We start from the raw sequence: 57,182 nt of genomic DNA on the forward strand, positions 1-57,182 counted from the left end.
CTGGTTCGACAAGATGCGTGCGGCCTTCGAGGCCGATGGTTATCGCTCCACGGCGTACGTCGAGGCTCGCGAGGCTATCCACGCCGAACTGATGGGTGTGCGTTTTACTGCCAAGATGGTGGAGCGCCTGGCCGACGCCTTGCGTGCTCAGGTGGCCGAAGTCCGTGCACAAGAGCGTGCTGCGTTGTCGATTTGCGTCAGCCGTGCCGGCATGCCGCGGGCGCATTTCATCAAGGCCTTCCCGGGCAACGAAACCAATCTTGACTGGGTACAGCAAGAGATTGCGGCGGGCCCCGACTACGCCGAGACGCTCGAGCGACACGCACCCGCTGTCCAGGAAATCCAGCAAAAGCTGATCGAACTGCAGCGCCAGGTCGTATTGCCGCTCAAAGACCTCAAAGACGTCAACAAGCGCATGGCGACGGGCGAAGCCAAAGCCCGCAAGGCCAAGCGCGAAATGACCGAGGCCAACCTGCGCCTGGTCATTTCCATTGCCAAGAAATACACCAATCGTGGCTTGCAGTTCCTGGACTTGATCCAGGAAGGCAACATCGGGCTCATGAAGGCCGTCGATAAATTCGAGTACCGTCGGGGCTACAAGTTTTCCACCTATGCTACCTGGTGGATTCGCCAGGCGATCACGCGTTCTATTGCAGATCAGGCGCGCACCATCCGTATTCCGGTGCACATGATCGAGACCATCAACAAGATGAATCGCATCAATCGCCAGATTCTGCAAGAAACCGGCTCTGAGCCTGATCCGGCCACCCTCGCGCAGAAGATGGACATGCCGGAAGACAAAGTCCGCAAGATCCTGAAGATCGCCAAAGAGCCGATTTCGATGGAAACCCCGATCGGTGACGATGACGATTCCCATCTGGGGGATTTCATCGAAGACACCGGGACCGTGTCGCCGTCCGATTTCGCTTTGCATGGTTCCATGCGGGATGTGGTCAAAGAGGTTCTGGATTCGCTCACGCCGCGTGAGGCCAAAGTGCTGCGCATGCGCTTTGGCATTGAAATGAGTACCGACCAGACTCTCGAAGAAGTGGGCAAGCAGTTTGACGTCACGCGTGAGCGTATTCGCCAGATCGAAGCCAAGGCCTTGCGCAAGCTGCGTCACCCCAGCCGAGCCGACAAACTCAAGAGCTTCCTCGAAGGCCAGTAAAAATCGGTCGATTCGCTCGGTAGAGACGTGCTGCTTTCTCTTCGAAGGCAGCGCGTTTTTTTTGGGGGGGTTGAGATCAGGTGGCTGGGCGTTGTCCCCAGGTCGTCATTGCCGCTTTGCGCCGGAAGTCCCGAGGCGATTCGCCTGTGGCTTGGCGAAAGAACCGCGTGAAGTGGGCCGGTTCGGCAAAGCCCAGAGCGCCCGAGATCTCGGCGATGGTGAGCGGCGTATAGAGCAGGCAGCGGTTGGCCTCGAGTGCGAGGCGCTCGTGAATGAGTTGCAGCGGGGATTTGCCTCCGTGGGTGCGCGTGACCACGTTCAGGTGCGCCGGCGTCAGGCCTACCTTGTCGGCAAACCAGGCGACGTCGTGGTGTTGCGAGTAGGCGCCTTCCAGCAGTTCGCAGAACCGTGTGTAATGGCCCAGCCCCCGTGAAGGGCTTGCTGGTCGCGTACCCCTTGGGTGACTACTGCGCAGCCGCGCATACAGCAGGGTGAGCCAAGCCTCGATTTGGGCCTCGCGGTAGGGACGTGTGCTGGCATATTGGGCCTGCAGCTGTGTACAGGCCTCGTGCAGCATCTGCGCCGAGTGGGCGTCGGTGAAGCCATAGATGGCCGGGTGATCCGGAAGCGATGCTTTAGGGTCCAGCCTTTGTACCAGGTGGGCGAGTAGCGGATAGGCGATGGTAATGACGTGGCCGCTGCAGTGGCTGGTGAAGTCGTACCCGTGCACAAAAGCCTGTGGAACTTCGACCATTCCCGGACCCTCCAGCTGATGTTGCCGGTCGTCCAGCCAGATGGTGGCTTTGCCGCTGTGCAGCGAAAGCACCTGATACAGGCCCGAGTGCCGGTGTGGCCGGATATGCCAATTGTGCAAGCGGCTTCGAGTGGCGATGGTTTCGCAATGCACCATTTCTGAGGCAGGCCACTCGTCCTGGCCGCCATAGAGCTTGAAGATGGGTGCGAAATCAAGATATGCCATATTGGTAATTTTAGCCCGCAAAAAGCCATTCAAAAAGAGCGACGGCTGCGGCACTATCTGGTTATCGGAGGCGGGAGTGCCTCATGAGCAGATTGGAGAAGACAATGAAGACACAGGTTGCCATCATCGGCGCCGGCCCATCAGGCTTGTTGTTGGGGCAATTGCTGCATCGCTGCGGCATCGACAACGTGATCCTCGAGCGGCGTAGCCCCGAGTACGTGCTGGGACGTATTCGTGCAGGGGTGCTGGAACATGGCACAGTCGAACTGTTGCGTGAAGCAGGCGTTGCAGAGCACATGGACCGGGACGGTCACATCCACGATGGTTTTTCCATCTTTGTGAATGGCCAGCGTACCCGTATCGATCTCAAGGGGCTGAGCGGCACCAACATCATGGTGTACGGGCAGACTGAGGTGACGCGCGACCTGATGGCGGCCCGGGCGGCCGCGGGGGCTCCCAGTTACTACGAAGTGGACCAGGTTGAATTGCGGGACATCGACTCGGCACGTCCCTCCGTGGCGTTCATGAAGGATGGCCAGAGCCACGTGCTGGAATGCGATTACGTCGCTGGTTGCGATGGCTTTCACGGCCCGTCGCGCCAGGCCATCCCGCATGAAAAAATTCGTGAGTACCAGCGGACCTATCCCTTTGGGTGGCTCGGGCTCATGGCGGACACGCACCCTGTCGAGCATGAGCTCATCTACATCAATCATCCTCGTGGATTTGCCCTGTGCAGCCAGCGCTCGCTCACGCGCAGCCGCTATTATCTGCAAGTGCCGCTGAGTGACAAGGTCGAGGCGTGGTCAGACGACCGGTTTTGGGGCGAACTGAAGAACCGCATGACGCCAGAGGTTGCAGCTGAACTCGAAACGGGGCCGTCGCTCGAAAAGAGTATTGCGCCGTTGCATAGTTATGTGGTCGAGCCCATGCAGTATGGGCACTTGTTCCTGCTGGGAGATGCGGCCCACATCGTGCCGCCTACGGGCGCAAAGGGCTTGAATCTGGCGGCCAGTGATGTCTATGCGCTCTATCACCTGATGCGCAAGGCCTATCTGGACAAGCAGCCGGAGGCCTTGCAACGCTACTCCGAAATCTGCCTGCGCCGTGTCTGGAAGGCTGAGCGGTTCACGTGGTGGATGACCTCGGTGCTGCACCGCTTCGATCACGATCCGTTCAGTCAGCGTTTGCAGGAAACGGAGGCGGCTTATAGTCTGGGGTCCGTGGCGGCCAGGACCAGTATTGCCGAGAATTATGTGGGGCTGCCGTTCGAGACGATTGACTGAGCGCCAGGTGATCACGGGTGGCCCCTGAGGTGGCCGCCCGTGTCGCTTTACCGCTGGTAGGCGGTTTCACCGTGCAGGGTGATGTCCAATCCTTCGCGTTCTTCGTCGCCTGCCACTCGCAGCCCACAGAGCTTGTCGGCGATGAAATAAGCAATCAATGCGCAGACGCCTGACCAGATCAACGTGGTTGCGACCGCCGAGAACTGCACCCAGATCTGGTAGGGGATTTCTGACCAGGTCTTCAGGCCCGGCCCGCCCAGTGGCTGGGCGTTGAAAATGCCCGTCAGGAGCGCTCCTGTGATGCCGCCTACGCCGTGGATACCGAAGACGTCCAGGGTGTCGTCGACTCTCAAGAATGATTTCAGGCCATTGACTCCAAATACGCAGATCGCCCCCGCCAGTGCACCGATGACCAATGCGCCTGCCGGACCTACCAGGCCTGCGCCCGGGGTGATGCCGACCAGACCCGCCACCATGCCGGAGATTCCTCCCAACAAGGACGGCTTGCCCTTGTGGTGCCATTCCACCGCCGTCCAGGCCAGTACGCCGGCTGCCGTCGCCAGCAAGGTGTTGAAGAAGGCAAGCGCTGCCGTCTCATTGGCACCCAGAGCTGAGCCCGCGTTGAAGCCAAACCAGCCGACCCACAGCAGGCTGGCGCCCGTCATGGCCATGGGCAGGTTGTGGGGCTGCATGGGTTCGCGCCGATAGCCGATGCGAGGCCCAAGGTAGTAAGCACCCACCAGCCCTGCGATCCCCGCGTTCACGTGCACCACGGTCCCGCCGGCGAAATCCAGCGCACCCAGTTTGAAGAGCCAGCCGCCGGGCGCCCAGACCATGTGAGCGATGGGTAGGTACGCCAGCGTCATCCAGATGAGCGAGAACACCAGGACGGCCGAATAGCGCATGCGCTCGGCGAACCCGCCGACCACGAGCGCGCAGGTAATGCCCGCAAAGGTCGCCTGGAACGCCGCGAAGGTGATCTCGGGGATGGTGCCGGCCAGGGCGAATTTCTGCGTGCCCAGGTTCATCATGCCGTTGAAGAAAAGGCGCGACAGTCCGCCGATCACGGCGTTTCCTGGCGTGAACGCGATGGAGTAGCCATAGATGAACCAGATGATGATGGCCAGACAGAAAGTAGAGATCACTTGCACGGCCGTGGACAACACATTCTTGTTGCGGACGAGCCCCCCATAGAAGAGTGCAAGCCCTGGAGTCACCATGAGCAGGACGAGGATGGTCGACAGACTCATCCAGACCATATCGGTTGTATTCATTGAAAGCTCCTGATGCGTGTTGGATTCGATGAAGGACGGGTCAGAGGGCTGTTTCGCCGGTTTCACCGGTGCGGATACGCACTACGTGTTCGAGTGGAGTGACGAAAATCTTGCCGTCGCCAATCTTTCCCGTGCAGGCCGAGGCGCAGAGGCTCTCGATGGCGCGTTCGACCTGGTCGTCGGCGATGGCCACCTCCAGCTGCAGCTTGGGCAGAAAGTCGATGGAGTATTCGGCGCCGCGATAGAGTTCGGTGTGCCCCTTCTGGCGGCCGAACCCTCGGACTTCGGTCACGGTCATTCCCTGAACGCCCACAGAGGCCAAAGCCTCGCGGACGTCATCGAGCTTGAAAGGCTTGATGATGGCGGTGATGAGCTTCATGGTGGTGTCCCAGAAAGTGAGTTTCACTGAGACTCAAGCAATTCTCGTGCCAGCCATTTCTTGTGTCTTGCCAGTAACGCCGTACGGGAAGGTCGGGGAGATGGGGCAGGGGGTATCGCGGGTTCTGCCCGAAATTGGTGCGCAGCGGCGCGCTGACGTGGGTCATGCACCAGCCTGGACGAATGCTGCCGTTGGCAGCGTGTGAGTGATAATCTCGTTTCTGGGCCGCGGAGGTACGCCTTGCACAAGCAATGGATGAACCACCTCGCGAGATCCCTGGTCTGCCGCGAGTGCGGCGACACCCTGCGAGAGGATATGTCTGATTCCAGCCTGACCGATTCGGTTCTGTATGAACCTCTTTATGTTCAACCGGGACATTTGCTTCGGCGTGCGCAGCAGATTTCTGCGTCGATCTTCCATGACGAAATCGCCAGTGTCACACCCATACAATATGCCGTGCTGTGCGTGGTGCTGGCCAATCCCCAGGTCGATCAGGTTTCCATGGCGGGGCTCGCTGCAATCGATACGTCGACGGCCGCCAGCGTGGCGTCACGGTTGGAAGAAAAAGGCCTGCTCGCCCGCGAGGTCGATTCCGCAGACCGGCGGCAGCGCCGCCTGTCACTCACGCAGCAGGGGCAAGATCTCCTGATCGAGGTCAATGCCGGCATCAGCCGCCTGCACAGGCGCATCTTCGAAAAGTTTTCGGCCGAGGAAGAAGCGCAGTTCATGGTCCTGCTGGAGAAACTGGTCCATGTGAACAACCATCAGAGCAGAGCTCCTCTGACGCGCGTGAGCCCGCCTACTGACCCGGCTTTTTCCGACTAGCGCGGATCAATACCCAGGGTTAATCCCAGTACAGTCCGAGATCTTGAGTTTCTAGAATGGTTAAATAATGAGTGCACTGATTAATAGTGCACTGAACGATTTTGGACTCAAGCGCTGATGGAGGTGCCCATGTTTCCCATGAATGCCTGGTACGTGGCCTGTACGCCCGATGAAATCGCCAGCAAACCTTTGGGCCGGACAATTTGCGGCCTGCCGATCGTCTTGTATCGTGGCCAGGAAGGCAAGGTTGCTGCCCTGGAGGACTTTTGCCCTCATCGGGGTGCTGCTCTGTCGCTGGGTTCGGTGGTCGATGGCCATCTGATGTGTGGCTATCATGGCTTGGTCATGGATTGCCATGGCAAGGCGGTTTCGATGCCTATGCAGCGTGTCAATGGCTTTCCTTGCATTCGCAGCTACCCGGTCGAAGAGCGGTACGGGTATGTGTGGATCTGGCCTGGCGATGCGGCCAAGGCAGATGCCTCTGCCATTCCCCAGCTGCCGTGGGCCGATAATCCTGAATGGGCGTTTGGCGGCGGGCTCTATCACATCAATTGCAGCTATCGCCTCATGATCGACAACCTGATGGATCTGACGCACGAAGCGTATGTGCATTCAGGCAGCATCGGGCAGGGTGAAATCGACCAGTCGCCTGTCAAGACGCATATCGAGGGCAATCAGGTCGTGACCAGCCGCGAAATGCACGACATCATTGCGCCTCCCTTTTGGCAGCTTGGCATGCGGGCGCAAGGCCTCGATGACCAGGCGCGCGTGGATCGCTGGCAGTACTCGCGCTTCACCGCGCCGGGCAGTGTCCTCATCGATGTCGGCGTGGCCTTGGCCGGCGAAGGGGGGATGCAGGCAGACCCCGCCAAGCGCGTGTATTCCATCGTGGTCGATTTCATGACCCCCGAGACCGGGACCTCGCATTGGTATTTTTGGGGTATGGCCCGGCATTTCAAGCCCGATGATGCTGCCCTGACCGATTCGATTCGCGAGGGCCAGGGCAAGATCTTCAGTCAGGACCTGGCTGTGCTCGAGGCCCAGCAGAGCAACCGGAATGCGTTTGCGGGGCGCCGGCTGCTGGCGCTGAACATCGATGCCGGCGGGGTTCGGGCCAATCGTATGCTCGATGACCTTGTCGCCGCCGAGCGTGCTTTGCCCACAGAGGCTGCCGTCGGCTAAAGTTCAGTTTGACCCCGCTGTGGCAGCCGGGAAAAATTGGCTGGCGGCGGGGGCATCATAGAGAGAGTCATGACTGATACTTTGTTGTCCGTGCGGGTCGCTCAAAAGTTGGTGGCTGCACAGGATATCGTAAGCCTTGCCCTGGTGGACGCCGGAGGTGGCGAGTTACCTGTCTTTACCCCTGGGGCTCACATCGACGTGTATTTGCCGGGTGGACTGATTCGTCAATATTCGCTGATGAACGATTGCCGCGATCGTACTCAGTTCTGCATTGGGGTGTTGCGTGAACCGCAGTCGCGGGGTGGGTCCATCGTGCTGCACGATCAAGTCCAGGTGGGTGACGTGCTGCAGATCAGTGCGCCGCGCAATCGGTTTGAACTCCAACCTTGTGCTCACAGCCTCTTGCTTGCGGGGGGCATAGGGATTACGCCACTTCTGTGTATGGCGCGTCAATTGCAGGCGCAGGCAGCGGATTTCTCATTGCATTACAGTTGCCGTACACAGGCACGGGCCGCATTCCTGGCCGAGATCGCCCCTTTGGTGCAGACAGGTCGTGCGCATCTGCATTTTGATGATGAACTGCAGACGATACTGAACGCCCCGGCTGTGCTTGCCCAGGCGGCTCAGCAGGGCGCTCAGGTTTATGTGTGCGGTCCGGCAGGCTATCTGGAATTCATCCGGGGTCAGGCCAGTGCCGCAGGCCTTGCAGGCACTCAAATCCATTTCGAGCGCTTCGCACTGGACGAGTCCCAACGCCCGCAAGTGGGTGGTGGTGACGTGGCTTTTCAGGTGCAGTTGGCCAGTACGGGCGAAATCTTTGATATTCCGGCCGACGAGACGGTCACCCAAGCGCTGGATCGCCAAGGGGTGTTCATTCCGGTGTCCTGCGAAGAAGGTATTTGCGGCACGTGTCTGACGGGGGTGAAGTCGGGGCTTCCTGATCACCGCGACAGCTATCTGACAGACGATGAGCACGCGGCCAATGACGAGTTCACACCGTGCTGCTCGCGTGCGCTGACGCCGTTGCTGGTGCTTGATCTGTAGAGGCGTGTTAGCTTAGTCGTTGATATAAAAAACTTGATATAAAACTTGGGAGACAGCTTGTGAAACGTACCTTGATCAAATTGTTGGCTACTTGCACTTTGGTGGCTGGCGCCTTGGGCACCGCTCAGGCGCAGGATCTTAAGATCGGGATGGTAGTGCCAGTGTCGGGGCCATTTGCCTCCACAGGACAGCAGATCATGAATGGCGCCAAACTCTACCTGAAAGAGCACGGCGACACACTGGGCGGCCGCAAAGCGGTTCTCATTGAGAAGGACGACACGGGCGTGTCGCCCGCCCTGAGCAAACGCCAGGCGCAGAATCTCATCATTCAGGACAAGGTCGACATCCTGGCCGGGTTTGGCCTCACGCCTGCTGCGTTCGCCGTAGCGCCGCTTGCAACCGAGTCCAAAATTCCCATGGTGGTGCTCAACGCGGCCACGTCTTCCATTACCGAGAAGTCTCCCTACATCGTCCGTACGTCCATGACACTGCCGCAGGTGGCAGCCCCTATGGCGACTTGGGCCGCAAAAAACGGCATTCATTCCGTTTATATCCTGGTGGCCGATTATGGCCCCGGTCATGACGCTGCGGCCCAGTTCAAGAAGACTTTCACAGCGGCTGGCGGAAAAATTCTGGGCGAAGTCGATACCCCGCTGACCAGCCCGGACTTTGCCCCCTTCCTGCAAAAGATCAAGGATGCCAAGCCGGACGCCATTTTCTCCTTTGTGCCCAATGGGGAGCAGGGCGTGTCTCTGGCCAAGGGCTATAAGGAAAAGGGCCTGGACAAGGCAGGCATCAAACTGCTCGCGACGGGTGACGTCGTCACTGAAGACGTACTGGGCGCCATGGGTGATAACGCGTTGGGAATGATCACCTCGTTCCATTATTCGCAGGCCCACGACTCGCCAGAGAACAAGGCGTTCGTGGCCGCTTACGAGAAAACGTACCCTGGCGTGCGTCCAAACATGGTTGCAGTTGCCGCGTACGACGGGATGCATCTCATCGACATGGCGCTCGCCAAGACGCACGGTGACGCCAAAGGAGACGCCTTCATGGCAGCTGTGAAGGGCATGCATTGGATGAGCCCGCGCGGTCCGGTCGAGATCGACCCGCAAACACGGGATATCATTCAGAACATGTATATTCGCAAGATTGAGCGCGTCAACGGCGTGTTGCAGAACGTCGAGTTCGACACGTTTACGGCAGTCAAAGATCCGGGCAAGCAGTAAGTCCTGATCGGTTGGCCTCAAGGGCTGCCTCAGGGCAGCCCTTGTCTTTGCCTCGTTGACAGAAGATGGAGATAATCGAGTCATGATGACACAACGCAAAATTGCAGACTTGGACGTCTCTCCCATTGGCTTGGGGTGCATGGGGCTGAGCCATGGTTATGGGCCTGCCGTATCCGAAGCACAGGCCAGCGCGGTGCTGCTGGGTGCGCTCGATGCTGGCGTGACGCTGTTCGATACCGCCGCGCTGTACGGCTTCGGTGCCAACGAGGAACTGGTCGGGCGGGTGCTGGCCCAGCATCGCAGCCGCTTCGTTCTCGAGAGCAAGTGCGGCATCTTTCGCGGGCCCGATGGCAAGCGTCTCATCGATGGGCGCCCCGACACCTTGCGCAAGACCTGCGAAGACTCCTTGCGCCGCCTGCGCACCGACGTCATCGATCTCTACTACCTGCATCGCTGGGACAAATCGGTGCCAATTGAAGACAGCGTAGGGGCGCTGGCTTCGTTGGTCCGGGCGGGCAAGATTCGTCATATCGGATTGTCTGAAGTGTCGGCTGCGACGCTACGCAAAGCCCATGCAGTGCACCCGATAGCGGCAGTGCAATCCGAATACTCGCTCTGGACGCGCAATGTCGAAATCGCGCTTCTCCCGGCGTGCCGCGAACTGGGCGTAGCCTTGGTCTCCTTCAGCCCATTGGGCCGGGCCTACTTCACGGGTGACCTCCGAAGCCTGGATCAGCTGGCGGCCACAGACTTGCGGCGGCGGCTTCCGCGTTTTCAGACGCCAGCATACGAGCACAACCTGGCGTTGCTGGAGCCGTTGATCGCGCGGGCGCGGGCTTTGCAATGCACTCCGGGGCAGCTCGCTCTGGCATGGCTGCTGCACCAGGGGGACGACATCGTGCCGATTCCGGGCACGACTCGCCTCGATCACCTGCAAGAAAACCTGGGGGCTGTCAAACTGGTTCTGGATGGGTCAATCTGCGCGGAGCTCGCATCCTGGTTCGGTCGTGACCGAATCAATGGCGAACGCTACGTGCCCGCCACGTTAAAAGAAGTGGATACAGAAGAGTTTTAAGTTGTTGCGGAGCGCTGATTCAGGCGGCTGCCGGCAGCGCGGCAGCGCAATTCATTCGAATACGTCGTGTGGGCTCAGGCTCATCAAGGGGAAGTCATGCAAGAGACTCGGTTGGGATTGATCGGATACGGAGAAGTGGGGCGGATATTCTGTGCAGGCCTGTCTGGCCATATGCAGTCGGTCTGCGCCTGGGACGTGAAGCTCTCGGACGTTGCGCTGGCGGTTCCGTTGCGTGCGCAAGCGCAGCGCGACCAAGTGAGCCTGTGCGCATCCGCTGCCGAGCTCTGCTCACAGGCCGATCTTGTCATGTCGGCCGTGACGGCATCCAATACGGTGGCCGTGGCACGGGATGCCGCTGCACATTTGAAGGTGGGCACGGTCTTTCTTGATTTGAATTCGGCCTCTCCCGGAGCCAAGCGCGAGGCTGCGGCCTTGATTGAAGCAGCAGGGGGGCATTACGTGGAAGCGGGCGTGATGAGCTCGGTTCCTCCCCACGGTATTCGGGTCCCGATGTTGCTGGGAGGCCCTCACGCGAAGGCGCTGGCCGATAAGCTGACTGCTTGGGGGATGGACGCTCACGCGGTGTCCGAGAAGCTGGGGGTGGCCTCCGCCATCAAGATGTGCCGCAGTGTGATGATCAAAGGCCTGGAGGCCTTGGTGATCGAAAGCTACACGGCAGCACGCGCCTATGGCGTCGAAGACTACGTACTGCCTACCTTGCAAGAAACCTTCCCTTCGATCGACTGGTCGGAAGAAGGGCGCTATTTTTACAGTCGCGTCGTGCAGCACGGAAAGCGCCGCGCCGAGGAAATGCGAGAAGTCGCCAATACGGTACGCGAAGCAGGTTTTGAGCCGCTAATGTCGGCAGCGGCGGCCCAAAAACAGGATTGGGTCGCCAAGCTGGCGGCCAAAGGTCTGTTCGAGGGCGTGCAAAAGTCTGGCGGCTGGCAGGCGTACGCCGATCACCTGATTCAACAGGCCCGCAAGCAAGACTGACGCAGGGCCTCGCGTTTGGCCTGGGCTCAGGCCGACACGATCATGCTGGCCGGATAGGCCTGCCGTACGGTGGCCCGAATCAGATTGAGCATGGCTTTTTGCGTGAGCGTGGTGATGCGCCCGGGCGCGGTTGCCAGGTAAAGGCAACTGGGCAGTTCGGGCTGCACAATGGGCCGTACGTGATATAGGTCGGGCTGCGATGAGGTCAGCACCGCGTGCCGGGTGAGCACTGCGTAGCCCGCGCCATCAGCGACCAGGTCCAGAATGGCAGGGACGCCATCGATTTCGAGCCGGATGTTTGGTCGGCAGCCTATGAGCGCCATTTGTGATTCCAGCAGCATGCGCACAGTGTGGGGGCGGTTGGGGATCACCAGGGGTACGTTGGCCAACGCTCGCAAGGTCACAGGCTGGTCTGAGGGATGCGGCCCGCGTGGACCAATCAGATACAGCAGTTCGCTTGTCAGGGGAGCCAGTTCCAGGTCGGCCGACGCGGTGGGGTTGTAGAGCAGGGCAATGTCCAGCCGGCCCGCCAGCAGCCATTCCTGCATCACCAGAGAAAGGCCTTCGCTGATGGACAAGGTAGCGTTGGGCAGTTGTTTGCGGAACTGGCGGGTCAGCGGAACCGTGATCATTTTGGAGGCGCTGGGAGGGATGCCCAATACCACGCGTCCAGCCAAGGCGCCTTGCACGCGGCCCATGTCCTCTTTCGCGCGCTCCACCTGATGCAGAATGCCCCGGCAGTGGTCCAGCAGCAATTTGCCGGCCTCTGTCGTGGTCACTCCACGGCCGTTGCGGTTCAGCAAATTTTGACGCAATTCGACCTCGAGCCGGCGCACCTGGCGGCTTAACGCGGGTTGTGCGATGTTCAAGGCTTGGGCGGCCTGTGTGAAGCTCCCCAATTCGGCCACGCGCTGAAAATATTCCAGTTGTTTCAAATCCATGGTCGAAGTCTCTGTGGCGGCTGGGCGGGGTGGCGTGGCCGACCTATCGGCTTCGCGCCCGAATTTTAGAAGAAACTAGGGGTTTACCCTTATATTTGGCATTGATCCGGGTTCATCATAACAGTTCGGCATAGCAGCTAGTGGGTCTATGTCCTTATTTATAAGGGTTCTTCTGTCCATAATGAGAACGTCGCGGCAGAGGTGATACAGCCACCATCACGGAATTCAGCAAACAGGACGTGTTCATGAACAGAAAACCTCTCATCATTGATTGCCATGGGCACTACACCACGGCACCCCAGGCTCTGGCCGACTGGCGTGAGAAGCAGATTGCCGGGATTAAAGATCCATCGCAGATGCCTCGAGTTTCCGATTTGCACATCAGCGACGACGAAATCCGCGAGAGCATCGAGTCCAATCAGCTGCGCCTGATGCGTGAGCGTGGTGCGGATATCAATATTTTTTCGCCGCGTGCGAGCTTCATGGCACACCATATCGGCGATTTTCAAATCTCCAGCACCTGGGCAGCCATCTGCAACGAACTGTGCCACCGTGTGGCCACTTTGTTCCCTGAGCACTTTGCCGTCGCGGCCATGTTGCCGCAATCTCCGGGGGTGGACCCGGCCACCTGCATTCCCGAACTCGAAAAGTGCGTGAATGAATATGGCGCGGTCGCCATCAATCTGAATCCGGACCCGTCGGGCGGGTACTGGACCGCGCCTCCGTTGTCGGATCGTGCGTGGTACCCCATTTACGAAAAAATGGTCGAATACGACATTCCGGCCATGATCCACGTCTCGACCAGCTGCAACGCCTGCTTTCACACTACAGGGGCGCACTACCTGAATGCCGACACGACCGCGTTCATGCAATGCCTCACGTCCGATCTGTTCAAGGATTTTCCCACCTTGCGTTTCGTCGTGCCGCACGGAGGTGGCGCGGTGCCTTATCACTGGGGGCGTTTCCGCGGCATTGCCATGCGCATGAAGCGGCCGCTGCCAGAGGACAATTTGCTGGACAATATTTTCTTTGATACCTGTGTCTACCATCAGCCCGGAATCGATCTGCTCACCCGGGTGATTCCGGTCAAGAATGTTCTATTCGCGTCCGAAATGATCGGCGCAGTGCGCGACATCGATCCGGATACCGGGTTCTATTTCGACGACACGAAGCGCTATGTCGAGGCTGCGAGCACGCTCAGCGAGGCTGACCGGTTCCAGATCTACGAAGGCAATGCGCGTCGTGTCTACCCGCGGCTGGATGCCGCCTTGAAGGCCCGAGGCCTTTGACTGTTATCGGAGATTGATGAAATGGGTGCTCCTTTGAACCAATTGGGTGTCGTGCATCGCAATATCCAGCGTGCCGATCCTGCCGCTGTTGAAAAACTTTCTCACCTGAGTGTTGCCACGATCCACGAGGCCATGGGCCGCGACGGACTCATGCGTCCTTACATGCGATCGGTCTGGCACGGTGCCAAGCTGTGCGGTACGGCGGTGACCGTGCTGCTGCAGCCGGGAGACAACTGGATGCTGCACGTTGCTGCCGAACAGATCAAGCCCGGTGACGTCGTCGTGGCGGGCTGCACCGACGAAAGCACCGGCGGCTTCTTCGGTGACCTGCTGGCCACGTCCTACAAGGCGCGGGGTGCCAGGGGCCTGATCATCGATGGAGGGGTGCGAGATGTCGACACATTGGAAGAAATGGGCTTTCCGGTGTTCAGCCGTGTGGTCCATGCGCGTGGCACGATCAAGGCTTCCCTGGGGTCGGTCAACATCCCCGTGGTGTGCGCCGGTGCCATCGTGAATCCTGGTGACGTCGTCGTGGCAGATGCCGATGGCGTGGTCGTCGTGCCTGCTGCGGCGGCTGCCGAGGTTGCGGCCAAGGCCCAGGCACGTGAAGACAACGAGGCCAAGAAGCGCGAAATCTTTGCCTCGGGTGTTCTCGGGCTGGATTACTACAAGATGCGCGAGGGCCTCGAAAAAGCGGGCCTGAAGTACATTGATTGAGGGTAGCCCCATGAGCTCTCCAGAAGTATTCGAAAAGACGCCCGGCTGGCTGGATTTCTACGATGGCCCCAGCCGCCCGCACTTCAAATTGCCGGCCGGTGCCGTGGACGCCCACTGCCACGTATTTGGGCCGGGTGCCGTGTTTCCGTATTCGCCCAAGCGCAAGTACACGCCGTGCGATGCACCCAAAGAGGCACTCTTCGCCCTGCGGGATCATCTGGGCTTCGAGAAAAACGTGATCGTGCAGGCTACCTGCCATGGCACGGACAACCGTGCGCTGGTGGATGCCCTGAAGGCGTCCCAAGGTCGGGCGCGTGGCGTGGCGTCCGTCGCTCCAGACATCTCCGACGCAGAACTGCACGCGTTGCACGAAGCGGGGGTGCGGGGTACGCGCTTCAATTTCGTCAAGCGCCTGGTGAGCAATACCCCCCGCGAGGTGTTCGTGCAGATTGCACAGCGCATTGCGCCGCTGGGTTGGCATATCGTGGTGTATTTCGAGGCTCAGGATTTGCCCGATCTCTACGATTTTGTGGCTGCATTGCCGACCACGGTGGTTGTGGATCACATGGGGCGTCCCGATGTCACCAAGCCGGTGGATGGCCCGGATTTCAACCTGTTCGTGCAGTTGATGCAGGAGCACTCCAATATCTGGAGCAAGGTCACCTGCCCGGAACGCCTGAGCAAGACAGGGCCTTTCGCCCTGAACGGCGAGCAGCATGCCTACCATGACGTCGTGCCCTTTGGCCGCCGCCTGGTCGAAACATTCCCTGACCGTGTGTTGTGGGGCACGGACTGGCCACATCCCAATCTGAAGACACATATGCCAGATGACGGATTGCTGGTGGATTACATCCCGCAAATTGCCCCGACCGCCGAGCTGCAGCAAAAGCTCCTGGTCGAGAACCCCAATCGCTTGTACTGGAGGTGAACCATGTCCTTGAACAAGCCCTATACCGACATTCCTGGCACGACCATTTTCGATACTGACCAATCCCGCTTGGGTTACCACCTGAATCAGTTCTGCATGTCGCTCATGAAGGCTGAAAACCGCGACCGGTTTCGTGCCGACGAACGTGCCTACCTGGACGAATGGCCCATGACCGAGGATCAGAAACAGGCGGTGCTGGCGCGAGACCTGAACCGCTGTCTGAAGCTGGGCGGAAACATCTATTTTCTTGCCAAGCTTGGGGCAACCGATGGCCGCTCATTCCAGTACATGGCAGCCAGCATGACGGGCATGTCGCAAGAAGATTACGCCGCCATGATGCTTCATGGCGGCCGCTCCATTGAAGGCAACCGCAAGATCGGAGAACACCACTCATGAGTCAGACTCACGCGCGCATCACGGCCAGCGTCTATACCTCCCATGTGCCCGCCATTGGGGCGGCGGTGGATCTGGGCAAGACGGGTACCGACTATTGGGCTCCGCTTTTCAAGGGTTACGAGTTTTCCAAGCAATGGCTCAAAGAGAACAAGCCGGACGTGATCTTCCTGGTGTACAACGATCACGCGACGGCTTTCAGCCTGGATCTGATCCCGACCTTTGCGATCGGGACCGGCGAGCAATACAAGCCGGCCGACGAAGGCTGGGGGCCGCGCCCCGTTCCTACCGTCATCGGTCACCCCAAGCTGGCCGCGCACATCGCTCAGTCAGTCATTCAGCAAGACTTCGACCTGACCATCGTCAACAAGATGGACGTGGACCATGGCCTCACGGTACCGCTCACCTTGATGTGTGGCCAACCTGAAGCCTGGCCTTGCCCGGTGATTCCATTCGCGGTCAACGTGGTCCAGTACCCGGTGCCTTCGGGGCGGCGTTGTTTCCAGTTGGGGCAGGCCATCCGTCGTGCCATCGAGGCCTACGATGAACCGCTCAACGTTCAGATCTGGGGAACGGGCGGGATGAGTCACCAGCTTCAGGGACCGCGTGCTGGCCTCATCAACAAAGAGTTCGACAACGCCTTCATGGATCAGATCATTCGCGACCCGGCGGCGCAGGCCGAGGTGCCGCACATCAATTATGTGCGTGAGGCAGGCTCCGAGGGCATTGAGCTCGTCATGTGGCTGATTGCACGTGGCGCCATGGCCGATGTCGCAGGGGGGCCTGCGCCGCGCGTCGCGCACCGCTTCTACCACGTGCCAGGCTCGAACACGGCCATTGGCCACCTGATTCTTGAGGAACAATAATGGCTGAGAAGATTCTGAAGGTTGCTCTGGCAGGTGCGGGAGCCTTTGGCACCAAGCACCTCGATGGCATCAAGCACATAGCGGGGGTCGAGGTCGTCTCGCTGGTGGGGCGCACGCTCGACAAGACGCGCGCCGTCGCGCGGCAGTACGGCATTGACCACGTGACGACCGAGCTTTCCGAAGCGCTGGAGCGCCCCGAGGTCGACGCGGTCATTCTTTGCACACCTACTCAGATGCACGCCTCGCAGGCCATGCAGTGTCTGAGGGCTGGCAAGCACGTGCAGACCGAGATTCCCATGGCGGACAGCCTGGCCGACGCACAGGCGCTGGTGGATCTCGCCAGTCAATCCGGCAAGGTCGCCATGTGTGGCCACACACGGCGCTTCAACCCCAGCCATCAGTACGTGCACCAGCGCATCGCGCGCGGCGAGTTCCACGTCCAGCAGATGGACGTGCAGACGTATTTCTTCCGTCGCCAGAACATGAACGCCAAGGGCGAGGCGCGCAGCTGGACCGATCATTTGCTGTGGCACCATGCAGCGCACACGGTGGACCTGTTTGCCTATCAGTGCGGCAGCCCCGTCGTGAAGGCCAATGCAATACAGGGGCCAATTCACCCGCAATTGGGTATTGCCATGGACATGTCCATTCAGCTGCAGGCCCAGAATGGCGCGATTTGCACACTGTCGCTCAGTTTCAACAACGAAGGGCCGTTTGGTACGTTCTTTCGCTATATCGGCGACACGGCCACGTACCTGGCGCGCTACGACGACCTCGTCACCGGCAAGGACGAAGCCATCGATGTCAGCAAGGTAGCGGTGTCCATGAATGGCATCGAATTGCAAGATCGCGAATTTTTTGCCGCGATCCGCGAGGGGCGCGAGCCCAATTCCAGCGTGGCGCAGGTGCTGCCCTGTTATCAGGTGCTGCATCAGCTGGAGCAGCAGTTGCAAGGCTGAGCCTTTGGCACCAGCCCGATTCATATAAGTTGTCAATAATCATCCATCAGGAGCAAGACCATGAAACTCATCAAAACCTTGGGCGCGGTGGCCTTGGCCTTGGGCACGGCCGTGGCCTTCAGCCCGGCACAAGCCAAGGACCTCAAAATCGGGCTGGTTGTTCCGATGTCCGGACCGTTTGCGGCGCACGGCAAGCAGATCCAGCATGGCATCGATCTATACATGGCCGAACACGGCAACATGGTGGCTGGCCGCAAGGTCGACATCATCGTGAGGGATGACACGGGTATTTCGCCTGCGGTGGCCAAGCGCCAGGCGCAGGAACTCGTCATCAAGGACAAGGTCGACATCCTGGCCGGGTTCACCTTGACACCCAACGCCTTTTCGGTGGCACCCCTGGCCACCGAGGCCAAGGTGCCCATGGTCGTCCTGAACGCCGCGACGTCGTCCATCACGGAAAAATCCCCCAACATCGTGCGCGTGTCCATGACCTTGCCGCAGAATACGGCGCCGATGGCCGAGTGGGCCTACAAGAACGGGATTCACAAAGTCTATACGCTGGTGGCCGATTATGGTCCCGGTCATGATGCCGAAAAGCAATTCCAGAAGACCTTCACCAGCTTGGGCGGACAGGTGGTAGGTGAAGTCCGCACTCCGGTCAACACCGCCGACTACTCGCCGTTCCTGCAACGCGTGAAGGACGCCAAGCCGGATGCCGTGTTCCTGTTCGTTCCCAATGGTGAGGCTGTGGTGGCGCTAGCCAAGGGCTTCAAGGAGCGTGGTCTGGACAAGGCCGGAATCAAGGAGATCGCAACCGGTGACCTGACGGACGAAGACCTGATCGATGCTTCCGGCGATGCGGCATTGGGCATGATCACCTCGTTCCATTATTCCCAGGCGCATGATTCGCCCGAGAACAAGGCGTTCGTGGCCGCTTACAAGAAGGCCTATCCTAAGGACCGCCCCAATTTCGTTGCGGTGGCCGGGTACGACGGCATGCACCTGATCTACAAGGCCCTGGAAGCGACCAAGGGGGATTCCAGCGCGCCGGCTTTCATGGCCGCAGTCAAGGGCATGCAGTGGGTGAGCCCGCGTGGTCCCGTCGAAATCGACCCGCAGACCCGCGATATCATCCAGAATGTTTACATCCGCAAGGTGGAGCGAGTCGACGGTGTGTTGCAGAACGTTGAGTTCGATACCTTCAAGGCTGTGAAGGACCCGGGCAAGGCAAGCTGAGCATCGTATAAGCCGGCGGGGTGTGCGCAGACCGCAGCACAGCCCGTCGCCTTTTTTCGGAATGAATCATGACGATATTTTTCGATGGCGTGGCTTTTGGCATGCTGTTGTTTCTGATCAGCGTCGGCTTGTCGGTCACTCTGGGGTTGATGAACTTCATCAACTTGGCCCATGGTGCGTTCGCGATGTTGGGCGGGTACGCTTGCGTGGTGCTGCTCAATCGCTACGGTGTGCCGTTTTTGGCGACCTTGCCTTTTGCGATCCTCATCCCGGCACTGGCCGGAATCGTGCTCGAAAGGACGCTGTATCGGCGTCTGTATGCGGCTTCTGAACTTGATCAAGTGTTGTTTTCCATTGGCCTGGTGTTCATGTCGGTCGCTGCCGCACATTATTTCTTTGGGGCACAACAACAGCCGCTGCATTTGCCGGCCTTCCTGCAAGGACAGATCCATCTGCCGGGGATGGACGTTGGGGTCTATCGCCTGTTCCTTGTCATCGTGGGATTGGTCGTGGCGCTGGGGCTGCAATGGTCCATCATCAAGACTTCCTTTGGCGCCAAGCTGCGTGCATCGGTGGATAACCAACGGGTAGCGCGCGGCCTGGGCATCGACGTCAACCGCGTGTTCAGCCTCACGTTTGCGTTGGGATCGGCACTGGCGGGTCTTGGGGGGGCGATGGGAGTCGAAATGTTGGGCCTGGACCCTGAATTCCCCGTGAAGTATCTGGTGTACTTTCTGATCGTCGTGACAGTGGGTGGCACGGGAAATATTCTCGGGTCCCTGTATGCAGCCATTTTGCTGGGGGTTGCGGACGTCGCAGGCAAGTATTACATCCCGCAGATTGGCGCCTTCATCATCTACGCGGTGATGGTCGCGGCCTTGATCTTCCGGCCCCATGGCCTCTTTGGCCGCAGTCATAATTGAGCCCTGCCATGTCGACACTTTCCATGAATCACAAGTCGCCCAGTACGGCTGGTGCTCCTGAGCACGAAGCGCTGGCGCGGTATCGGCGTGCCGCGCACTGGAAGCCTCTTGAATACGTGTTCTGGTGCCTGCCCGTCATCGCCTATTTTCTGTTCCCGGGAAACTACCTGTTGTTGAGCCAGATCGCCATTACGGGCCTGTTCGCGCTCTCACTGGACCTGATCTTTGGCTATGCGGGCCTGATTTCGCTCGGGCACGCGGCGTTCTTCGGAGTGGGGGCCTATACGGTGGGCCTGTTGGGAACGCACGGTTTTGGCGACCCGATTCTGTGTCTGCTTCTGGCAGGACTGTTCGCCGGCATTCTGGGCTTTCTGAGCAGCTTCTTGCTGTTGCGCGGCAACGATCTGTCACGACTCATGGTGACGTTGGGGGTAGCCCTCATGCTCTTCGAGCTGGCCAATAAATTCACCAGCATCACGGGTGGCGTCGATGGCATGCCAGGCGTCGAGGTCAAGCCCATTCTCGGGCTCTTTGATTTCGACATGTTCGGACGCGTGGGCTACATCTATTCCGTCGTCGTGTTGTTCGTGCTCTTCTGGTTTGCGCGCAGGCTGGTGTATTCGCCGTTTGGGCAGAGTCTGCGGGGCATTCGCATGAATGTGCTGCGCATGCCGGCGCTCGGGGTGCCGGTCAACCGCCGCCTGGTCAAGATCTATACCATCGGTGCAGCGTACGCCGGCGTAGCGGGCGCATTGCTGGCGCAGACCAATCAGTTCGTATCACTGGACGTGCTGAGCTTCCAGCGGTCGGCCGATCTTCTACTCATCCTCATTTTGGGCGGTGCGGGCCACCTGTATGGCGGCATCCTGGGCGCTGTGGTGTTTGTGGTCATCAACTATTTTCTGTCAGACATGAATCCGCAGTACTGGCAGTTCTGGTTGGGTCTGATTCTGGTCCTCGTCGTCCTGTTTGCACGGGGCGGCATTCTGGGCACTGCGCAGCAATGGATCGAGTCCTCGCGGCAGAAGGCGCGTGCGCGCCGCAACGTGTCGCCCGGAGACGTGTCATGAGCCCGGTATTGCAGACCCATGATCTGGTGAGAACCTTTGGCGCCTTCGTGGTGACCGATCAGGTGAATCTCTCGATTGCGGCGGGGGCCAGGCATGCCCTCATTGGTCCGAATGGTGCCGGTAAGACCACGCTCATCAACTTGTTGACGGGGTACCTGGAGCCCACCTCTGGGCAGGTGGTTCTGATGGATCAGGACGTCACCCGGATGGCGCAGCATGAACGCTGTCGCCAGGGTCTGGTGCGTACGTTTCAGATCAATCAGCTGTTCAAGGAAATGACGGTATTGGAGTCCGTGGCGCTGGCCGTGAGCGAGCGTCGGGGACTGGGTACGCAATGGTGGCGCCCGCTCGCGCGTCGTGGCGAAGTCGTCGATGAGGCGGCACAGATTCTCGAGCGGCTGAAGTTGCTGCCCGACGCCCTGGAGGCCACTCGCAACCTGGCCTATGGACGTCAGCGCTTGATCGAAATCGCGTTGGCGCTTGCCTTGGAACCCAAGGTCTTGTTGCTGGACGAGCCCGCGGCCGGGGTACCCACCAGTGAAAGCCACGAACTCTTCGAGACTATCGCGCAGTTGCCGCGCGAGGTGACCATTCTGCTGATCGAACACGACATGAACCTGGTGTTCCGGTTTGCCGACCGTATCTCCGTTCTGGTGTCGGGCGCTTTGCTGGTCGAGGATACGCCCGACGTCATTGCCCATCACCCACGGGTCAAGGAAGTCTATCTTGGAGAATCCCATGTCTGAGCTGTTGCGGTTGGAAAACGTGTGGGCAGGCTACGGTGACGCGATCGTGCTCGAGGACGTCTCGCTGACCTTGAATGCCGGCGATAGCCTCGCCTTGCTGGGCCGCAATGGCATGGGCAAGACCACGCTTTTGGCCACGCTCATGGGGGCCACTCGCCAGCGCAAGGGGCAGATTCTGTATCGCGGCAAAGACATTGCCCACGTGCCCAGCCATTTGAGGGCGCAGGCAGGGTTGGGCTGGGTGCCACAGGAGCGCGATATCTTCAAATCGCTCACAGTCGAAGAGAATCTGACGGTGGTTGCCCGCGCGGGTGATTGGACGCTCGACCGTGTCTACGGTATTTTTCCACGGCTGAAAGAGCGGCGTGCGAATCTTGGCAACCAGCTCTCGGGAGGTGAGCAGCAGATGCTATCCATGGGGCGAGCACTCATGTTGAACCCCAAGGTACTCCTCCTGGACGAACCCCTTGAAGGACTTGCACCGCTCATTGCACAGGAGCTGCTCAATATCACGAGCAAGATGGTGGCCGAAGGCAATATGGCCGTCATTCTCGTCGAGCAGCACGCTCGCCAGATTCTGCCCATTACGCGGCAGGCTCTAGTGCTGGAGCGTGGGCGCGTGGTGTATTCGGGCGCAAGTGATGCACTGTTGGCCGACGATGCCGCGCTGGACCGCTGGTTGGGTGCGGGTGCAGACGAAGCGGTAGAACACTAAAAATTGGAGCGCTCAGGACGGCGCTGCAGGGCGTGTTGCAGCGTGCGTCTGCACGTGGCTTTGGACCTCCCGAGGAGACATCACCATGCAGTTTCATCACAATGGCTATGTATCGGCCGATCCCCGCATTCGTTCGGCGGCGGGCGTGGGTCTCGACCGGCCACAGGATATCCCCGATGAGGTCGACGTCCTGATCGTGGGGACCGGGCCTGCCGGAATGATCACGGCGGCTCAGTTATCGCAGTTTCCGGATGTCACCACCCGGATCGTGGAGCGGCGCGCCGGGCGTCTGGAAGTCGGGCAGGCTGACGGTATCCAGCCTCGTAGCGTAGAGACTTTTGATGCATTTGGGTTCGCCGAGCGCATCGTGGCCGAGGGTTGCAAGATCACCGAAACGGCCTTCTGGAAGCCTGATCCGGCGGATGTGTCGCGCATCGTACGGACCTCGCGTGTGCTTGAAGATCCCAATGGCGTGAGCGAATATCCACACATCACCGTGAACCAGGCACGAGTACTGGACTATTTTGCTGAATTCATGGCCAATGCGCCCACCCGCATGAAACCGGATTACGGTCTGGAATTCCAGGGGCTGGCGCTGACGAACGACACCGTGCATCCGGTAGCCGTCACGCTGTCTTACGTCGAAGGCCCCAGGGCAGGGCAGACGCGCGTGGTTCGCGCGAAGTACGTCGTGGGGGCGGACGGCGCGCACAGCCGGGTCCGAGATGCCATTGGCTGTCGAGCCGAGGGAGGCTCCTCTCATCATGCCTGGGGGGTGATGGACCTGCTGGCCGAAACGGATTTTCCCGATATTCGGGTGAAGTGCGCCATCCAGTCCGAAGAGCATGGCACCATCCTGCTCATTCCGCGCGAGGGAGGGTATCTGTTTCGTCTGTACGTTGATCTGGGTGACGTGCCTGCCGGCGATCGCAGCATTCGTAACACCACTGTCGAACAAACGATTGCCCGGGCGCAGAAGATTTTCCATCCTTACGCCCTGGATGTGCGAGAAGTCGCCTGGTATAGCGTGTATCAGGTGGGACACCGGGTGTGCGATCGTTTCGATGATGTGCCCGTCGAAGAAATCGGACGGCGCCTGCCGCACGTATTCATCGCGGGGGACGCGAGCCATACCCATAGCGCCAAAGCAGGCCAGGGGATGAATGTGTCCATGCAGGACGGCTTCAATCTGGGCTGGAAGCTCGGCCACGTGCTGCAGGGCAGAGCTCCCGAGGCCTTGTTGGCCACGTATTCGGCCGAGCGTCAGGAAATCGGACAGAACATTATCGACTTCGACAAGCGCTGGGCCAGCACCATGGCCAAACGCCCCGAGGATTTCGACGACCCCCGCGATCTTGAAAACGCCTATTTGCAGATCACCGAGTTTGCACAGGGCTTCATGACGCAATACAGCGCTTCGATGATCACGGGCGGCGAGACTCATCGATCGCTGGCGACAGGCTTTCCGGTCGGCAAGCGTTTTCGGTCGGCCAGGGTGACGCGCGTGGCAGATGCCGATGTGCTGCACCTGGGGCACGAACACAAGGCTGATGGACGTTGGCGTATCTATGTTTTCGCGGATGCCTCGCCCACCGGACAATCGGCTGTCCTGGCAGCACTCGGAGACTGGTTTCTGCAGTCGCCGGATTCGCCACTGACGCGATCCACTCCGGCTGTGCTGGATGCCAATGCCTGGTTCGATCTCAAGGTGATCTACCCACAACCACACATAGAGGTTGACCTGAATCGGGTACCTTTGGCCTTCTTTCCTCGGGTGGGTCGGTTTCAGCTGCAGGATCGTGACAACGTCTATGCGGCGACGCCGGGCGACGACATTTTCGACGTACGGGGTGTGGCTCGCACCGGAGCGCTCATTGTGGTTCGACCTGATATGTACGTGGCTCAGGTGCTGCCTCTGGCCGCTACCCGTGAGCTGGGTGAGTTCTTCAAGGCAGTGACCTTGCCACAGAGGCCCTAGGCTGCCCTGACGCTCAAGCAAGTCGGAGACCAAGGGTTTATCCTGACTGATCGAGTCAGGCGCCTACACGCTGGCGCGACTGGAATCCAGGAGTATGACATGAAGAACATTGTGGTCATCGGTGGTGGTTTTGGCGGGCTCTGGAGCGCCGTGGGTGCGGCTCGCGAGCTCGACGAGCTGCATGTCGGCCCGGATCAGGTCGCCATCACCTTGATTGAAAAGAACGACTTTCACAGCATCCGGGTGCGGAATTACGAAGAAAACCTGGGCGTCACCATCGTGCCGCTGAAGAAGGTGCTGGGACCTATCGGAGTCAAGCATCTGCAGGCCGAGGTCATCGGTGTCGATCTGCAAAAGCAGCAGGTGCAAGTCAGGACAGCCCAAGGTTCCCAGTGCGTGTCTTACGACCGACTCGTGTATGCGTTGGGCAGCCATGTGAAGCGCCCGCCGATCCCTGGGCTTGTAGAGCACAGCTTTGACGTAGACACTTATCGGGGTGCCCGAAAACTGGAAAGCCACCTCAATTCCCTGTCGGCTGACACATCCCTGGGTGATGAAAAATACACGGTGCTGGTCGTCGGGGCCGGCTTGACCGGCATCGAAATCGCCACGGGACTCGCTGAGCGCCTGGACCGTATGGTGGGTGCAAGCAGACACGGCAAGAAGGCGCGCGTCATTCTGGCTGACAGTCGCAGCATTGGCTCGAACATGGGAGAGCAGGCCTGCAAGGTCATTGATGAGGCTCTTGCCGACATGAAGATCGAATCGCGTCCGAACGTTGCGATCAAGTCGGTGGACGCTCACGGGGTGACCTTGGCGGATGGGGAACGGATTCTCACGGCGACCGTAATCTGGTGCGGCGGCATGCAGGCCGATGGCCTGGGGGCAAGTTTTCCTGTCGAGCGCGACCACTTTGGGCGAGTTCCGGTGGATGAGTATTTGCGCGTCAAAGGCGTAAGCCACGTCTTTGCTGCGGGCGATGTGGCTGATTCCACCGTGTGTGCGGGCCATGAATCGGTGATGTCGTGTCAGCATGGCCGTCCCATGGGGCGCTACGCGGGTCACAATGTGGTGGCCGATCTGATGGGGGAACCCATGCTCCCCCTGCGGATCGACTGGTACACGACGATTCTTGACCTGGGGCCTTGGGGCGCGGTCTATACCGAGGGCTGGGATCGCCATGTCGTGTCGACGCGCGAAGCCGCCAAGCAGACCAAGCGAACCATCAACGGGCATCGCATCTATCCGCCTCTGACCGAAAATCGCGCAGAGATTCTGGCTGCGGCCGAGCCCGTCATTCAGGCGCCACCGGCGACGGATCGGACAGCAGGCGCGGCTGTGCCTGCATGCTGACAAGATGCCTTTCACACCCGCCAGATGGGTGGGTGTGAGCAGTTGTAAAGGCCGGGGCATCCGGAGACAATGGAGGCCACCGGTGCCCGGCAGATATTCCCGAGTTGTGTAGTACCCAAGAGCACCCATCCATCACAGGAGCGAGACATGAAATTACGCAAGACAATGGCGGCCATGGCGCTGGCACTGGGCACGGTTGTTGCCGTGAGCCCGGCCCAAGCCAAAGACCTGAAGATTGGTCTGGTATTGTCAGTGTCAGGGCCGTTTGCGGCCTATGGCAAGCAGATCAGCCACGGTGTCGATCTGTACATTGCCGAGCATGGCGATACAGTGGCGGGCCGTAAGGTCAAGGTCATCATCCGCGATGACACCGGCATTGCACCTGCGGTGGCCAAGCGTCAGGCCCAGGAGCTGATCACCAAAGATCACGTTGATATTTTGGCGGGCTTCGACCTCACCCCCAACGCATTCTCAGCAGCCCCGCTCGCGACTGAAGCCAAGGTGCCCATGGTGGTCATGAACGCGGCCACGTCTTCCGTCACCGAGAAATCCCCCAATATTGTTCGCGTGTCCATGACCTTGCCCCAGAGCTCATGGGCCATGGCCGAGTGGGCCTACAAGAACAATATCCGCAAGGTGTACACGCTGGTGGCCGATTATGGGCCCGGTCATGACGCCGAGAGGCAGTTCCAGAAGACCTTTACCGCTTTGGGTGGCAAAGTGGTCGGCGAGGTGCGTACTCCTGTGAGTACGGCCGATTACTCGCCGTTTTTGCAGCGCATGAAGGACGCCAAGCCGGATGCGGCATTCTTTTTCGTGCCGCCTGGCAGTTCCATGGTGGCCTTGCTCAAGCAGTTCCGTGAGCTTGGCCTGGACAAGGCGGGGATCAAAGAGCTGGGCACGGGCGACATGACCGATGAAGCCTCGTTGGCCGCCGTGGGTGATGCGGCCTTGGGGATGATCACGGCTTTCCATTATTCCCAGGACCACAAGTCTCCAGAGAATAAAAAGTTCGTGGCAGACTACATCAAGGCGTATCCCAATGATCGTCCCAATTTCATGTCGGTCGGTGGGTACGACGGCATGCATGTGATCTACGCAGCGCTCGAGAAGACCAAGGGCGATTCCAGTGCCGCCGCCTTCATGAAGGCCGTCAAGGGCATGAAGTGGGTCAGCCCGCGCGGCCCGGTAGAAATCGATCCGCAGACGCGTGACATCATCCAGAACGAGTACATTCGCAAGCTGGAAAACGTCAACGGCACGCTGCAGAATGTCGAGTTCGACACGTTCAAGAACGTGAAGGACCCGGGTAAATAAGGGGTATCAGTGGGTTCGGGCCGGTCTTGTGACCGACCGTCTTGCTGAAGAACGGGCCTGGTGCCGCTTCGGGCGGCCTGCTGGGCCCTTTTTATGCGGCACGCGCAACTACCGGATGACACTTGAGCGAGGCGTGCGGCGATCTTTTGCGGGCAGCGGTTGCTCTTGGTAGAGTTCCGTAATGAGCCCGCGTAGCCAGCGGTTTGCCGGGTCTGCGTCGTAGCGGGGGCTCCAATGGACGCCGACGTCGAATTCACGCAAGGGGAAGTCGGCATCGATCACGGCAAATTGCCGGTTGGGAGCAAATGAGGACAGCGCGATGTTTCGCGGCATGATGACCGCGAGATCGGTGGCCTCGAGGATGGCGGGCAGGGCCATGAAGTGCTCCGTCGTCAGACGCACGCGATCCTGTAGTTGCAAGGCCTGAAGCGCGGTGTGTGTGTAGGTATGCGTGCGCACCGTGATGAATTCCAGCGTGCCGATATCCTGGGTGTGGGTAGTGTGCCCGCGCCTGGCGCGTGTGAAGGGGTGGCCCTTGCGCATGAGGATGGCATAGCGGTCGTGAAACAGAACGGTGGAGCGCATGTTGCGCAGATCCGGTACGAAGCCGATCGCCAGGTCCACGCGCCCCTGGTCCAGCGCCAGCGCGAGCTCGTTCATTCCCGGACGCAGGGTTTCGATTCGGCTGTAAGGGGCGCGTTGCTGCAACGCCGTGATCAACGCGGGCAAGAAGCGGCCTTCACCGATGTCCGTCATGTACAGGCGAAAAACCTTGCTGGCCTTGGCAGGATCGAATCCGGCCGAGTCGGCCACGGCGCTTTCGAGGGCGTGCAGAGCGGCGTGGACTGCCGGGGCCATGCGATCTGCACGCGGAGTCGGGCGCACGCCACCGCCGGCCCGTACGAACAAGGGGTCTCCCAGAGAGTTGCGTAGTCGGCTCAGTCCCTGGCTCACCGCAGGTTGAGTCAGGCGCAGGGCCTCGGCGGCCTGGCTGACGCTGCGTGACGCGTAGATGAAGTCGAACAGACGCAGCAGATTGAGATCCAATGTTTCTGTATTCATTTATCTAATATCACATATCTAGACTATTTTATTGATTTATATCATAAGAGATACCACCATAGGGCAATGCATGGGGAGCAGCCCGTGAATAAGAAAATAGCTGGCGACAGCCTGGAGGAAGACATGCAGCAAGGGGTGGTGCGCGAACTGGTGCAGGGCACGGAGGCCCTGGCCCAGATACCTGTGCGGAAGGCAGTCACGGACTTGCTGCGTGAATTCGGAATGACGACCTTGTTTGGCAACCCGGGGTCCACCGAATTGGGTTTCTTCCTGAATTTTCCGGCCGACTTCCGTTACGTGCTGGGGCTGCAGGAATCCGTGGTCGTGGGCATGGCCGACGGTTACGCTCAAGCGACTCACAATGCGGCCTTCGTCAACCTGCATTCGGCGGTGGGCGTGGGGCATGCCATGGGCGCCATTTTTACGGCCTTTCGTAATCGCACGCCTCTGGTCATCACGGCGGGGCAGCAATCGCGCGCCATCTTGCCGTTCGACCCTTTTCTGTTTTCCAGCCAGGCGACTGAACTGCCCAAGCCCTACGTCAAATGGAGCGTAGAACCCGCGCGGGCAGAAGACGTTCCACTTGCCATTGCGCGGGCCTATTACATGGCGATGCAACCACCGTGTGGCCCGGTTTTGGTGTCGGTGCCTGCAGACGACTGGGGCAAGCTGTGCGCCCCTGTCAAAGCGCGTCGCGTGAGCCAGTCGATACGGCCCGATCCGGTACTGCTGGATTCTATCGGTCAGCAGCTGGATAGTGCGCGCCGCCCGGCATTCGTCCTGGGTGCTGCTGTTGACCGTGACGAGGCTTGGGATGACGTCGTCGCCTTGGCGGAGCGACACCAGGCCGCCGTCTGGGTGGCCCCCATGTCGGGGCGCAATGGATTCCCCGAAGATCATCGTCTGTTTGCCGGATTTTTGCCTGCGGCCCGCGAAGCGATTGTCGAACGCCTGACGGGCCACGACTTCATTCTGGCCTTGGGGGCTGCCGCCTTTGCCTACCACGTCGAAGGGGTCGGGCCGCATATTCCTGTGGGCAGCCGGCTGGCACAGATCGTGGACGATCCCAATACCTTGGCCTGGGCTCCAGAAGGAACAGCCGCCTTGGGGAGTGTTCGCCAAAGCGTGCGAGATTTGCTCGCCCGCGCGCGGCCTGCGGCGCGCCAGGCCCCTTCGGAACGGGTTCCGGCTCCCGAAGCACAGCCCGGTACACCCATGACCGTGGCCTATGCCCTTCAGACCTTGGCGCGGGTCCGGGCGCCCGATTCCATCATCGTGGAAGAAGCACCGAGCGCACGGCCCGTCATGCAGCGCTACTTGCCTATTCTGCAGTCCGAGACTTTTTACACCATGTGCAGCGGGGGTTTGGGGTTTGGCTTGCCCGCCGCGGTGGGGGTTGCCTTGGGTAAGCCAGGCCAGAAGGTCATTGGCCTGATTGGCGATGGCTCCAGCCTGTATTCCATTCAGGGGCTATGGAGCGCAGCGCAGCTTGGTTTGCCCATCACTTTCCTGATTCTGAAGAATGGCAGTTATGCGGCGTTGCGCGAGTTTGCGCCAGTTTATGGCTTTACGCCTCACGACGAACTGCGTGGGATCGATCTTCCAGGCATTGATTTTGTTTCGCTTGCCCGTAGCCTGGGATGCGAAGCGGAGCGTGTCTCAGACCCTCAGGTGCTGCCAGAGGTGTTGCGCAGAACCTTGGCCGCGCCGCGTCCGATACTGGTTGAAATCGAGGTTGCCTAGAATAAGGTCCCTATCACACAGCACAAAGGAGAACCCATGAGCACGATTTCCATGTTGATTGCAGGGGAGCATTGCGCTGCCCACAATGGCGGTACTTTTGAGCGCCGTAATCCGCTGGATGGCCAGGTTGCCACAACGGCGCCGGCGGCGACTCCCGAAGACGCGCGAGCAGCAGTGCAGGCGGCGGCGGATGCGTTCGCGTCCTGGTCGCAACTGGGGCCAGGCGCTCGTCGTCAGATGTTGGTCCGGGCGGCGGATGCATTGGCGTCGCGCAAGGAAGCCTTCACTGCGGCCATGGCTACCGAGACGGGGGCGTCTGCCTTATGGGCAGAGTTCAATGTCGATCTGGCAGCTGGCATGCTGCGCGAGGCGGCAGCCTTGACTTCGCAGATCGGGGGCGAAGTAATCCCGTCCGACGTACCGGGCAATCTGGCCATGGGGGTGCGCGTTCCGGCCGGTGTGGTGGTGGGCATGGCGCCCTGGAATGCACCGGTGATTTTGGGGGTGCGTGCCATTGCGACGCCGCTGGCATGCGGCAACACGGTGGTGTTGAAAGGTTCTGAGTTGTGCCCGGCCACCCACGGGCTGATCATTGAGTCCCTGCAAGAAGGTGGCTTGCCCAAAGGGGTCGTGAACTTCATCACCAATGCGCCGCAAGATGCAGCGCAAGTGGTTGAAGCGTTGGTAGCTCATCCGGCCACGCGCCGTGTGAATTTCACTGGGTCTACCAGGGTGGGGCGCATCATTGGCGGTTTGTGTGCGCGTTATCTCAAACCCGTCATGCTGGAACTGGGCGGCAAGGCACCGCTGGTCGTTCTGGATGATGCGGACCTCGAGACGGCAGTGAATGCAACCGCATTCGGCGCTTTTGCAAACTCGGGGCAGATCTGCATGTCGACCGAGCGCATCATCGTCGACGAGAAGATTGCCGATGTTTTTATCGAGCGTCTCGTGAATAAGGCCAAAGGGCTGCCGCTGGGTGATCCACGCAAAGGCCCAGTGGTCCTGGGCTCGCTCGTGGATATGTCAGCCGTGCATCGTTGCAACGAAATGATCGATGACGCCGTGTCCAAGGGGGCCACGCTGCTGTGTGGTGGCAAGGCCGACAACACCTTGATGCCTGCGACGTTGCTGGATCACGTGACACCCGCCATGCGCATCTATGGAGAAGAGACCTTTGGCCCGGTCAAGGCCATCGTGCGGGTCGCTGGCGAGGAGGCGGCTGTGACATGCGCCAACGACACGGCGTATGGCTTGTCTTCGGCCGTCATCAGTGCCGACGTGGCCCGCGCGCTGCGGGTGGCTGCGCGTATCCAGTCCGGGATCTGTCATATCAACGGCCCCACCGTGCATGATGAACCGCAGATGCCGTTTGGCGGTGTCAAGGACAGCGGTTACGGGCGGTTCGGTGGCAAAGCGGGCGTCGAAGCCTTCACCGAGTTGCGCTGGCTGTCCGTCCAGACGACACCGCGCGCCTATCCGTTCTGATGGTTCAGAAGTCGCGGCTCCGGTTGGCGACCCCGGGGCTGCGATCGAGCTTTTCCATAACAATGAGCCGCCATCGGATGCCGTACCCGCATAGGCCCCACGCCTGCGGAGTGGGGCTCCACCAGGAGACAACATGCATACCCCTCTCGACACTGAGGCGGCTGCCGCCCTCGTATTGAATCCCGAACAGTTTGGCCCCGCAGGCCGCCTGCTGATGGGGGTGTCGAAGTTTTATGCGGCCGTGGGCGGACTCGCCTTTGTAGCCTTGGTGATCATGTCGCTGATTTCGATCGTGGGCCGCAAGTTGTTCGCAGCACCCGTGCCTGGCGACATGGAAATCCTCATGATGGTGGCCGCGACCGCGTCGGCCACGTTTTTTGCGTACTGCCATCTGGATGGGGGTGACGTCAAGATCGATTTCTTCACGGCGCATGCCGGGCCTCGCGTCGTTCATGGCCTCGATGCACTGGGTTCGCTCCTGGTGGGGCTGTTCGGGCTGTTGGTGGCCTGGCGCAGCTGGGTGGGCGCCATGTCGCTGATGGATTCGGGTGAGACCTCCACTGTCCTGGGGTGGCCTGTCTGGTTGGCACAGGCGGGCATGGTGCCGGGCTTCGTGCTCATGGGGCTGGCGGGGCTCTATATGAGCTTTCTGCATTTGCAGGCAGCGCGTCGGGCTATCCGGAGGGCCGCATGATGGACGGCATCACGATCGGTCTTTTGATGTTTGCCGTCTTGCTGGCGCTCATGGTGATCCGCATCCCCATTGGGATCTCGATGTTCATCGCGGGGGCGGGCGGTTATGTCTATCTTTCGGGCGGCAATTGGACACCGCTCATGGCTTCACTCAAGAACCTGGCCTACGCGCGCTTGTCCAACTATGACCTCGTCGTCATTCCGCTGTTCCTGCTCATGGGGCAGTTCGCCACGCATGGCGGCCTGAGCCGCAGTCTCTTTCGTTTCGTGAGTGCGTTCATCGGACATAAGCGCGGAGGTATTGCCATGGCGGCAGTCGGCACCTGCGCGGGGTTTGGTGCCATCTGCGGTTCTTCGCTGGCGACGGCCGCCACCATGGGACAGGTCGTGCTGCCCGAGTTGCGGCGCTACGGTTATGCGGGCAGCCTTGCGACGGGTACGCTGGCTGCGGGCGGCACGCTGGGAATCATGATTCCGCCTTCGGTGCCGCTCATCATCTACGCCATCCTTACGCAGGAATCCATTGGCAAGCTCTTCATGGCAGCCGTCATTCCCGGCGTGATCGCCATGCTGGGCTACATGGCCGTGATCCAGATCATCGTGCACTGGAAGCCCGAGATGGGACCGGCTGGCCCGAAGGCTTCATGGACCGAGCGCATCGCCTCGTTGCTGCAGGTAGGCCCGGTACTTGCGGTCTTTTTCGTGGTCATCGTAGGCATCTACGCCGGTTGGGCCACGCCCACCGAGGCCGCCGCCATTGGTGCTGCAGCCTGCGGCATCATTGCAGTAGTTTCAGGAGGCCTGCGCTGGCGCGGCCTGTTGGACAGCGCATTGGGCACTGCCCAGGCTACGGCAATGATCTATCTGGTCTTGCTGGGGGCCGACATGCTCAATGTGTCGCTGGCCGTCTCGCAAATGCCGGTCGAGCTTGCTCATTGGGTACAGGCAAGCGGGCTGTCGCCTTTTCTCATCATTGCGGCGGTTCTTCTGACCTACATTCTGCTGGGCTGCGTGATGGACTCCCTGGCCATGATATTGCTCACCATCCCGATTTTTTATCCCATGATCATGGGGCTCGATTTTTACGGCATGAGTGTGGGCGACAAGTCCATCTGGTTCGGCATCCTTGCGTTGATGGTGGTGGAGATCGGGCTGGTGCATCCGCCAGTTGGCATGAACGTCTACATCATCAATCGGATGGCGAAAGATATTCCTCTGACAGAAACCTTCAAGGGCGTGGTCCCGTTTCTCATGTCCGACTTCATCCGCATCGTGGCGCTGGTGGCTTTCCCCAGCCTGACCTTGATCCTGGTAAAGAGCTTTGGGGCCTTGTGATTGCAGAGGCTGAAGAAGATTTTGCAAGACCCGTGCAGGCGACCCCGCGCAGCACGTCCATTCATGACAGGAGACATAAATGAAATCTTCCAAAAAGACAGGCGTGGCACGACTGACGGTGCTGACGCTGGGCCTCACGCTGGCGGGAATGGCTCAGGCTGCCCCCCAGGTGGTGCTGAAGGTGGCGCACTTTCTGCCATCGAACTCGAATGCGCAGGTCACCATGATTCAGCCGTGGTGCGACAAGATCGCCAAGGAATCGAATCAGCGCATGGTGTGTCAGATCTATCCGGCCATGCAGCTGGGGGGGACTCCGGCGCAGCTGTTTGATCAGGCCAAGGACGGGATTGCAGACATCGTCTGGACGCTGCCTACGTATTCAGCAGGGCGTTTCACCAAGGCGGCCGTGTTCGAGTTGCCCTGGATGGAGCGCAACGCCGAATCGGGCAGCCGTGCCCTGTGGAATTACACGCAAAAGTACGCCCTGGATGAATTCAAAGGGGTTCATCCCATTTTCATGCACGTGCATGGCGGCACCCTGCTGCACTTCGTCGGCAAGAAGCCCAAGACGCTGGAGGACATGAAAGGTCTGAAGATCCGCTCCGCCAACCGGGTCAACTCGCAGATGCTCACGGCCATTGGCGCCGTGCCGGTCCAGATGCCGCTGCCTGCCGTGCCCGATTCCATGTCCAAGGGCGTGGTGGACGGGGCCGCCGTTCCTTGGGAAGGGGTCCCGGCCATCAAGCTGGACGAAATTACGCGCTATCACTTCGATGTCCCGCAGGGTAAGCCCCGCATGGGCAATTCCATTTTTCTGTTCGGCATGAATCAGGCTCGCTACGACAGCTTGCCGCCCGATCTGAAGAAAGTGATCGACGACAACAGCGGAGCAGATGTCTCTGCCTGGGCCGGGCGTGTAGCCTTCGATGAGAAAGAGGCCGAATTCATGAAGACCTCAAAGGAAAACGGCAGCGTCTTCTATTACATGACCGACGCTGAATATGCGCGCTGGCAGGACGCCACGAAGGGCGTCGTGCAAGAGTGGATCAAGGCAGTCGACAAGAAGGGCGCCAATGGGCAGGAGCTTCTGAGCGCCGCCAAGGCGATGCTGCAGTAGCTAGCCCACTATCCACATGACTAGCGTCAGCGTGAAGAATGACGTGACAGTGGAGATGAGCAGAACGGAGGCGCACCAGGTCTGCTCATCGTATTTCTGCGCCAGGATCGGAAAGATGCTCAGCATCGGCACGGCAGCAATGACGACGCCGGCAGAGCGCAAGATGGGATCGGCGGGCGCGAACAGCAGCATCATGGCTGCGACCGCCAATGGGTGAAGGGTCAGCTTGCCGAAGCAGACCCACAGAATGCGCGGTAAATCGCCGCCAGGCCTGAGGCCTACCAGAGTGCCGCCAATCACGAAGAGCGCGACAGGGCCTGAAGCAAGCGCGAACATGTCCACGACCCGGGTCAGAGGAGTGGGCAGGTGAATCTGCAGCAGCGAGCAGACGAAGCCCGCGATGATGCCCAGAATCAGGGGGTTATGCAGCAAGCCCGAAAATAGGGCTGGCAGCGTGCGGAGGCGGCTGCGGCGATCGCCGTAGCCCGACTCGGCCAGTGCCAGAGCGAGCGGCAACATCACCAGGTTTTCGACCATCATGCTCAATGCGATGGCGATAGTGGCCTTGGACCCGAGGAACTGCAGTATCAGTGGAAATCCGATGAACCCGCTGTTGGAGACCGAACTGCCCAGACCGGCCAGACTGATCACGGGCCGGGAGGACCCTTTCAGCAGCCGCGCTCCGCTGGCGGCCGCCGCGAACGCAATGAGCGACCCAACTGTGTACGCGCCCAGATAATCCGGGTTGATGATCTCTGCGAAAGAGCGCTCAGCCAGAGCCTTGAAGAGCAGTGCAGGCAGTGCAATCTGGATGACGAACCGCCCCAGAACACGAATGTCGGCCTTGTCGTACGCACCCACGCGTACGGCGACGAATCCCAGTGCCATGGCAATGAACAAGGGACCGACGATGGACAGGATATTGAGCATGAACTAGCAGCGGTGGGACCGAAGAAGGCGTAGACCGTACAGGAGCATCATGCAGCACGGGCCCTGAGAACCAGGTGGCAAATGCCGCCCAGCACCAGGCCCCAGAAGGCGCTACCGATCCCCAGCAGTGTCATGCCGGATGCGGTGGCCAGAAAGGTGACCAGTGCCGCGTCGCGGTGCTCGGGCACCTGCAGAGAGTCGTGGATTGAGCTGCTCAGCGTACCCAGCAGCGCGAGACCCGCGATGGCCGCCACGAGTTCGTGCGGAAAAGCCGCGAACAGTGCCACGACCGTCGCGCCAAAAATCCCTGTGAGGAAGTAAAACACACCCGCCCATACCGAGGCCTTGTACCGCTGCGAGGCATCGGGATCTGCGTCCGGGCTCATGCAGATGGCCGCCGTGATGGCAGCCAGGTTGAAGGCGAATCCGCCGAAGGGAGCGAGCAGCATGCCGGTGATTCCGGTCCAGGAAATCAGGGGGGAGGCAGGCACGCGGGCGTAGCCGTTGGCGCGCAGCACCGCCAGCCCAGGGATGTTTTGCGAGGTCATGGTCACGATGAAAAGTGGCAGCCCCACACCGATGAGCGATGCCGCAGAGAATTCGGGCGCCATCCAGACTGGGTGGGCCGGGGTCCAGTCCAGGCCGCTCAGCGATAGCGAACCTTGTGGCAGGGCCCAGAGGATGCCAACCAGCAGGGCCAGTGGGACGCTGTAGCGCGGCACCCAGCGCCGCGACAACAGGAACGTCGCAAACATGGCCAATACCAGGGTAGGCTGGCCGTGCATGGACGAAAACAGGTCCATGCCAAAGCGCAGCAGAATACCGGCCAGCATGGCCGAGGCCAGGTGTCGCGGGACCCAATCCATGAGTTTCTGAAACCAGCCGGTGACACCGCACAACACGATGAGGGCAGAACTGGCAATGAAAATGCCGATGGCGTGCGGCAGTCCTACGCCGCCCAGGCTGGTGGCCAACAGCGCAGCGCCAGGCGTGGACCATGCCGTGAGCACGGGGGCACGCCAGACCAGCGACAGCGTGATGCAGGTTACCCCCATGCCGATCCCCAATGCCCACATCCAGGAAGCCAGTTGCTCTGCGTTCGCACCCGCAGCACTCGCCGCCTGGAAGATGATCGCCACTGAACTGGTATAGCCCACCAGAACGGCGATGAAACCGGACGAGACCGAGGAGGGGCGCAGCCAGCCAGTGACGAGTCCCGGTGCGGAGTGCGTGTTTGATCTCATGGTGCAGCGCGCGTGATGCCATGCGCCCAGACGAACGCGTTCTGTATGAGAGGATCAAGCATCTCGGGGTTCAGTCCCAGGGTGGTCAACAGAGGGGCGAGGTCCTCGACGTCGTCGCCGTTCGACGGAAAGATCAGCGTGGCCAGCCGCAGTTCCTGGCCAAGCTCGCCTTCACGCTGGAGCAGTGCCTGGCGAATTGGGACATCGAGTTCGACGTCGGACAACAGGCTCTGCATGGTGCTGTGAAAGATCTGATCCATGGGCGACAGGATACCCGTGGTGAAGGCGGCCTCCGCGCGGACGGCCTGCTCGGGGTGGCGCAGCGTGGAGAGCGCCTCCATCAGGTGCGCTCTGGCGCAGGCCTGGATGAGCGTGGGTGACAGGAACCCTGCGGCCCGGCCGGATTCGGTGTACATCAGCATCTGAATCCAGCGCTGCAGGTGGCGGCGACCCAGCAGCATGATGGCCTGGCTCAGCGACTCGACTTCCTGGCTCAGGCCGTAGGCCGGGGTATTCACCATGTCGAGCAGTGTCTTCACCAGTTCGGTGTCCCGCTGCAGGCTGGCCTGGATTTCGGGGATTTCCCCGCCGCCCATGATGAGCATGACCAGGCGCAGCAGCGTCTTCTGCCGAGGGGAGAGAGCGGTGCCCGAGGTGACGTCCGCCGGCTGGCCCCCCTCGAAAAGGGTGAAGCCCAGCAGCAGGAAGTTGTCCAATGCAGCCTTATTGGGCGTGCCGTCGGCCAGGAGCTGGCGCTTCGCCTGCTTGTGCTGGAAGCTCTGGCGGAAGATATCGGCCTTGGAACTGCGCGCTGGATTGAAGCTCACGACCTTGCAGAAAGGCAGCAAGGCCGAGTATTCGGCTTTCGCAGCGAGATCACCCTGAATCGAGCACTGCAGGCCGCCGTGGGCCAGGCCTTGCAGTGCCTGGATGATCTCGGGGGTAGCCTCGGTTCCTTCTGGCAATTCGACATAGGTCCGGTGGCGTGGCAACGTGAAGGCGAAGGGGCTTTTCAGCAGCGCAGGCGTACCGTCCAGCCAGTGGGGCACGTACGCCAGGCAGGCATTGACCCCGTGGCTCCGAGCGGTCGACATCACCGCCATGCCAGGGTCCCGGTCCGTTTTCTCCGTGTCGGCCCACAGAACCCGCAACCGGTAACCCGCCAGGCCTCGATTCTGGTCCAGAATCGGTTCACGGCGTAGTAAATAGGGGGGTAGGGCTGCCTGAGTTTCAGCCTGTTCGGCGACGGACTCGGTCGTCGAAGATGGTTCCATGGTGTCTCCTCTTGTCGCGGTTGCTTGCGCACTGCGTGGCGTGGTTCGCCGTGTTATGGTGTTGTCTCGTCAGGTATACGACCGGCTCCTGCGGCGCTTGCCGGGCTTGGTGATCTCCGACGGGAAGCTGCTATTGTACTGGCCGGTGCGCGCGGCCATACGCCCGACATCGGTCTACAATCGGCCTATTCTTTTGCTTTTGACGGAGAGGCTCATGCCTGGATTGCTACCCAATGTAGACCCCGAGGGGCTGCTGGAATACTCAGTGGTCTATACCGATCGGGCCCTGAACCATATGTCTCAGGCCTTTCAGGCGGTGATGCGTGACATCTCTCGTACGCTCAAGTCGGTGTATGGTGCGCATTCAGCCATCGTCGTGCCGGGTAGCGGTACCTTTGGCATGGAAGCCGTGGCGCGGCAGTTTGCCAGTGGCAAGCGCGCATTGGTGATTCGCAACGGCTGGTTCAGCTATCGCTGGACGCAAATTTTTGAAGTCGGCAATATTCCGGCAGAATCCCAGGTGCTGAAGGCTCGTCCCATCGAAGCGGGCAACCAGCCTTATTTTGCACCTCCCCCCGTCGAAGAAGTCATTGCGGCAGTGCGTGAGTTCAAGCCCGACGTGGTCTTCGCGGCGCACGTGGAAACCGCCTCGGGCATCCGCCTGCCAGATGGCTATATTCGTCAGGTGGCGGATGCCGTGCATGCTGTGGGTGGTTTGTTCGTCCTGGATTGCATTGCCTCCGGCACGATCTGGGTCAACATGAAAGACGTGCACGTCGATGTAATTGTGTCGGCCCCGCAAAAGGGCTGGACGTCTTCGGCCTGCTGCGGTCTGGTCATGCTGGGTGACGAAGCTCGCCGGCGCATCGAGACCACCCAAAGCACCAGCTTTGCCTGCGACCTGCGCAAATGGTTGGGCGTGATGGAGGCTTACGAAAAGGGGGGGCACGCCTATTACACGACGCTACCGACGGATTCCCTGATCATCCTGCGCAACGTCATGGCTGAAACCGAAGCCTATGGTTTTGACAAGGTGCGTGACGAGCAGCAGCAACTGGGCGATTCCGTGCGCAAGCTGCTGCGCCGACGCGGTTTCAAGAGTGTGGCTGCGCCGGGGTTCGAGGCACCGGGTGTGGTGGTGAGCTACACCACAGACGACGGCATTCATTCCACCAGCAAGTTTGCGCAGGTGGGGGTTCAGGCGGCGGCGGGCGTGCCACTGGCCTGCGACGAACCGCAAGGGTTCAAGACCTTCCGCATTGGGCTCTTTGGGCTGGATAAGTTGCACAACGTGCAGCGCACGGTCGACACCTTGGCTGCTGCGCTTGACCGCATGCAATAGCCTTCTGCGGGCTGCGCGCAAATGGCCGGGCATCTGCCCGGCCATTTTATTGTTCATGAGCATGTGTGCGCAGGGCTCCTAGCAATGGGCTCAGGTCCACCAGGCGTCGAGCCTTCAGGTGGCAGATCTCCTGCTGGCGTTGCCAGACTCCGTAGACTCCCAGCAGAGAGGCGTGCCACAGCGCGGCTCGATTGGCCTCGGCTTCGAGGGCGGATACGATGACATTGGCGGACCCGGTTTCGTCTTCAAGTGTGACGAAGACGATGCCGTGGGCTGTTCGCGGGCGCTGGCGCGAAACGACCAGTCCACAGGCTCGCGCCAGGCGTCGGTCTGGAAAATCAGCGAGCAAGGTTGCTGCCGTGCGGAAGCCGCGTTGTGTCAATTCTGAGCGTAGGAAACTTAAAGGATGTCGACTCAGCGTCAGGCCCAGTGCGGCATAGTCTGCCAAGGTGTGCTCGCTGGGGCTCAGGGCGGGTAAATCTGCATTTTGGGATTCGTAGATGGGAGCTTCATGCAGCAGGCCGGGTGCGTGCTGCAACGAGGCTTGCCATTGGCCTGTGCGCCGTTCGCCAACGAGCGCTCTCAGGGCGTTGGCGCGCGCCAGATGTTGCAGGTCGCGGGTACTGAGCCGGGCGCGGATACGTAGGTCTTCCATGTCGACGAATGGGTGAGACGCAACCGCGATAGCCTGGGCTGCTGTTGCCGAGAGGCCCACGATTTGGGTCAGACCCAGCCGCACCGCAGGTCGCGCCGACTCGGTGCAGGCGGAAGAATGGGCCGGGTCTTCCAGTGCGGCAGCCACTCGGCTGTGCTGCACGCAGACTGGAAGCACCCGGACACCATGGCGGCGAGCGTCCTGTATGAGCTGGTCGGGGGAGTAGAACCCCAGCGGCTGGGCGTTGAGCATGGCCACGAGGTAGGCCTCGGGCTCGTGACACTTGAGCCATGCGCTGAGCCAGGCCAGGCGTGCAAAACTGGCAGCGTGGCTTTCTGGAAAACCGTATTCGCCAAACCCTTCGAGCTGCTGACTCAGGCGATCGATGTAGTCTTGGGTGTAACCGCGCGCCAGCATGCCGGTGCGCAGCCGGTCGTGAAACGCACTGACGGTACCGGTGCGCCGCCAGGCCGCCATGGCACGGCGCAGCTGGTCGGCCTCTCCTGGGCTGAAACCGGCTGCTGCGATGGCAAGCTTCATGGCCTGTTCCTGGAAAATCGGGATGCCCAGGGTCCGTTCCAGGATCTGGCGTACATCGGGCGAGGGGTAGTCCACGGCTTCGAGCTTCTGGCGGCGGCGCAGATAGGGGTGAACCATGCCGCCTTGCATGGGGCCTGGGCGCACGATGGCAATCTGGATGACCAGGTCGTAGAAGCACGTGGGCCGCAGGCGGGGCAGCATGCTCATCTGGGCGCGCGACTCGATCTGGAAGACGCCCACGGTGTCGGCAGCCTGAATCATGGCAAAGGTCTTGGAGTCATGGGGCGGGACGCAGGCCAGAGTCCAGGGGCGTTGGTGTCGGTGGGCGACCAGGGGCTCGCACAGGCGTAGTGCGGTAAGCATGCCGAGCGCCAGGACGTCGACCTTGAGCAGGCCCATGATGTCCAGGTCATCTTTGTCCCACTGGATGACGGTGCGGTCCGGCATGGCGGCGTTTTCCAGCGGCACCAGCGTATCGAGCCGGTCTTGGGCGATGACGAATCCGCCTGGATGCTGGGACAAGTGGCGTGGAAAGCCGATCAGCGCCTGTTGCAGGCCGGCCCAGAGGCCTGCTCGTTCTGGATCACAGAGGGTCTGCAAGAGGGTGAGGATCTCGTGCGGATCATGAATGCGGCGCAGCAGCTTCCCCGCCTGTTCGATCGTGCTGCCGGCGATGCCCAGGGCTCGGCCGGCGTCGCGCAGTGCGCTGCGATGACGATAGCGCGTGACAACCGCCGTCAGTGCAGCCCTGTGGCGTCCGTACCGACGATAAATGTACTGGATGATTTCTTCGCGGCGCTGGTGCTCGAAATCCACATCGATATCGGGAGGTTCGCCCCGTTCCCGGCTGATGAAGCGGGCAAATAGCAGATTTGAAGCCAGTGGGTCGACTTCGGTGATGCCCAGGCAGTAACAGATGAGCGAATTGGCCGCAGATCCACGCCCTTGGCAAAGAATGCCGCGCTGACGGGCATGACGGACGAGATCGTAGACGGTGAGAAAGTAGGGTTCATAGTGCAGTTCTTGAACCAGATCGAGTTCGGTGTCGAGCTGGCGGCGGACGGCGTCGGGAATCTCGCCTGGATAGCGGTTCAGCGCTCCGGCCAGGCACTCTGCCCGCAGGTAGCTGCTGGGCGTCATGCCTTCGGGGACGGTCTCTTGGGGATACTGGTAACGCAGGGTGCCGAGCTCGAAAGTGCATTGGTGCGCCACGCGCAGCGTCTCGGCCAGGGTGTCCTGAGGATAGAGACGTGCCAGGCGCAAGCGGCTGCGCAGCGCGTGCTCGGTATTCTGGTGCAGCCGCTGTCCGCAGCCAGCCAGTGGCAGGTTCCAGCGTAGGGCACACAGGCTGTCGTGTACGGGTTGGCGCGAGCGCAGGTGCATTTCGACGGCTCCCAGCGCCACCAGTGGGACCTGGTGGCGCCTGGAGAGCGCGCGCAGTGTTTGAAGATGGGCCGCGTCATGGTCCTCTTGCCTCAGATGCAAGCCCAGCCAGAGCCGGTTGCCGGCTACCGCCTGCAGCGCTTGCAGGGCTGGTTCGCAGCCCCTGGCATCGCTTTCGGCATCCGGCCGCAGGATGAACAGGCAGCCCGGCAGACCTGCCAGATCGGATTGGGAGGCTTCGGGGGCGATCAGGCTTTGCAGCGTGAGGCGGTAGTGGCCTTTTTCACTGTGGCGACGAGCCAGGGTGATGAGTCGCGCGAGGTGGCCGTAGCCCATTCTGTCCTGTGCCAGCACGATCAAGGTCCAGCCGGGCTCGTCCGCCAGGCGAAAGCGGCTGCCAATCAGCAGGTGAAATGGGCGGCCTTGTGTCGCCTCCCAGGCACGGACGACCCCTGCCAGAGAGCACTCGTCGCTCAGGGCCAGACCGGCGTATCCCAGTGTCGATGCGCGGTCGATGAGTTCGTCTGGATGTGAGGCACCTGTCAGAAACGTGTAGTTCGACAGGCAGTCCAGTTCGATGTAATCAGGCAGTAACACGAGAGAGCCTTGTGGTGGGTGTCAGGCGAACAGCCCGTGCAGGAACCAGTTGCCTGACTTCAGGTCGTGGTAGACCCAGTAGCGGGCTGAGTGCTGGTCTTGCGCCATAAAATAGTCGCGGCGAGTATTGTTTAGACGCCACCACCCTTGTTCGATGCGCTCTGGCCGGGGTTGCAGCTGCAGCGGCTGGCCTTGCCAAAGAGGGTGTTCCTGGCGCGTGCTCAGGAGGATGGGCCGGGGCAGCAGCCAGAAAGGGCGGCTGTCTGGCCAGTGATACCGTGTGGGTGTGTGCGTCGTACATTGTGAGGATTGCGTAGCCTGTGACCAGAGTTCGGCTTGCTCGGGGTTGGGCCAGCCCTGGAGTTGGGGATGAGCCAGGCAGTCGGCGCCCAGGCGCGCTTGCAGCGTGTCCAGCAGATGGTCGGTCTTTTGTTGATCCAGGCGGGCGTCGGGCAGGAGCGATGTGGGGACGGAATGCCGGGGTGGGCAGTGGGGGCAGCTCACCGTCAGGCTCAGCACGGGGCCTGGAAGGGTCAGCGATTGAAGACGCAAGCGGCACAGGTGCAGGCAGGCGTTGAGGGCCCATTGCGGTTGAGACAAGGCAAGCGGCAGAAAAGTGGTGGGATCTGCCATTCGGGTGGCGTCATGGTGCAGTGTCAGGTCGATGCGAGGGGTGGCTGCCTGGTGAACCTGAAGGTACTGGCAGAGTTCAGTGACCAGAGGGATCAGCGCCGTATCGATCGCGGCCAGGCTGGTGCCGTGAAAATCCAGTTCACGGGTGGCATGAAACGACACAGGGGCGGCGAGCCAGGGGGTCGCGGGCGGGGCAGGGTCATAGGCACGGTCCAGTTGGGTCAGCAGAGACGATAGCCCCCGCTGGGCCAATCCGGATCGCGGCAGCTGCCTCAGTTGTCCCAACACCTCGCACCCCCAGTCGCAGAGCTGGGCGGCCTGGGTCGAGGTGAGTACGAGAGTTGTGCAGGGCAAGTGATCCAAGTTGCGCTGCATGGAGGTGAGCTGCAGCGTGCGGCGTCTGTGGGGTGAGCCTCGTGCGAGCAAGGCTGAGGCCCAGGCACCGGGTGCCATCCCCGCACGGGTGCCGTGAGGGCTCGCGTGCAGCACGCGGCGCCACAGTGCCCGAGGTCCGCCAAAAAGAGGCAAGCTGCCCGAAAGGTCCAGAGACAGCATCAGGGGATCAAGCAGGGTGATGCGTGGCGTGAACTGAGACAGGGATGCTTGCAGTCCTGGACAGGCTGCCAGGGGCAGCGGCAGGATCAGGCTGATCCAGAGCGTGGTCATGGTCGTACAGAGTGAGCTCTACAGGAGCGGGCAGGGGGCCTGGGTATTTCAGAAACAGGGTACTGACCCCATAGGGATGGGCCTGCAAGGCGATGCGTAGACTGGCAGGGCTGTCGCGCCGGCTCGAGGCGACGGAGCGGTATAGCACCACCAGAGACGTACCCCGCCGGGCCAGGCTGTGGAGCTTGAGCAGATCGGCGTAGGGAGCTGCTTGCACCCAGCACAGGAGTGCAGCACTGGATTGGTGGTACAGGATTTGTGCTGCAGCCCAGGTGGTGTCTTCGGTGGAGTCGGCCCTGACCAGGAGCAGGTCTTCTGGGCATAGTCCCCAGGCAGCCCAGCATTGCGCAGAGGGCAGGTAGGGGGGGTTGAGCAGGATGATGGGTTGCCGCCGGTCTTGGAGGGTTTGCAGGGCGGGGCGAAGCAGACGGACTTCACCGATGCCGGGGTGCGCAGGCAGCAGTTCGATGAGTGTGCCTAGAGGCCAGCCACCTTTCAGGGCCTCGTCCAGGGCGACGTGGCCGCTGGGAAGGCGTCGGCGGTGGCCCGTGGCCAGCTGTGATGCGCGCCAGAGCGCGGGGTGGATGTGTTCTGGGTGAAGAGCAGGCATGCTGAATCAATTTAACTGTGTTTTTATACAGTATATTCGATTCATCATCCATTAGAAGTAGTCGCTTGGGGTGACCTGGTTAAGGAAGCCCAGGCAGGGAGGCTCAAGCGGTTGTTGTGGTGGTAAAAAAAGCCAGACAGCATGGACTATCTGGCTTTTTGCGTTGGGATGCCGGGCTTAGTCGGGTGGGTACTCTTTGCCCACCATGTCATCCGGGATGTGCGAGTGGTGGCCATCACAGTAAGGGGCGTTATGCGTCTGCTTGCAGCGGCACAGGCTGACGGTGTCTGTGTCCCTGGCCTTGAAGACCAGCGGTGTGATGCCGGTTCCTTTGTGGGACCCGTCACAGAAAGGCTGATGCTTGGACCGGCCACAGCGGCACCAGTGATATTCCTGACCTTCGACCAGATCAACGTCAATCGGGCTATTCATTGCAACAACCGACTTCGCCATGGTGATTCCTCCGACACAGTAAGACGCACAGGAGCCCCGCCACCCAGTGCAGCAGGATGCTCGACCATGAGATGCGAGGACTCGCCTGTCCGTTTCATGGGGCTTCGATCGTGGCGAGCCGAGGTTTACGTTACCGAACCGCCGTGTTGTGGGCAATCCCGGGTTTTCCTGATGGTATTGCGCCTCGGGGCGTGATCGTGTGCTGTGACAGCGAGCAGCCCGAGGTCGTGCGAATCATGCTGGCAGGGGCAAACTGAGCGGCCTGGCCGTCACGGTCGCGGCCACATGATCATCCAGCTTGAAGCCAGCCACCGCCATGGACAGTCGCCCCGCTTCATCGCGCAGGCTGCTGGCTGCCGCCGACGATTCCTCGACCAGTGCGGCGTTCTGTTGCGTGGTGGAATCCAGCTGTGAAATCGCCACATTCACCTGGCTGATCCCCAGGCTTTGTTCATTGGTGGCCGTCTTGATTTCCTGGATGATCGTCATTACGCGGCCCACCTCGGATACGATTTTCTCCATGGCGGTGCCGGCTCGCTCGGCTTGGCCGCGGCCCGCCGTCACGTCTTCCACGTTGGTGGAAATCAATGCCTTGATCTCTTTGGCCGAGGCAGCAGAACGCCCGGCCAGCGCTCGCACCTCGGAGGCCACCACAGCGAACCCTCGGCCGTTTTCACCGGCACGAGCGGCTTCCACCGCTGCATTGAGCGCGAGGATGTTGGTCTGGAACGCGATCGAATCGATGACGCTGACAATCTCGCCGATGCGCTTGGAGTCTTCACTCATCTTGTACATGGTGTGGACTACTTCGCTGACAGCCTGGCCGCCGCCGTCGGCAGAGGCCTTGGCGTTGTTGGACAGCTCGACTGCCGCCAGCGCGGAATCCGCCGTCTGCTTGACGGTGCTTGCGATTTCTTCCATGGAAGCCGAGGTTTCCTGGATGCTGGCTGCAGAACCGTCCGTGCGCGCGGCCAGGTCGCGGTTGCCGGTTGCAATCTCTTCGGAGGCCGCGTGAACTTCGCCGATGGCGTCCCGGATGCTGCGTATCGTCACAGAAATGCGCTGCACAAACTGGTTGAATGCTCGCCCAACCTGCGAGAGTTCGTCGTCACCGGTTTCGTTCAGGCGCACGGTCAGGTCACCCTCGCCGGAGGCGATGTCCCGCAGCGCATCGCGCAGCAGGCCCAGCCTGCGCAGCAGCTTCTGAGTCAAGAAGCTCAATACCAGAATCGCCAGCAGGATCATGACAAGGCTGGTTGCGGTCGCCGTCCAGCGCATCTGGTGCACCCCCGCCAGGATGTCTGCTTCGTTCAGTGCCACTGCCAGCATCCAGTCGGTGCCTGTGATGGGATGCACACTGAGCCAGTAGGCGGTGCCATCACGCACGACACGAGTGTTGCCCTTCGGTTGGCCTATCAGCTTGGCCAGTTGGGGGCCTCCGTAACCGCCGAACACGTCAGTCGCAGGCTTGAAATTGAATTTGGCATCGGTGTGCGCAATGATCGTGCCGTCCTTGGAGACCAGGTACGCGAAGCTGTGTGGAGTGGGGTGCAGCGTTTGGGTGATTCGGGCGATGTCTTCCAGGCCCACATCACCTCCTACAACCGCCTTCCCATCTTTCGTCACGGGTGCCACGACGCTCAGGACGGGGGCGCCTGTGGCGGCATCGATGTAGGGTGCGGTCAATACGGGGGCCCCGGTTTGTACCGCCAGCCCATACCACGGACGCTTGGTGGCATTGAAGTCGGCTGCCACCTTGTTGGGCTGCGAGAACAAGATCGAACCATCGGCGTAGCCAATGAAAGTCAGGCGGAAACCGCCTGCATCGCGAGCCTGCACCATGTAAGGCACTGCGGTGGCCTTGTTCATGGCTTGAGGGGTCAGGGACGCAATGATGTTCTTCTTGTTCTGCGCCCAGCTTTCGATTTCGCGCACGTCGCTGTCGATGAGTGCATTGGTCTGCTGAGTGACGAGATTCGTCACGATATTCTGCGCGGAATACTGGTTGGCTACGGCCAACAGCCCCATGGCGACGGCAACCGTTACCGCAGATGCAATGACCAGCTTGGTTCGAATGGACAGACGGTGCGCTCTCATCGGGGTCTCTTCACACAAAATCAACAGCATGGTTACGACAGCCCGGCGGCAGTCTGTAGCCCCTTGGGCGTCACTTTGTGTAACAGAGAGCGAAGACGTGTTTTTTAAAGCGGGGCGACCGCCGCATCCACATACAGCCACCGCCCGTTCTCGCGCACGAAACGGCTGATTTCGTGCAGGCGCGACGCCCGGCCGTTGACCCGGACTCGCGCCACGAATTCCACTGTTTCATGATCTGCATCCTGGCGGTCATGGTGGCGCACTTCCAGCCCCAGCCACTTTGTCCCTGGTTCATTGGGCGCCAGCGCCGCAGGGCGTGTGCTCGGGTGCCAGGTCTGCAGCAGATAGTCGATTTCATCCAGCACGTAGGCGCTGTAACGCGACCGCATCAAGGCTTGCGCGTCGGGCGCCTGCAGATGCAAAGGCCCATGATGCCAGCGGCCGCAGCACGCGTGATACGCGGCCGGCATACCGCAAGGGCAGGAGGGGGAATCAGGGGTCGACATGCGCGTGCGCTGCGAGGATTCGAATCTGGAACAGTCTACTCGGATGTCTACCTACGACATACGAATGTCGTGATTCCCGATGTGTTTCGCATGATATGTGTCAGCGGCACATAAACCAGCACATACAGCCAAAAATAAAGGGCTTCGGAATTGTCCGAAACCCTTGAATTTCTTGGCTCCCCGACCAGGGCTCGAACCTGGGACCTGCGGATTAACAGTCACAGACACTATCAATCCGCATAAATAGAAAGCCTTTTATTTCAACTACTTGCAGCGCTAGCCGCGATTGCAGGTCAGGCGAATATCGCCAAATTACCCCCTATTTATACCCAGTTACGGCACGTTTACGGCACAGCGCGGCCCATTGCTCATTGTGCTGCACCACCTGACGCGTTATCCCGACAGGTGTAGCGTCAAGCTCTTGCGTCGTTGCCCACCGGATTGGACGGGCCACGTCGCAATAGCTACTCGTCGTGTGCGTCGCGCACCCACTTACGAGCGGCATCAACGACAGCACGATCATCCATTGCAGCGACTTTTTCAGCCATAGCATCCGCTTTCCTCCTGGTTTCCTGAGCCTCTTGCAGCCGGTCCGCTTGAGCCTGTTTCCTGCCCGTCGCCCGCTGGGATGCACCAAAGCCCAGCACGGCGGCCACGGCTCCAGCAGCGGCCAGAAGATACGGCCAGATTTGCGACAGCAGGGCGGCAATCATGACGTCGACTCCGCAACGGACCTTTGATATTGCGCTTGGGCGGCCGCATCAGCCTTTGGATTTTTGACGTCATAAAAACAAGCTTCAGGGGGAACGGGGAGGGCCCACGAGCCAAGAAACTCTACAAGGAACAGGAATAGTTTGATCATTTATCGGTGCTCCATAAGTTGCTAGGTAACAGGCCCAAAGTGAGCTTTGCTTGCACTCGGGTTATCGCCTCGGCTTTGGTGATGTACCCGTCGCCATCACGATCTAGTCCCGCATTCTGCGAGTAGGCAATGGATGGCCGCGCGAACAGCACGTAATCGTCCGGCTTGCCGATGGCCTTGGGGTACAGGATTGCCATGTAGACGTCGGCCAAATTTCGCATGCGGCCCGCGTAGGGCTTGAAGTACAGTCGCACGTAATCAAGTTGCTCGACAGCCGACATGGCGGCCAGGGCTTCCGTACTGGTACCCAACCCACGCGCGGTGGCAGGCATGAACTGGATCAATCCCACGGCACCAGACCCAGCTGCATTGCGAATATCGGGCCGGAAGGTCTCCGCAGACTCAAAAGCCATGCACGCCATGAGCCATGACGGCTCGATATTCAGTCCTTGGCAGATGTTAGCGACCGTTGCCCGGAATGCTGGGCTTACCTTCGCCCCCCAGGCCATCGTCGGTGGTGTGGAGCCGATCTTGCCGGATGATGCGGGCGAGGATTCCGGCGGCAAGACAGGTGTAGCCGACCCACTTGAGCGCGGCATCAGGAATTGCAGAATGGATTTCAGCAGGAAGGATAAGCCAGACATGGGCCACGGACTCCGGAAAGGCCTGCAGGACACCGAGAATACCGAGGCCCGCCGCCTGCAGACGGACGGACCAGAAACGATGGCAGGATCGCCATTCGGGGATGAGCTTCATCATGGTTCGGCCCGCGCGCGCTGGCGCAACTCGTTCACGTCGTTCTCAAGCCGCGAAGCGCGGCTATCGAGCACATCGAGCCGCGCCGAATTGGCCTTTGTCGCGTCCACCATCTTGGCGAGCTGCACATCCTGCCGGGCGTCCAGACGCTCCATGCTGGCCAGCACTTCGGCCACGTGCGTGTTAGTCGCACTGATGCTCCACGCACCCCCGGCGATCAATCCGCCCAAGCTGATAGAGCACGCGATAAGCGCTTTGATCGATACGTGGATTGCGACCTCGCGGCCATCCTGTGTGCTCATGAACCAACCTCCGGTTGCAGCAGTTCGGCCTTGCGGCTGGCGTCGATGACGCCTAGCGATGACATCAAGTCCAGCCCCATGCCGACAGCAGGATCGGTCAAGTCCACGAAGTCGGCGGCAATCAGGTTGTCATACGCCCGCTGCAGGTTGACATCGGTGCTGGCCCGGACAGCTGCGTATTCGGTGTTCGTAAACCTGTCCAGAAACTCGCGCGCTGACAGCACGGTGCGGCCCGTTGGCGTGGGTTGCACGTCCTCGATAGCCCATGCCGGGCCGCCCCGCCAGAAGGCTGCCTGCGTCTGCCGGTTATAGGCGGGGCAGTCCACCCCGGCGCGGCCCATCCAGGGGGCAGGGTCATCCGTTTGGATGTGTTCCAGGGTGTGAGGGCTGTAAGCGTCGTTCATGCGGCGATCCCCATGCGATTCATCAGGTTGTAGGTATCGGCGTGACAGGCATGGCCAGTCCAGGCATCCAGAAATCGACGCAGTTTTTCGTCTTCGTGCCTGGCTCGAAGTGACCGAACTTTGCGCTTGGCTCTGGCCACCGAGTCACGGCGCAACAGCTTATGGGTATCCCAGATGCGGTATCCCACGAAATTCACGCCTCGTGTGGCCGGTATCAGGGACCAGTGCGAGAAGCTCAATCCCAGTGTCGTGCGGGCGAACCATTCGATTTTCAGGCGCAGCAGCGACATGGCTTCACGGGCCTGCGAGAGCACCACGATGTCATCCATGTAGCGAGCAAAGCGGGTGATACCAAGATGGTGCACAAGCCAACGATCTACGACGTGGCCGATCACGTTAGCTGATAGCTGGCTAGTGAGGCGCCCAATATCAAGGCCTTGGCCAGACGTCGGGATCATGGTCTCAAGGAGCGACAGCGTGGGATGGCAACTGATCTTGCGCTGGTATTCGTGGTGCAGCACGTCACGCCGGATGCTGGCGAAATACTTGCTGAAGTCCGTCTTCAGAATCCATGCGCCATCTGCTGGCATGTGCCGCAACATGGCCTGCACGTCGCAGGCTGCAGCATGAGTCCCTTTGCCGCGACGGCAGGCATAGGACTGCGGCAAGAACACACCGTCAAAGATGGGCTCAATGACATTGCACAGCGCGTGTTCGGCCACGCGGTCCACGAATGGCATGGCCGTAATCAGGCGTGGTTTGGGTTCGTAGATCATGAACTTGTGTGGCTGACCGGGACGGTAGCTGCCGGCGGAAATTGAATCTCGAAGTCGCCCCAGGTTGGCCGCGAGATGTTCCCTGAACAATAGATGACCAAAGCTGTAGTGTTTGCCCTTGGCTGCCTGATGATAGGACCGCCAGATGTTCGCGTCCGTCACGATTTGAGGAAAAAGGTTCTTGTATCGTTTGCCCATGAAATGCTGGCACGGCTTTCCAGACTTCGTACTCGCCGCTCTCCAGACCCAGTAGTGTGTTTGCCGAAGCAGGTAGACCGAGCTGACCATCGTGATGGCCTGGCCAAGACGCCGTAGCAGCTTGGCCGGATTGAAATTGATCGTCACCGGCGGCGCGCACGCTGTAATTCCAGTTCGAGTTCGAGAGCGCATTGTTAAAGTTCGCCGCCCGAGAGCCGGAATCCGCCGCATTATTGCGGTCGCCGCTTTCATCTCGATCTACCCATTTGCAGTTTGGAGATCCACGCGCCCAGCATCGCGCCTGTTTCGGCCAGATGCACTTCAGCCACTTCGTGCTGGTGCCTGGACATCAGTTTGCGTGCTGGGTTTGAGGCAAACCGCAAATATTCGCGCAACGTCGCAAGACCGGAATCCGCAAGATACAGGCGGCTTACCTGGTTCGATTTGCTCGCGTCATTGAATAGCGCTGTCTGGTCCAAGGCGCGCCCCAGGAACACGTCCCGAAACACGCGGTGCTTGCCAGACCAATTCACTGCCATGGGGTAGACGTAATTCACGAACTCCATGTAGCGCTGCGTCACCGCCAGCCCACGGGCAGAGCCTCGAACTTCGATGACGGACGTTGCGTCTTGATTCTGTTGTTGCATGGTGGCCCGCGCTACCGCGCGGTCCTCCCAAGATTCAGGTGGTCACCGGCGGCGCGCACGCTGCAACTCCAGTTCGAGTTCGAGAGCGCATTGCTAAAGACCGCCGCCCGAGAGCCGGAATCCGCCGCACCATTGCGGGCGCCGCCCAGCAGGATCAACCCGGTTGTTCCATACCATGATCCGCGACCCGTACCCGCATAAGCAGAGCCGTTGCTAGAATTGATCGGGCCGCCAATTACCCACACATGCCCGGTTGCTTGCTCAAGGCCGATACGCGATGTGAAGTTCGGCTGTCTGGCAGTCGCTGGGATCGTGACTGCGGCGCCACCCAGCGATTGGCCCTCAGTCACCCCAAACGCAGCAGAGATGAACTCCTCATAGCGGATGAGCCGCAGACCGTGGGCAGATACCAGCTCCTGCGCTTCCCACGCTCGCAGCGCTGCATACTTGAGTGTGCCGTCACCGCCCCACGCTGTGGGTATCTTGGGCAGGACTGTACCGGAGGCCACATCCGTGTTGTAGCGACTGATGCCGTTCGCATCCACATCCGTCCCGCAGAAGTAGATGGCAACCCAGCACTGTGCGATGGGGTCGAACACCATGCCGCGCTGCTCACCTTTGCAGCGCCAGGCCAGGTCCCAGATCGAAAACTCGTTGATGCCGGCGATGCGGTCAACCTTCGCCTGCGTCCAGAGCATCGACCCGCCGCCTGATGTCACGCCAGACGCGGTATTGAAGCCACCAGCAGCTGGGGTGGTTCCGGGTGCCGTCAGACTGTAGTGAAAGCCCCCGATCTTGAGCGCGCCCGCTACTGGTGCTGAAGCAGGGCTCGTGAAAGGATCTGCGACCGCTATGGCGGTACTATCTGGCTTCACCCAAACGCTATAGTCTTCGCCAGGCGTCATGGTGCCGGGAAGAGTGATCGCCGTGTCAATTAGGAACGTAACGTAGGACCCTGCGACACTGACGTAGGTACCCGCACGGATCGATGCGCCCGCCGCGCCAGACTTGATGATGGCCGGGCCGTCGTAGGTCTTGACGAGGGTAAAGGGGTCCTTCATTGCATTCAGATAGGACTGAGCATTCGCCTCGCTGATTGCGGCATTGCTGGCCGATTGAGTCGCTGCCAGCTCCGCGCCATGAGCGCTGCCTTCACTGGTTGCGGCATTGTCCGCTGATGTGGCTGCGGCCAGTTCAGAAGCGTGTGCAGCATTCTGACTTGCCAGCGCTGCCGCCTGTGATAGTCCGGCTGCGACTTCGGAGCCGTGGGCCTTGCCTTCGCTGGCCAGAGCCGCACTGGCTGAACCAGCGGCATTGCCTTCGGACAGGGCTGCGGCCAGTTCAGAAGCATGCGCAGCATTCTGACTTGCCAGCGCTGCCGCTGTACTTGTTGCTGCGTTGGTCTCGCTGGTGGCTGCGTGGCTCTCAGATGTCGCCGCCCCCGCCGCTGCATTCACCGCGTCCCGGGAGGCTTGAAGCAGTGAATCTCGGTACTGGTCGGCGGGTGTACTGTCGCTGATTCCGATCTTGATAGATCGGCTCAACTGTTCCGCATTTTGCTGACTCAGGATAGTGATCCGATCCAGCGCCGTCTCGATGACGTCAGGATAAAATTTGCCCTGATTTGTCAGATCCAGCGTCTGCAGGTAGGCAAGGGCACTTGTGATTGTGAGCTTTTCCCCGGCGGGTAGAGGCACGGGTAACGTGACGGTACCTCCTGGGTCAGTGCCCTGGCCGGGGTTCATCGTGGCCGAATAGTCCGGCCCGTCAATGAGTGTTGATTCCACTCCAGCGCTATCAGTGTGGATGACCAGCAGGTCACTGATGGCAAAGACCGTGAACGCGAACGGAAAGGCGACAGCGACGTCATTACCGTCGAAAGGTCCCGCCTTGCGGTTGTCACTGGATATGGTCATTGGATTGAGCGCGCTGTTGATTGCCTGCAGGTTATCGCCCAAAATAGGAGATACGCGCACCCGGCCAGAGGTGGCTTCCAAGAGAGGTGGAGAGGATGATCGACTATGTGTTTATGAGCTTGATGCTCGCGATTGGGCTCTTGATAGGCGTGGCCACGCTGCCATGGCGTTCTCGGTCGCACGATGAGGATGACGTGCTGTCTAGTGGTTCTGCCAGCCACGTCATTGCCCTAACACTATTCTGGCCTTTCATCGTGCCATACGCTGTGTGGGTGACCTTCAGGCACTGGTGGCGTATGTACGTGAACGCATGGCAGCGGCGCAACGAGGAACAAAGTCGTAGCTGAGTCAGTGCGCTGGCGCGCCGAAGATCACGGCTCGCGCTGCATCCACAGGATTCTTGGTACGGCCCTTGGTGATAGCCTTCACGCCGCGTAGCGTGCGGTTTATCTGCGACGATGGAATTCCCGTCGTGTCCCCCGCCAGGTTGATGAGCGCCCGGGCGAACGCGTCGTTGAACTCCACCTCGTCACCCCGAGCGGCCTTGGCCACGCGGCTGCCCACATGCTGCAGGTCACCAAAGACGGAGAGCGCTGCCGGTCCGGCGTAGTCGGTAGGTCGGCCGCTCTCAAACACGTAGGGAATCGAGCTGACCTGGTTCAGTCCTACAAATCCACTCATCATGTATGACAGCGTTTCTGCGACGACGCCACGAGCCACGCCTGCCCAACTATCGTCATCGTCTCCCCCTTGCGGCATGAGCAGTGCGTGAAAGAGATAGGTGGTTACCGAGGGTACAAGATAGATCATGAGCAGGTCAGCAGCCGCTTTGCCTCTCTTGGCTGGCGTGTCAGCGCCATGAAGCGCGTTGCGGGAAAGCGCCTGACTGGTGCGCATGAAGGTCATGAACGGCGTCATGAGCTGCGACAGCTCGCCGCCCCGTTGCACGCGTGCCCGGTTGTGCAGCTCGCCGCTAGATTGCGAATCGATGACCGCTTGATCGGCCAGGGCGACGGATGCAGCTTCGTCGTGGCCCTCAGACTGAGCTTTCAGATACGCGCCGTGCCATGTCGGCACCTCGGCCACTTCGGTGGCTTTGAGCATGAGCCAGTAGGGATAGCGCGCTAGGAACTCTCGCACCTTCCCCTGACGCTCAACCAGTGCCCGCAACTGGTTGAGCTCTCTGAATTTGGTGCGGTTGCGAGACGCCATGAAGGGTGATTTCTCTTGCGCGGTCCGGATGGCTTGAGCAGGATTCACGAGGTACGTCTTGATGCCTTCCCCGGTCCAATGCCCCCCGATGCGCACCACGCTTTGTGTGAGACCCAAAGGTTGCATAACAGCCGTCCAGATCGAGAAGCCCATGCGTGAAGCACTCAGCATTTGGCGCAGGTGGGCAATGGACGCATCCATAACGCCATGCGCCTGCCGGTCCCCCGTGGCAATGTCGCGCGTCCAGGTGGTGAACTCTTTCACGACTTCAGCGCCGTGATACAGCCGAACGGCATCCCCAAATCGCTTGTCTTTGACAAGACGGTTTGCATCAATCAGGAACTCGTGCCAAGCCAGATCATGGATAACTTCATTCATGCCAGAATAAAGGCCGGACAGGCTGTAGAGAATTGGGCGGCCTTTCACGTCGTCGGCCCGCGCCTTCGTAAAGCTGCGTGACGTGGTTGTCGACGTGAAGCCGCCACCCATCTGCAGCTTGATTTGCTCCGCCTCATCATGCAGCTGGGCCGCCGTACTGCGTGCGGGGTCATACTTAATCGGGTAGTAGCCACCGCGCAGAGTGATAGTCTTGCCATCCGCCGTATTGATGGTGAGTGCCTGGGGCTCTACCCAGTTCGGCTCTACGCCATAGACGCGGCGCTGCTTTGCTGCAATCAGTGGCCTGTAGGTTTCGATGTAGTCCCACACCTGCTGCACAGCGTGCCATTCAGCTTCGGTGAGTGATTCCAGGACGGGCATGATTTGCTGCGGCGTCCAGTTCTCACCACCCAGCACACGCTGAATGTTGCCCTCGTTGCCCATGTTCAAGGCAATAGCGAAGCGCTCTTCGGCGTTCAGTGATCGGCTGATGGAGGGGAAAGACTTACCAGCCCCGCCCATCTTCTGCAGCTTCACTACAGGGTCCAGAATCTTGGCTAGGGCCAGGGTAGCATCTGCCTTCTTGTCCGATTCGAATTGAGCGCGTTCGTTGGCTGTACGTACCAGGTATTCCCACAGCGTGCCGCCATCCTTGTTGCCCGACATGCGCCGTACCCATTCAGCGATGTTCATGTGGGCGGCCCACAGTTCGCGTGCAGACCGCCCAGCACGCGAGAGCGCCCCATGCGTCGTACGATTCAGCCGGCGATCTTGTGAGATCGGCTTGCCACCGTTCTCTTCAACCTGGGCCACCACTTCGTCCCTGACTGCTGCAAATTCCCGGTTCTTCTTGTCAGTGAGCAATCGGTTTTTCAAACGGCCCAAATGCTCGATTTGCCGCACGGCGTCTGCCAGGCCGCGCAACTCTTCCACGGTGAGGTTTTTGTACGAGGTGCGGTTAGCGTCTGCCACGAGGTAGGGCGCAATATCTGGTTCCACTCCGGTCTTGGCCTGAGCTTCGATCCATGCAGCCAGCGATGCGCGCTTGTCGATTGCTTTCAACGACTGCCCAGTGCGTAGGTCGAAGCGCTCGAGCAAGGTATCAATCTGGTCGCGGAAATCTGGGTCCAGGCTCTTGCGCACGCCCTCACGGTCAAACTTTTTCAAGAACCGGACGGTGCGCTCCACTTCGTCCTGAGCCTCAAGCGCTTGACGGGCGAGCTGCTGCTGGATTACCTGATTGCGCTTTTCGGCGGCGGCCTGGGCGACATCCCCCTTGCTCATGGCAGTCTTGGCGTTCTTCCCCGCACGTGCCTCCGCCGTGGTGTACTGCCCTGGACGCATGTCTCGCACCCTCGTGCGGGCGATGACCCCTCGAGCAAGTTCACGGGCAGCGGGCAGCAGCACCCCGCGCGAGGTCGGTCGGCCTCGGCGGTCCGTCTGACCGGTGGGCGCTGTGGGGTTAGCCAGGCGCTCCAGGATACCGGCCTCGGCCGCAGTGAACCGTGCTCGAGCGTCATTGTGGATAGCAGCGTCCGCTGCGTGCTCCAGAGCCTCCGGCGTTGCCAGGTCCCCGTATCGTTCCAGCATCTTGGCGTCTGTCGTCGCGTCGATGGCTTCCCGTAGAGGCTGGGCCTGAGCAAGCGCCCGGACCATTTCGTCACCCGACGTGAAGCCAAACAGTTCTGCCACAACGTCAGGGTGCAGGCCGTGCTTGGCCACCATCCGGTGGGCCTTGAGTGCGTCGACCACTTCGGACGGGTAGCCTTCGATCACAAGTTCTCCGGCGTCCAGGCGCCCGGCCATGAGTGCAGTAGGATTTGCGAGCTGTTCTCCAGCCTTGAGGTTCGCCGCATCCGCTACCCCAGGATCGTGGGCCATCGAGTACTGAGTATCGCCACGCAGCTCAGCGTCAAACTTGTCTTCGAATTCGCGCGGATTCCAGTCGGGCGAAGACTCGTCACGGTCCAGATAGCCGTGCTCAATGAGCGCTTGGCGCATGTCATCAAGACTTCGCCCGCCCTTGGCCCGCAGAATCGGTTTGCCAAAGACGGAACCAGACCCTACCTCTTTATGGTCCGTCCCCCATTGGCTTTTCACCTCGTCACGGTCCAAGCCGCCCAGCTTTGCGATTGCGACAAAGAGCGAGTCGATGGCCGGGTCCAGCACTTTGGGATCGGACTTCGGCACTTCGATGGGCGCCACCTGATCGTTCGACTCCCTTTTTTCGCCCTTACCCATGCGTGCCGTGAGGAACTGCCAGGCTCGATATACCGGCTGCTGCAACACTTCGCGCCGGGCCTCGATGCGCATTTCTGCACGACGCTGGGCTGCGTTCTTTTGCAAGCCCTTCAGCACCCGCCCCCGAGCATTACGCAGCCATTGCATATCGCGCAACCCCCGGGCCTGCAGATCCTGCACAGCGTCCTGGGTGCCCCGTGCCTCGAGTGCTTGGTAGGCCGCATACTCTTCGGGGTTTATGCCGGCCTTGCCTGCTT

The 57,182-nt window shown here is 60.5% G+C and carries 51 protein-coding genes (2 of these 51 cut by a window edge); 28 read left to right on the forward strand and 23 right to left on the reverse strand.

What is annotated here, in order from left to right:
* Window positions 1-1,168, forward strand: partial view of an RNA polymerase sigma factor RpoD gene (gene rpoD / locus VF285_RS02810; protein WP_346951097.1) — the 3' portion only. 1,091 nt of this gene lie to the left of the window's left edge; the window shows 1,168 of its 2,259 coding nt (coding positions 1,092-2,259); its start codon lies off the left edge, out of view; it ends in the stop codon at window positions 1,166-1,168.
* A gap of 76 nt (window positions 1,169-1,244) precedes the next feature.
* Here the strand turns inward: rpoD and VF285_RS02815 are convergent, their stop codons facing one another.
* Window positions 1,245-2,147 carry a helix-turn-helix domain-containing protein gene (locus VF285_RS02815; RefSeq protein ID WP_346951098.1) on the reverse strand — a complete coding sequence of 301 codons (903 nt, stop codon included), beginning with the start codon at window positions 2,145-2,147 and terminating at the stop codon, window positions 1,245-1,247.
* A 104-nt stretch (window positions 2,148-2,251) separates the two neighbouring features.
* On the opposite strand from VF285_RS02815, the gene pobA reads away from it, so the two are divergent.
* The gene (gene pobA / locus VF285_RS02820) at window positions 2,252-3,430 is read left to right on the forward strand and encodes a 4-hydroxybenzoate 3-monooxygenase (protein WP_346951099.1); all 1,179 of its coding nucleotides are present in this window, start codon (window positions 2,252-2,254) and stop codon (window positions 3,428-3,430) included.
* Window positions 3,431-3,477: 47 nt separating this feature from the next.
* Here pobA and VF285_RS02825 read toward each other — a convergent pair whose 3' ends face one another.
* Together VF285_RS02825 and glnK are read right to left on the reverse strand one after the other, a co-directional pair.
* Window positions 3,478-4,704 (reverse strand): ammonium transporter, encoded by a 1,227-nt coding sequence (locus tag VF285_RS02825; RefSeq protein WP_346951100.1) that lies wholly within the window; start codon window positions 4,702-4,704, stop codon window positions 3,478-3,480.
* A 40-nt stretch (window positions 4,705-4,744) separates the two neighbouring features.
* Window positions 4,745-5,083, reverse strand: a complete 339-nt coding sequence (gene glnK, locus VF285_RS02830) for a P-II family nitrogen regulator (RefSeq protein ID WP_346951163.1) — start codon at window positions 5,081-5,083, stop codon at window positions 4,745-4,747.
* Between the two features lie 315 nt (window positions 5,084-5,398).
* On the opposite strand from glnK, the gene VF285_RS02835 reads away from it, so the two are divergent.
* The 6 genes from VF285_RS02835 to VF285_RS02860 all read left to right on the forward strand — a co-directional run bounded on the left by VF285_RS02835 (window position 5,399) and on the right by VF285_RS02860 (window position 11,434).
* A complete protein-coding gene (locus VF285_RS02835; protein WP_346951101.1) occupies window positions 5,399-5,908 on the forward strand; it encodes a MarR family winged helix-turn-helix transcriptional regulator in 510 nt (169 codons plus the stop codon).
* 129 nt (window positions 5,909-6,037) lie between these two features.
* Window positions 6,038-7,090, forward strand: a complete 1,053-nt coding sequence (locus VF285_RS02840; protein ID WP_346951102.1) for an aromatic ring-hydroxylating dioxygenase subunit alpha — start codon at window positions 6,038-6,040, stop codon at window positions 7,088-7,090.
* A gap of 69 nt (window positions 7,091-7,159) precedes the next feature.
* Window positions 7,160-8,134 carry a PDR/VanB family oxidoreductase gene (locus VF285_RS02845; protein WP_346951103.1) on the forward strand — a complete coding sequence of 325 codons (975 nt, stop codon included), beginning with the start codon at window positions 7,160-7,162 and terminating at the stop codon, window positions 8,132-8,134.
* Window positions 8,135-8,193: 59 nt separating this feature from the next.
* Window positions 8,194-9,363: an ABC transporter substrate-binding protein gene (locus VF285_RS02850; protein WP_414648055.1), complete on the forward strand. Its 1,170-nt coding sequence runs from the start codon at window positions 8,194-8,196 to the stop codon at window positions 9,361-9,363.
* 85 nt (window positions 9,364-9,448) lie between these two features.
* A complete protein-coding gene (locus tag VF285_RS02855) occupies window positions 9,449-10,438 on the forward strand; it encodes an aldo/keto reductase (RefSeq protein WP_346951165.1) in 990 nt (329 codons plus the stop codon).
* A gap of 96 nt (window positions 10,439-10,534) precedes the next feature.
* Window positions 10,535-11,434: an NAD(P)-dependent oxidoreductase gene (locus VF285_RS02860; protein WP_346951104.1), complete on the forward strand. Its 900-nt coding sequence runs from the start codon at window positions 10,535-10,537 to the stop codon at window positions 11,432-11,434.
* Between the two features lie 26 nt (window positions 11,435-11,460).
* Here the strand turns inward: VF285_RS02860 and VF285_RS02865 are convergent, their stop codons facing one another.
* Window positions 11,461-12,375 carry a LysR family transcriptional regulator gene (locus VF285_RS02865; protein WP_346951105.1) on the reverse strand — a complete coding sequence of 305 codons (915 nt, stop codon included), beginning with the start codon at window positions 12,373-12,375 and terminating at the stop codon, window positions 11,461-11,463.
* A 245-nt stretch (window positions 12,376-12,620) separates the two neighbouring features.
* Between VF285_RS02865 and VF285_RS02870 the strand changes: the two genes are divergently transcribed.
* From VF285_RS02870 to VF285_RS02935, 14 genes are all read left to right on the forward strand, one after another.
* Window positions 12,621-13,664 (forward strand): amidohydrolase family protein, encoded by a 1,044-nt coding sequence (locus VF285_RS02870; RefSeq protein ID WP_346951106.1) that lies wholly within the window; start codon window positions 12,621-12,623, stop codon window positions 13,662-13,664.
* 21 nt (window positions 13,665-13,685) lie between these two features.
* On the forward strand, window positions 13,686-14,381 hold the full coding sequence (ligK, locus tag VF285_RS02875; RefSeq protein WP_346951107.1) for a 4-carboxy-4-hydroxy-2-oxoadipate aldolase/oxaloacetate decarboxylase: 696 nt from the start codon (window positions 13,686-13,688) through the stop codon (window positions 14,379-14,381).
* A gap of 10 nt (window positions 14,382-14,391) precedes the next feature.
* Window positions 14,392-15,309 carry an amidohydrolase family protein gene (locus tag VF285_RS02880; RefSeq protein WP_346951108.1) on the forward strand — a complete coding sequence of 306 codons (918 nt, stop codon included), beginning with the start codon at window positions 14,392-14,394 and terminating at the stop codon, window positions 15,307-15,309.
* Window positions 15,310-15,312: 3 nt separating this feature from the next.
* The gene (ligA, locus tag VF285_RS02885) at window positions 15,313-15,705 is read left to right on the forward strand and encodes a protocatechuate 4,5-dioxygenase subunit alpha (RefSeq protein WP_346951109.1); all 393 of its coding nucleotides are present in this window, start codon (window positions 15,313-15,315) and stop codon (window positions 15,703-15,705) included.
* A complete protein-coding gene (locus VF285_RS02890) occupies window positions 15,702-16,568 on the forward strand; it encodes a class III extradiol dioxygenase subunit beta (protein WP_346951110.1) in 867 nt (288 codons plus the stop codon). Before ligA ends, VF285_RS02890 begins: the two co-directional genes overlap by 4 nt.
* The gene (locus tag VF285_RS02895) at window positions 16,568-17,527 is read left to right on the forward strand and encodes a Gfo/Idh/MocA family oxidoreductase (protein WP_346951111.1); all 960 of its coding nucleotides are present in this window, start codon (window positions 16,568-16,570) and stop codon (window positions 17,525-17,527) included. Before VF285_RS02890 ends, VF285_RS02895 begins: the two co-directional genes overlap by 1 nt.
* Before the next feature lie 60 nt (window positions 17,528-17,587).
* Window positions 17,588-18,763 carry an ABC transporter substrate-binding protein gene (locus tag VF285_RS02900; protein WP_346951112.1) on the forward strand — a complete coding sequence of 392 codons (1,176 nt, stop codon included), beginning with the start codon at window positions 17,588-17,590 and terminating at the stop codon, window positions 18,761-18,763.
* 68 nt (window positions 18,764-18,831) lie between these two features.
* Entirely contained in the window at window positions 18,832-19,686 is an 855-nt protein-coding gene (locus VF285_RS02905) for a branched-chain amino acid ABC transporter permease (RefSeq protein WP_346951113.1), read from the forward strand.
* A gap of 8 nt (window positions 19,687-19,694) precedes the next feature.
* Window positions 19,695-20,756, forward strand: a complete 1,062-nt coding sequence (locus VF285_RS02910) for a branched-chain amino acid ABC transporter permease (protein WP_346951114.1) — start codon at window positions 19,695-19,697, stop codon at window positions 20,754-20,756.
* Window positions 20,753-21,502 (forward strand): ABC transporter ATP-binding protein, encoded by a 750-nt coding sequence (locus tag VF285_RS02915; RefSeq protein WP_346951115.1) that lies wholly within the window; start codon window positions 20,753-20,755, stop codon window positions 21,500-21,502. Before VF285_RS02910 ends, VF285_RS02915 begins: the two co-directional genes overlap by 4 nt.
* Window positions 21,495-22,217 (forward strand): ABC transporter ATP-binding protein, encoded by a 723-nt coding sequence (locus VF285_RS02920; RefSeq protein ID WP_346951116.1) that lies wholly within the window; start codon window positions 21,495-21,497, stop codon window positions 22,215-22,217. Before VF285_RS02915 ends, VF285_RS02920 begins: the two co-directional genes overlap by 8 nt.
* Window positions 22,218-22,302: 85 nt before the next feature.
* Complete coding sequence (locus VF285_RS02925; protein ID WP_346951117.1) at window positions 22,303-24,195, forward strand: FAD-dependent monooxygenase; 1,893 nt, start codon at window positions 22,303-22,305, stop codon at window positions 24,193-24,195.
* A gap of 99 nt (window positions 24,196-24,294) precedes the next feature.
* On the forward strand, window positions 24,295-25,548 hold the full coding sequence (locus VF285_RS02930) for an NAD(P)/FAD-dependent oxidoreductase (RefSeq protein WP_346951118.1): 1,254 nt from the start codon (window positions 24,295-24,297) through the stop codon (window positions 25,546-25,548).
* Window positions 25,549-25,695: 147 nt separating this feature from the next.
* On the forward strand, window positions 25,696-26,865 hold the full coding sequence (locus tag VF285_RS02935) for an ABC transporter substrate-binding protein (RefSeq protein WP_346951119.1): 1,170 nt from the start codon (window positions 25,696-25,698) through the stop codon (window positions 26,863-26,865).
* Window positions 26,866-26,973: 108 nt separating this feature from the next.
* Here the strand turns inward: VF285_RS02935 and VF285_RS02940 are convergent, their stop codons facing one another.
* Window positions 26,974-27,927, reverse strand: a complete 954-nt coding sequence (locus tag VF285_RS02940) for a LysR family transcriptional regulator (protein WP_346951120.1) — start codon at window positions 27,925-27,927, stop codon at window positions 26,974-26,976.
* 123 nt (window positions 27,928-28,050) lie between these two features.
* Between VF285_RS02940 and mdlC the strand changes: the two genes are divergently transcribed.
* The 5 genes from mdlC to VF285_RS02965 all read left to right on the forward strand — a co-directional run bounded on the left by mdlC (window position 28,051) and on the right by VF285_RS02965 (window position 34,303).
* Window positions 28,051-29,670, forward strand: a complete 1,620-nt coding sequence (gene mdlC / locus VF285_RS02945) for a benzoylformate decarboxylase (RefSeq protein WP_346951166.1) — start codon at window positions 28,051-28,053, stop codon at window positions 29,668-29,670.
* A gap of 36 nt (window positions 29,671-29,706) precedes the next feature.
* Window positions 29,707-31,158 (forward strand): aldehyde dehydrogenase, encoded by a 1,452-nt coding sequence (locus tag VF285_RS02950; protein WP_346951121.1) that lies wholly within the window; start codon window positions 29,707-29,709, stop codon window positions 31,156-31,158.
* A gap of 133 nt (window positions 31,159-31,291) precedes the next feature.
* A complete protein-coding gene (locus VF285_RS02955; RefSeq protein WP_346951122.1) occupies window positions 31,292-31,852 on the forward strand; it encodes a TRAP transporter small permease in 561 nt (186 codons plus the stop codon).
* Entirely contained in the window at window positions 31,849-33,186 is a 1,338-nt protein-coding gene (locus tag VF285_RS02960; RefSeq protein ID WP_346951123.1) for a TRAP transporter large permease, read from the forward strand. The genes VF285_RS02955 and VF285_RS02960 overlap by 4 nt, the downstream gene beginning before the upstream one ends.
* Window positions 33,187-33,265: 79 nt before the next feature.
* The gene (locus VF285_RS02965; RefSeq protein ID WP_346951124.1) at window positions 33,266-34,303 is read left to right on the forward strand and encodes a TRAP transporter substrate-binding protein; all 1,038 of its coding nucleotides are present in this window, start codon (window positions 33,266-33,268) and stop codon (window positions 34,301-34,303) included.
* Here the strand turns inward: VF285_RS02965 and VF285_RS02970 are convergent, their stop codons facing one another.
* Genes VF285_RS02970 through VF285_RS02980 form a run of 3 tightly spaced genes read right to left on the reverse strand, consistent with a single transcriptional unit; the run spans window position 34,304 to window position 37,751 of the window.
* A complete protein-coding gene (locus VF285_RS02970; protein ID WP_346951125.1) occupies window positions 34,304-35,233 on the reverse strand; it encodes an AEC family transporter in 930 nt (309 codons plus the stop codon).
* A gap of 47 nt (window positions 35,234-35,280) precedes the next feature.
* The gene (locus VF285_RS02975) at window positions 35,281-36,477 is read right to left on the reverse strand and encodes a benzoate/H(+) symporter BenE family transporter (RefSeq protein ID WP_346951126.1); all 1,197 of its coding nucleotides are present in this window, start codon (window positions 36,475-36,477) and stop codon (window positions 35,281-35,283) included.
* The gene (locus VF285_RS02980; protein WP_346951127.1) at window positions 36,474-37,751 is read right to left on the reverse strand and encodes an EAL and HDOD domain-containing protein; all 1,278 of its coding nucleotides are present in this window, start codon (window positions 37,749-37,751) and stop codon (window positions 36,474-36,476) included. The genes VF285_RS02975 and VF285_RS02980 overlap by 4 nt, the downstream gene beginning before the upstream one ends.
* Before the next feature lie 214 nt (window positions 37,752-37,965).
* On the opposite strand from VF285_RS02980, the gene VF285_RS02985 reads away from it, so the two are divergent.
* Window positions 37,966-39,093 carry an aminotransferase class V-fold PLP-dependent enzyme gene (locus tag VF285_RS02985; RefSeq protein WP_346951128.1) on the forward strand — a complete coding sequence of 376 codons (1,128 nt, stop codon included), beginning with the start codon at window positions 37,966-37,968 and terminating at the stop codon, window positions 39,091-39,093.
* A gap of 46 nt (window positions 39,094-39,139) precedes the next feature.
* Here VF285_RS02985 and VF285_RS02990 read toward each other — a convergent pair whose 3' ends face one another.
* The 15 genes from VF285_RS02990 to VF285_RS03060 form a co-directional block, all read right to left on the reverse strand.
* On the reverse strand, window positions 39,140-42,268 hold the full coding sequence (locus VF285_RS02990; protein WP_346951129.1) for an error-prone DNA polymerase: 3,129 nt from the start codon (window positions 42,266-42,268) through the stop codon (window positions 39,140-39,142).
* A 21-nt stretch (window positions 42,269-42,289) separates the two neighbouring features.
* Window positions 42,290-43,567 carry a DNA polymerase Y family protein gene (locus tag VF285_RS02995; RefSeq protein ID WP_346951130.1) on the reverse strand — a complete coding sequence of 426 codons (1,278 nt, stop codon included), beginning with the start codon at window positions 43,565-43,567 and terminating at the stop codon, window positions 42,290-42,292.
* On the reverse strand, window positions 43,464-44,177 hold the full coding sequence (imuA, locus tag VF285_RS03000) for a translesion DNA synthesis-associated protein ImuA (protein ID WP_346951131.1): 714 nt from the start codon (window positions 44,175-44,177) through the stop codon (window positions 43,464-43,466). Before imuA ends, VF285_RS02995 begins: the two co-directional genes overlap by 104 nt.
* Window positions 44,178-44,354: 177 nt before the next feature.
* Entirely contained in the window at window positions 44,355-44,630 is a 276-nt protein-coding gene (locus tag VF285_RS03005; protein ID WP_346951132.1) for a CDGSH iron-sulfur domain-containing protein, read from the reverse strand.
* A 234-nt stretch (window positions 44,631-44,864) separates the two neighbouring features.
* Window positions 44,865-46,727 (reverse strand): methyl-accepting chemotaxis protein, encoded by a 1,863-nt coding sequence (locus VF285_RS03010; RefSeq protein ID WP_346951133.1) that lies wholly within the window; start codon window positions 46,725-46,727, stop codon window positions 44,865-44,867.
* Between the two features lie 104 nt (window positions 46,728-46,831).
* Window positions 46,832-47,233 (reverse strand): YchJ family protein, encoded by a 402-nt coding sequence (locus VF285_RS03015; protein ID WP_346951134.1) that lies wholly within the window; start codon window positions 47,231-47,233, stop codon window positions 46,832-46,834.
* A gap of 464 nt (window positions 47,234-47,697) precedes the next feature.
* A complete protein-coding gene (locus tag VF285_RS03020; protein ID WP_346951135.1) occupies window positions 47,698-47,946 on the reverse strand; it encodes a hypothetical protein in 249 nt (82 codons plus the stop codon).
* Between the two features lie 145 nt (window positions 47,947-48,091).
* Window positions 48,092-48,604, reverse strand: a complete 513-nt coding sequence (locus VF285_RS03025; protein ID WP_346951167.1) for a transglycosylase SLT domain-containing protein — start codon at window positions 48,602-48,604, stop codon at window positions 48,092-48,094.
* Entirely contained in the window at window positions 48,555-48,854 is a 300-nt protein-coding gene (locus tag VF285_RS03030) for a hypothetical protein (protein WP_346951168.1), read from the reverse strand. Before VF285_RS03030 ends, VF285_RS03025 begins: the two co-directional genes overlap by 50 nt.
* Window positions 48,851-49,153, reverse strand: a complete 303-nt coding sequence (locus tag VF285_RS03035) for a hypothetical protein (protein WP_346951136.1) — start codon at window positions 49,151-49,153, stop codon at window positions 48,851-48,853. The genes VF285_RS03030 and VF285_RS03035 overlap by 4 nt, the downstream gene beginning before the upstream one ends.
* Window positions 49,150-49,557 (reverse strand): hypothetical protein, encoded by a 408-nt coding sequence (locus VF285_RS03040; RefSeq protein ID WP_346951137.1) that lies wholly within the window; start codon window positions 49,555-49,557, stop codon window positions 49,150-49,152. The genes VF285_RS03035 and VF285_RS03040 overlap by 4 nt, the downstream gene beginning before the upstream one ends.
* Window positions 49,554-50,531: a reverse transcriptase domain-containing protein gene (locus VF285_RS03045; protein ID WP_346951138.1), complete on the reverse strand. Its 978-nt coding sequence runs from the start codon at window positions 50,529-50,531 to the stop codon at window positions 49,554-49,556. The genes VF285_RS03040 and VF285_RS03045 overlap by 4 nt, the downstream gene beginning before the upstream one ends.
* Before the next feature lie 248 nt (window positions 50,532-50,779).
* Window positions 50,780-51,178, reverse strand: coding sequence for a diversity-generating retroelement protein Avd (gene avd, locus VF285_RS03050; RefSeq protein WP_346951139.1), 399 nt, complete (start codon window positions 51,176-51,178; stop codon window positions 50,780-50,782).
* Window positions 51,179-51,189: 11 nt separating this feature from the next.
* Window positions 51,190-53,094, reverse strand: coding sequence for a hypothetical protein (locus tag VF285_RS03055; protein WP_346951140.1), 1,905 nt, complete (start codon window positions 53,092-53,094; stop codon window positions 51,190-51,192).
* A gap of 348 nt (window positions 53,095-53,442) precedes the next feature.
* A protein-coding gene (locus tag VF285_RS03060) for a hypothetical protein (RefSeq protein ID WP_346951141.1) crosses the window boundary here: on the reverse strand, window positions 53,443-57,182 show its 3' portion. 3,592 nt of this gene lie beyond the right edge of the window; only the last 3,740 of its 7,332 coding nucleotides appear in the window; its start codon lies beyond the right edge, outside the window; the stop codon is at window positions 53,443-53,445.

This window comes from Castellaniella sp., assembly GCF_036379515.1.
GTDB lineage: Bacteria > Pseudomonadota > Gammaproteobacteria > Burkholderiales > Burkholderiaceae_B > Castellaniella.

Excerpts from the sequence above, each read along its gene's own strand:
- imuA (WP_346951131.1), bottom strand. The coding sequence starts at position 44,177 with ATGCCTGCTCTTCACCCAGAACACATCCACCCCGCGCTCTGGCGCGCA.
- VF285_RS02895 (WP_346951111.1), top strand. The coding sequence starts at position 16,568 with ATGGCTGAGAAGATTCTGAAGGTTGCTCTGGCAGGTGCGGGAGCCTTT.
- VF285_RS03035 (WP_346951136.1), bottom strand. The coding sequence starts at position 49,153 with ATGAGCACACAGGATGGCCGCGAGGTCGCAATCCACGTATCGATCAAA.
- VF285_RS02985 (WP_346951128.1), top strand. The coding sequence starts at position 37,966 with ATGCCTGGATTGCTACCCAATGTAGACCCCGAGGGGCTGCTGGAATAC.
- VF285_RS02940 (WP_346951120.1), bottom strand. The coding sequence starts at position 27,927 with ATGAATACAGAAACATTGGATCTCAATCTGCTGCGTCTGTTCGACTTC.
- VF285_RS03010 (WP_346951133.1), bottom strand. The coding sequence starts at position 46,727 with ATGAGAGCGCACCGTCTGTCCATTCGAACCAAGCTGGTCATTGCATCT.
- VF285_RS03040 (WP_346951137.1), bottom strand. The coding sequence starts at position 49,557 with ATGAACGACGCTTACAGCCCTCACACCCTGGAACACATCCAAACGGAT.
- pobA (WP_346951099.1), top strand. The coding sequence starts at position 2,252 with ATGAAGACACAGGTTGCCATCATCGGCGCCGGCCCATCAGGCTTGTTG.
- VF285_RS03030 (WP_346951168.1), bottom strand. The coding sequence starts at position 48,854 with ATGATGAAGCTCATCCCCGAATGGCGATCCTGCCATCGTTTCTGGTCC.
- avd (WP_346951139.1), bottom strand. The coding sequence starts at position 51,178 with ATGCAACAACAGAATCAAGACGCAACGTCCGTCATCGAAGTTCGAGGC.
- VF285_RS02925 (WP_346951117.1), top strand. The coding sequence starts at position 22,303 with ATGCAGTTTCATCACAATGGCTATGTATCGGCCGATCCCCGCATTCGT.
- VF285_RS02835 (WP_346951101.1), top strand. The coding sequence starts at position 5,399 with ATGTCTGATTCCAGCCTGACCGATTCGGTTCTGTATGAACCTCTTTAT.
- ligA (WP_346951109.1), top strand. The coding sequence starts at position 15,313 with ATGTCCTTGAACAAGCCCTATACCGACATTCCTGGCACGACCATTTTC.
- VF285_RS02980 (WP_346951127.1), bottom strand. The coding sequence starts at position 37,751 with ATGGAACCATCTTCGACGACCGAGTCCGTCGCCGAACAGGCTGAAACT.
- VF285_RS02825 (WP_346951100.1), bottom strand. The coding sequence starts at position 4,704 with ATGAATACAACCGATATGGTCTGGATGAGTCTGTCGACCATCCTCGTC.
- VF285_RS02930 (WP_346951118.1), top strand. The coding sequence starts at position 24,295 with ATGAAGAACATTGTGGTCATCGGTGGTGGTTTTGGCGGGCTCTGGAGC.
- VF285_RS03020 (WP_346951135.1), bottom strand. The coding sequence starts at position 47,946 with ATGATTGCCGCCCTGCTGTCGCAAATCTGGCCGTATCTTCTGGCCGCT.
- VF285_RS02955 (WP_346951122.1), top strand. The coding sequence starts at position 31,292 with ATGCATACCCCTCTCGACACTGAGGCGGCTGCCGCCCTCGTATTGAAT.
- VF285_RS03045 (WP_346951138.1), bottom strand. The coding sequence starts at position 50,531 with ATGGGCAAACGATACAAGAACCTTTTTCCTCAAATCGTGACGGACGCG.
- mdlC (WP_346951166.1), top strand. The coding sequence starts at position 28,051 with ATGCAGCAAGGGGTGGTGCGCGAACTGGTGCAGGGCACGGAGGCCCTG.
- VF285_RS02950 (WP_346951121.1), top strand. The coding sequence starts at position 29,707 with ATGAGCACGATTTCCATGTTGATTGCAGGGGAGCATTGCGCTGCCCAC.
- VF285_RS03015 (WP_346951134.1), bottom strand. The coding sequence starts at position 47,233 with ATGTCGACCCCTGATTCCCCCTCCTGCCCTTGCGGTATGCCGGCCGCG.
- VF285_RS03005 (WP_346951132.1), bottom strand. The coding sequence starts at position 44,630 with ATGGCGAAGTCGGTTGTTGCAATGAATAGCCCGATTGACGTTGATCTG.
- VF285_RS02975 (WP_346951126.1), bottom strand. The coding sequence starts at position 36,477 with ATGAGATCAAACACGCACTCCGCACCGGGACTCGTCACTGGCTGGCTG.
- VF285_RS02920 (WP_346951116.1), top strand. The coding sequence starts at position 21,495 with ATGTCTGAGCTGTTGCGGTTGGAAAACGTGTGGGCAGGCTACGGTGAC.
- VF285_RS02815 (WP_346951098.1), bottom strand. The coding sequence starts at position 2,147 with ATGGCATATCTTGATTTCGCACCCATCTTCAAGCTCTATGGCGGCCAG.
- VF285_RS02855 (WP_346951165.1), top strand. The coding sequence starts at position 9,449 with ATGACACAACGCAAAATTGCAGACTTGGACGTCTCTCCCATTGGCTTG.
- VF285_RS02910 (WP_346951114.1), top strand. The coding sequence starts at position 19,695 with ATGTCGACACTTTCCATGAATCACAAGTCGCCCAGTACGGCTGGTGCT.
- VF285_RS02965 (WP_346951124.1), top strand. The coding sequence starts at position 33,266 with ATGAAATCTTCCAAAAAGACAGGCGTGGCACGACTGACGGTGCTGACG.
- VF285_RS02995 (WP_346951130.1), bottom strand. The coding sequence starts at position 43,567 with ATGACCACGCTCTGGATCAGCCTGATCCTGCCGCTGCCCCTGGCAGCC.
- VF285_RS02880 (WP_346951108.1), top strand. The coding sequence starts at position 14,392 with ATGAGCTCTCCAGAAGTATTCGAAAAGACGCCCGGCTGGCTGGATTTC.
- VF285_RS03025 (WP_346951167.1), bottom strand. The coding sequence starts at position 48,604 with ATGGCCTGGGGGGCGAAGGTAAGCCCAGCATTCCGGGCAACGGTCGCT.
- VF285_RS02960 (WP_346951123.1), top strand. The coding sequence starts at position 31,849 with ATGATGGACGGCATCACGATCGGTCTTTTGATGTTTGCCGTCTTGCTG.
- VF285_RS02865 (WP_346951105.1), bottom strand. The coding sequence starts at position 12,375 with ATGGATTTGAAACAACTGGAATATTTTCAGCGCGTGGCCGAATTGGGG.
- VF285_RS02900 (WP_346951112.1), top strand. The coding sequence starts at position 17,588 with ATGAAACTCATCAAAACCTTGGGCGCGGTGGCCTTGGCCTTGGGCACG.
- VF285_RS02890 (WP_346951110.1), top strand. The coding sequence starts at position 15,702 with ATGAGTCAGACTCACGCGCGCATCACGGCCAGCGTCTATACCTCCCAT.
- ligK (WP_346951107.1), top strand. The coding sequence starts at position 13,686 with ATGGGTGCTCCTTTGAACCAATTGGGTGTCGTGCATCGCAATATCCAG.
- VF285_RS02840 (WP_346951102.1), top strand. The coding sequence starts at position 6,038 with ATGTTTCCCATGAATGCCTGGTACGTGGCCTGTACGCCCGATGAAATC.
- VF285_RS03055 (WP_346951140.1), bottom strand. The coding sequence starts at position 53,094 with ATGACCATATCCAGTGACAACCGCAAGGCGGGACCTTTCGACGGTAAT.
- VF285_RS02915 (WP_346951115.1), top strand. The coding sequence starts at position 20,753 with ATGAGCCCGGTATTGCAGACCCATGATCTGGTGAGAACCTTTGGCGCC.
- VF285_RS02860 (WP_346951104.1), top strand. The coding sequence starts at position 10,535 with ATGCAAGAGACTCGGTTGGGATTGATCGGATACGGAGAAGTGGGGCGG.
- VF285_RS02845 (WP_346951103.1), top strand. The coding sequence starts at position 7,160 with ATGACTGATACTTTGTTGTCCGTGCGGGTCGCTCAAAAGTTGGTGGCT.
- VF285_RS02905 (WP_346951113.1), top strand. The coding sequence starts at position 18,832 with ATGACGATATTTTTCGATGGCGTGGCTTTTGGCATGCTGTTGTTTCTG.
- VF285_RS02935 (WP_346951119.1), top strand. The coding sequence starts at position 25,696 with ATGAAATTACGCAAGACAATGGCGGCCATGGCGCTGGCACTGGGCACG.
- glnK (WP_346951163.1), bottom strand. The coding sequence starts at position 5,083 with ATGAAGCTCATCACCGCCATCATCAAGCCTTTCAAGCTCGATGACGTC.
- VF285_RS02870 (WP_346951106.1), top strand. The coding sequence starts at position 12,621 with ATGAACAGAAAACCTCTCATCATTGATTGCCATGGGCACTACACCACG.
- VF285_RS02970 (WP_346951125.1), bottom strand. The coding sequence starts at position 35,233 with ATGCTCAATATCCTGTCCATCGTCGGTCCCTTGTTCATTGCCATGGCA.